Source organism: Aeromonas sp. 604282, assembly GCF_049170575.1.
GTDB lineage: Bacteria > Pseudomonadota > Gammaproteobacteria > Enterobacterales > Aeromonadaceae > Aeromonas > Aeromonas veronii_A.
The window spans coordinates 1-56,658 of record NZ_JAAKMV010000019.1 but is presented as its reverse complement, the minus strand read 5'-3'; the positions used below and the strand labels follow the sequence as shown (position 1 = coordinate 56,658).

Below are 56,658 nucleotides of genomic sequence, written 5' to 3'. Positions count from 1 at the left end.
TTGTCCCTTTTCGGGGCCAGTCTGACTGGCCCCCTTTCAAGTCTGTGACGATCGCCACACGGGGTGCTCGTCAGTGGTCAGAAGCTGTCTGTTGGCCGTCCCGTTTGGGTCGGCCTTTTTTCATTTTAATCTTATCAATAGGCTGTTATTGCCTTAAACCTCACATTAGATAGGGGGCTTGCTTGCTTTTTACTCCCCCGACAGGTTCAATCTGCACAAAAAAATGGGTGGATGCACATACATATGTCAATGAGCAAACAACTGCTGATCGTCGATGACGACCAAGAGATCCGCGAGCTGCTCAATGAGTACCTGACCCGGGCGGGCTTTCAGGTATTGACGGCGGCGGAGGGCAACGAGATGCGCCAGCAACTCGCCCAGCACAGCCCGGACCTGATTATTCTGGACATCATGATGCCCGGCGAGGACGGTTTTACCCTCTGCCAGCAGATCCGTCGTGACTCCCAGGTGCCCATCATCATGCTGACCGCCGCCTCCGACGAAGCGGATCGGGTGATCGGTCTGGAACTGGGCGCCGACGACTATATCGCCAAGCCGTTCAGCCCCCGCGAACTGCAGGCCCGCATCAAGGCACTGCTGCGCCGCGCCGAATTCCGCCAGCCGGAAAAAGAGAAAGAGCCGAGCCGCCGCCTGCGTTTTGCCGAGTGGACCCTCGATACCCTGAGCCACCAGCTGACCCATGACGATGGCAGCCTGCTGGATCTCTCCGGCAGCGATGCCATGCTGCTCGGCATGTTCCTGCAACAGCCCGGCGTGGTGCTGGATCGCGACACCATCTCGGATGCCACCCGCGGCCGCGAAAGCCTGCCGATGGAACGCGGCATCGACGTACAGATCAGCCGTCTGCGCCAGAAGCTGGGCGACAACGGCAAGAGCCCGCGCATCATCAAGACCATCCGCGGTAGCGGCTACATGCTGATTGCCGAGGTGCACGAGCTGCCATGAGCAACAAGTGGTCCTGGGGGGCGCTGGTGCCCCGCTCCCTGTTGTCACGGATGATCCTGCTGTTGTTGCTGGCCATCCTGCTCTCCCAGACCATTCTGACCGGCATCTGGATGCAGCAGATCCAGAAGCGGGAGCTGGAGGGGATGCTCAGCACCACCCGCAACCTCGCCATGTCTGCCGCTTCCACCGTCAACTTCTTCAAATCCCTGCCGCTGCAGTATCGCCATATCGCGCTGGACCAGCTGCGCAACATGGGGGGCAGCCGCTTCTTCGTCTCGCTCAACGAGGAAGAGATCCACATCAACGCCATCCCCGACAGCGAACGCAAGACGCAGGTGCTGGAGGAGGTTCAGGGAGTGCTGACCCGCAAGCTCTCCGACGCCATGGCGATCAAGGTGGACTTCTCCCGACCCGATGACCTCCACGTCTTCAACAACGACACCCTGCTGGCGGATCTCCCCTCCTCCTGGGCCCGCTACACCCTGTCGCTGGAGCCGCTCAATCCACCGGTACTGGTGACCCAGATCGAGATTGAAAAGGGGGAGTGGCTCTATCTGGCGGCCCTGCTGCCCGCCCCCTACATGACCCTCGACGATACCGTGATGCCGAGCAACCAGGTGCGTTTCATCGCCCTGATGACGGTGTTCCTCTGCTTCTTCACCTTTATGCTGGTGCGATGGCAGACCCGGCCACTGCGCCGTCTCGCCAAGGCGGCGGTGAATCTCGGCAAGGATATCGATCAACCTTCGCTCAAAGAGGAAGGGGCGTCGGAAATCGTGGCGGCGACCCGCGCCTTCAACATCATGCAGCACCGCATCCGCCGTTATATCGATGATAGAGAACGGCTGTTCAGCTCCATCTCCCACGACCTCAAGACCCCCATCACCCGACTGCGACTGCGGGTCGAACTGCTCGACGACGAGGTGCAAATCGCCAAGTTCAACAAGGATCTCGACGAACTGGAGCTGATGGTGAAAGGGGCGCTGCAGACGGTTAAAGAGACCGACATTCACGAGAATATCGAGGAGATCGACATCAACGCCCTGCTGGAGCAGATGGCGGAGTCGATGAACCTGCACGACGAGCGGCTGACCATCGAAGGCCACTGCAAGTGGCCCTATCGCGGCAAGCTGCTGGCGCTCAAGCGCTGCATCGGCAATCTGGTAGACAACGGCATCAAGTACGGCCAGCGGGTACGCATCATCATCATGGATGACGAGGAGATGCTGATCCTCTTCATCATGGATGAGGGCCCCGGCCTGCCGGATGACCAGTTCGAGCGCATCTTCGAGCCCTATTACCGGCTCAGCACGGATCAGGCTGGCACCGGCCTCGGCCTTGGCATCGCCCGCAACATAGCCCACGCCCACGGCGGCGATCTGGTGCTGGAAAACCGTCCGCAAGGTGGCCTGCAGGCCACGCTCTCCCTACCAAGGCAGTAACCTTATGAAGTGGTTGTCTTTTTCTGTCATCGCCCTGCTCTCTGCTCCCGTTGCCGCCTCCCAGGTGGAAGTGCTGCACTGGTGGACGTCCGGCGGCGAAGCGAAAGCGGTCGAAGTGCTCAAATCCGAGTGGACTCGACAGGGCAACCAATGGAACGACTTCGCGGTACAGGGCGGCGGCGGCAAGAGCGCCATGACGGTATTGAAGAGCCGGGCGCTGGCGGCCAACCCGCCCGAAGCGGCCCACCTCAAGGGTTACGAGCTCAAGGAGTGGGCCGGACTCGGCTTTTTGCGCGATCTCACCCCTATGGCCGAGCACCTCGGCTGGTACAGTCAGATGCCGCCCATGGTGCGCGCCACCCTCAGTCAGAATGGCGCCCTGATGGCGGTGCCCACCGGCATCCACCGGGTCAACTGGCTGTGGCTCAACCGCAAAATCTTCGAGCGCAACAAGCTGGCTCCGCCCACCGACTGGGCCCAGTTTGTCACCGTCTCCGACCAGCTTAAAAAACGGGGCATCACCCCGCTCGCCATTGGCAACGAGCCCTGGCAGCTGGCGGTACTGTTTGAAACGGTGGCACTCGGTGAGGGCGGAAAAGAATTCTATCGCAAGGCGTTCCTCGAGCAGGACAGCGCCACCCTGACCGGCCCTGACATGGTGCGGGTGTTGACCCGTTTCCAGCAGCTGCGCGCCTATGTGCCGCAAAAATACGCCGGTATGAAGTGGCATCAGGCCACCAATCTGCTGGAGAGCGGTGGCGCCGCCATGCAGGTGATGGGGGACTGGGTGAAGGGTGAACTGAGTGCCGGTAACTACCGGCCGGGTGAGGATATCGCCTGCCTGCCGAGCCCGGGCAGCGCCGGACTGTTCAGCTACAACCTAGACTCCATCGCCATGTTCAAACAGCGGGATCCGGCCCAGCTGCAGGCGCAGGGCGATCTGGCGCAGCTACTGATGACGCCAAAATTTCAGGAGGAGTTCAATCGGGTGAAGGGGTCGATCCCGGCGCTGACCAATCCCGACATGAGCAAGTTCGACCGCTGCGCCGTCCGCTCCTATCAGGACTTCCTGCTGGCGGAAAAGCAGGACAACCTGCTGCCCAGTATGGCGGAGGGGATGGCGACGCCGACCAATATGCGGCAGGCGATCCTCGATGTGCTGAGCAACTTCTTCAACGACCCCAAGGCCAACCCGGAGCAGACGGCGCTGCATCTGGAGCGGGCGATGCGCTCGACCCGCTGATCCGGGCACATTGCCAAACGGCAGAAATGACAAAGGCGGAATTGCTCCGCCTTTGTTGTTGAATCGTCATCCGATTCAGGATTGATCGTTCTCGTCCTCATCCTCGTCATAGTAATCGCTGAGCTCGATCCAGAGCCCCAACCCGACCATCACCATGGAGCCGAACCAGGTACCGGTATTCCCGATCGGGCTGCCCATCACTATCATGGCGAAGGACAAGAACCCCATGCCTGCATAGGCTTGTAATCTGCCGTAGGAGACCTGCATATTCACCTCCTTGTTGAATATGGTTCAATTTTTATATTACTCGTCCGGCGCAAGCTGGATAGGGTTCAATAACATTTCGGTTACATATGCTGGTTAACGGGTCGTTTGTTTGATTATTTTTTAGCCCTGAGTATCATTGGCAGCCGAATAGGTTGAAGGTTGATAATAGATGAGTGATTTATTCTGCGGCGCAACTCATGAGTTGGACGCAATCGGGCTTCGTTGCCCGGAACCCGTTATGATGGTTCGCAAGAAAGTGCGGCTGATGGCGGATGGCGAGACCCTGCTGGTCAGTGCCGACGATCCTTCAACCACCCGCGACATCCCCAGTTTCTGCCGCTTTATGGATCACACCCTGGTCGCCAGCGAGACAGAGCAGGCCCCCTACCGCTATCTGATCCGCAAGGGTCAATAAGCCCCCGTACCGGAGCACTCCATGACAACCATTACCCGAATCGGCACCACTCAGCGTTGGTCAGACGTGGTCATCCACAATGGCACCCTCTACGTGGTGGAAGTGCCCGTCAGCGAAGAGGCCGACATCCACCAGCAGACCCGCGAAGTACTTGAGAGCCTGCAACGCCTGCTGGAAGCCAACGGCTCCGGCGTCGACAAGATCCTGATGGCCAATATCTATCTGAAAGACATTCAGGACATCGCCGCCTTCAACGAGCAGTGGGATGCCTGGATCCCGGCTGGCACCGCCCCCGTGCGCGCCTGTGTACAAGCCCGCTTAGCCCACGAAGGCTACAAGGTCGAAGTACAGCTGACTGCGGCAGTCTAAGAGGCGCTTATCCCCCTCATCCCCGCCCCTTCTCCCACAAGGGGAGAAGGGAGCAAACAACAAGGGGCCATTGCCAGCAACGGCTCCAATAGAAAGGCCCCGCCATCACTGGCGGGGCCTTTTCGTTACCGAAACCTGAACGACTTAGGCGGTCGGGGTCAGGGTAATGGTCACGCGACGGTTCTGGGCTTTGCCAGCGGCGGTGCTGTTGGTAGCAACCGGCTGATCCGGGCCCACGCCGGTGGTGGAGATGCGGCTACCTGCTACGCCCTGACCAATCAGCTGGGCGGCAACGGCATCGGCACGATCGCGGGAGAGCTTCATGTTCAGATCGCGGGAACCTGTACTGTCGGTGTGACCGACCACGTTCAGGCGGGTCTTGTCGAACTCGGCAACCACCATGGCCACGCCGGAGAGGGTGTTGGCACCGGCCGCTTTCAGCTGGGAGCTGGAGCTGTCGAAGGTGACGTTGTTCGGCATGTTGAGGATCAGCTCATTGCCATTGCGGGTCACGCTGACGCCGGTGCCCTGCAGCTTCTCGCGCAGCTTGGCTTCCTGCACGTCCATGTAGTAGCCGATACCGCCACCCAGCGCCGCGCCAGCAGCAACGCCGGTCAGGATGCCCTTCTTGCGGTCACCCTTGCTGGAGGAGAGCGCACCTACGGCCGCACCGGCAGCGGCGCCAGCCAGCGCGCCCCAGGCACCTTTTGAGGTCTGGGATTCACCTGTGTAGGGGTTGGTGGTACAGCCGCTCAGGGCAACGGTCAGTGCCAGAGCTGGCACCAGGATCTTGGCTCGCATGAAAAAACCTCTGTGAAAACAATCCGGCACCATGCCGGGGGCCGGATTGTAACGCGCTGGCACGCCATTGTCTGACGCAAGCCTGAACAGATGGCGAGAGTGATGTTTTTTTGGGCAATCGGCGGGCTGTCAGCGCGGTAACTGACACTCGGCGTGGCAAGGACAGCTGACCAGATGATCGTTCACCATTCCCACCGCCTGCATAAAGGCGTAACAGATGGTGCTGCCGACGAAGTTGAAGCCGAGCTTCTTGAGCGCTTTCGACATGGCATCCGACTCCGGCGAGGTGGCCGGAATATCGCCGTTGCCCTGCCGCTGGTTGACGATGGGGGCACCGCCAACAAAGCCCCACAGGTAGTCGGCGAAGTCGATCCCCTGCTCCTGCAACGCCAGATAGGCGCGGGCATTTCTGATGATCGACTGCACCTTGAGCCGGTTGCGGATGATGCCGGTGTCCTGCATCAGCCGCTCTACATCCTGCTCGTCGAACCGGGCAATCTGCACCGGATCAAAGTCGGCATAGGCGCGGTAGTAGCTCTCGGTGCGCTTGAGGATGGTGATCCACGACAGCCCCGCCTGCTGGCCGTCGAGGCAGAGCTTGGCAAACAGCTCGCGGGCGTCATAGACCGGCCTGCCCCACTGTTTGTCATGGTATTCAATGTATTCCGGGTCCTTGGTCACCCAGGCGCAGCGCAGTTCCATTTCCTCTCCCTCGTTATTTCAGCGGTTTGCCCGACCCTGCCCACTCTGCAGGCGGCACTGCTCACATCATATACCGGACATCCCGCCCGACCAGCCAGAGCGCAGCACCATCCCGCGAATCCGCTGCAATTTCGCCTATTATCCGACCATGCCAGACGGTATACTCCCTCGGTTCACATTCAGCAAATCTTGCTCTGATTTTCACTTCGCGCGAAAAAAATTATGCAAAAATTCGATGTCAAAACCTTTCAGGGCCTGATCCTGCAGCTGCAGGACTATTGGTCCCGCCAGGGCTGTACCATCATTCAGCCGCTGGATATGGAAGTGGGTGCCGGTACTTCCCACCCCATGACCTGTCTGCGTGCCCTGGGCCCGGAGCCCATCGCCTGCGCCTACGTGCAACCGTCCCGCCGTCCGACCGACGGCCGCTACGGTGAAAACCCGAACCGCCTGCAGCACTACTACCAGTTCCAGGTGATCATCAAGCCTTCCCCCGACAACATTCAGGAACTCTATCTGGGCTCCCTGAAAGAGCTGGGCATGGATCCTGAAATCCATGACATCCGCTTCGTGGAAGACAACTGGGAAAACCCGACCCTGGGTGCCTGGGGTCTGGGTTGGGAAGTGTGGCTGAACGGCATGGAAGTGACCCAGTTCACCTACTTCCAGCAGGTTGGCGGCCTCGAGTGCAAGCCGGTCACCGGCGAGATCACCTACGGTCTCGAGCGTCTGGCCATGTACATTCAGGGCGTAGACAGCGTCTACGATCTGGTCTGGTCTGACGGCCCGCTGGGCAAGACCACCTACGGCGACGTGTTCCACCAGAACGAAGTGGAGCAATCCACCTACAACTTCGAACACGCCGATGTGGAGTTCCTGTTCCACTGCTTCGAGCAGTACGAAAAGGAAGCCCAGAACCTGCTGGCACTGGAAAAACCGCTGCCGCTGCCTGCCTACGAGCGCATCCTCAAAGCCGCTCACTCCTTCAACCTGCTGGATGCCCGCAAGGCCATCTCGGTCACCGAGCGTCAGCGCTACATCCTGCGCATTCGCACCCTGACCAAGGCCGTGGCAGAGGCATACTACGCCTCCCGCGAAGCGCTGGGCTTCCCGATGTGTCAGCGCAGTGAGAACAAGCAAGGTTAAGGAACGGACATGGCACAACATACATTTCTGGTAGAGATCGGTACTGCTGAGCTGCCGCCCAAAGCCCTGCGCTCCCTGGCCGAAGCCTTTGCCGACAACTTCAAAGCCGAACTGACCAAGGCCGATCTGGCCTTCGGCGACGTCGAGTGGTTTGCCTCACCGCGCCGTCTGGCGCTGAAGGTAAGCGAGCTGGCTGGCGAACAGCCGAGCAAGAGCGTCGAGAAGCGCGGCCCTGCCGTGGCGCAGGCGTTCGATGCCGAAGGCAAGCCGACCAAGGCTGCCGAAGGCTGGGCCCGTGGCAATGGCATCACCGTTGAGCAGGCCGAGCGTCTGGTCACCGACAAGGGCGAGTGGCTGGTTCACACCGCCAAGGTCGAAGGCCGTCCGGCCAAAGAATTGCTGGGCGAACTGGTCGCCTCTGCGCTGGCCAAGCTGCCGATCCCGAAGATGATGCGCTGGGGCGACAAGACCATCCAGTTCGTGCGTCCGGTCTTCACCGTGACCCTGCTGCTGGATGGGGATCTGGTCCCTGCCCACATTCTGGGTATCGACTCTGCCCGCACCATCCGCGGTCACCGCTTTATGGGCGAGAGCGAGTTCACCATCGACAACGCCAGCCAGTACCCGCAGATCCTGCAGGAGCGCGGCATGGTGATTGCCGACTTTATGGCGCGCAAGGCCAAGATCAAGGCTGACGTCGAAGCGGCCGCTGCCGCCTTCGGTGGCGTAGCCGATCTGGACGACGCCCTGCTGGAAGAAGTGACCGCACTGGTCGAGTGGCCGGTGGTGCTGACCGCCAACTTCGAAGAGAAGTTCCTGGCCGTGCCGGCTGAAGCGCTGGTGCACACCATGAAGGGTGACCAGAAGTACTTCCCGGTCTACGACAAGAACGGCAAGCTGCTGCCGAAGTTCATCTTCGTCACCAACATCGAGTCCAAAGACCCGAGCCAGATCATCAGCGGCAACGAGAAGGTGGTTCGCCCCCGTCTCTCTGACGCCGAGTTCTTCTTCAAGACCGACCTCAAGCAGACCCTGGCCTCCCGCCTGCCGCGCCTTGAAACCGTGCTGTTCCAGCAACAGCTGGGCACCGTCAAGGCCAAGGTCGAGCGTATCGAGACCGTCGCCGGCTTTATCGCCGAGCGTATCGGCGCTGATGTTGCTCAGGCCAAGCGTGCCGGTCTGCTCTCCAAGTGTGACCTGATGACCAACATGGTCGGCGAGTTCACCGACACCCAGGGTGTCATGGGGATGCACTACGCCCGTCACGATGGCGAAGACGAAGCGGTGGCCGTGGCCCTCAACGAGCAGTACATGCCGCGCTTTGCCGGTGATGCCCTGCCGTCCGGTCTGGTTGCCTGCGCCGTTGCGCTGGCCGACAAGTTCGACACCCTGGCCGGTATCTTCGGCATCGGCATGCTGCCGAAGGGTGACAAAGACCCGTTCGCCCTGCGTCGCGCCGCCATCGGTGCCCTGCGTATCATGACCGAGAAGCAGCTGGATCTGGATCTGGTTGAACTGGTTGAAGAAGCGGTACGCGTCTACGGCGACAAGCTGACCAACAAAACCGTCGTCACCGACGTGGTCGACTTTATGCTGGGCCGCTTCCGCGCCGCCTATCAGGACGAAGGCATCGGTGCCGACGTGGTGCTGGCCGTACTGGCACGCCGCCCGACCCGTCCGCTCGACTTCGATCGTCGCGTCAAGGCCGTCAGCCACTTCCGCACGCTGGATGCCGCACTGGCACTGGCTGCCGCCAACAAGCGCGTGAGCAACATTCTGGCCAAGGTCGAAGGCGAGTTGCCGACTGCCGTCAAACCGGAACTGCTGGTCGATGCCGCCGAGAAGGCGCTGGCCACCCAGGTTGCCGAACTGCAAGCCGAACTGGCCCCGCTGTTCGCTGCCGGTGACTATCAGGCAGCCCTCACCCGTCTGGCCGCCCTGCGCGAGCCGGTCGACACCTTCTTCAACGAAGTGATGGTGATGGCCGACGACGAAGCCCTCAAGGCCAACCGTCTGGCACTGCTGAACAACCTGCGTAACCTGTTCCTGCAAGTCGCGGATATCTCCCTGCTGCAGTGATGTTGGTTGGGTTGAGTGATATTAAAAACGGCGCCGTAAAGGCGCCGTTTTTATATAAACTAATTCTCTTCAACAAGGGGTTAACATGAGTAAACTGGACTTATGGGAGCAGCCTATAAAATCTACTGGTGAAAATGGAATTTTCAAAAAACAGGATTGGATAAAAGAAGCAGATGGGAAAATAATTAGTGCCAAGCTTCTACGGAATTGCGCCAAAAACGCACAACTTAAATTCGAAAATCTCACAAGAGATAGTAATGGCAACATCATTAGAGCCAGCTCACAAGAGACTTTTGAACTTCTTGATGAAAAAGCTGCGGCTAATAAGGCAAGTTTTTTATTACTTGGTTATGCAATTGAACTTCTGCTGAAGTCTAGTATTGTATCTTTGCTTATTTCAGCACCCAAAAAAATCCTTGATAAGAAGATGAAAAGTTATAGTCATGGGTTAATCAACATTACCAATGACTTAAGGCTAAGCTTATCTAGAGATGAGCGATCGCTTTTAGTAGAGTTAGAAAAATTCATTGTTGAAGAAGCGAGGTATCCACTAAAGTCTTATTCGCCAGCTGAATATTGCGAAGACCTAAATAAAGTCAATCAGCGTTTCTCTGATCATAGTAAGTTTAATCTTGGGGTAGAACTATTTACTCGACTCAGAGCAGTCATGATGGATATAGATGGAACTCCGGGCGACCCCAAATTTTACAACCATATGGGAATGGAAGATAATGGATTTATTATTTTCCGAGCAGGAGGTTCATTACCAGCTGTAATTATAATAAAATTTTGTGATTCACAAATAAGAAATGGTTTGAATAATTTAAACCATGTAAGACGTCTTCTACTGAAAAAGAACGAACACGACATGACCATATATTCACGTTTAATGGAAAAAACATGGATGAATGCAATTTTCTTTGTCGTAGATGAAAAAAAGGGCTTAAAAAAAGTTGAATATGACTACGCTGGGACACCCACCTAGCGGGTAGGTTCGATTAGCCGTCAGGCGTAATCGGACGTTCGCGTAAATGGATTATCCCGCCATCACGGCCAGTAGAATTTCCCCCTCCAGCTGGCCGATCCTGCTTCACGACAACAACCGTAATCAAAACCTCTCGATCGTCCGATTACGCTGCGCTAATCGAACCTACAGCGGGGTAATGAGCTGTTATCATTTGAGACAGTGCCCAGTGCCGCCACGGCCAATCAGAGGAACGTCATGAACATACCAACCGCCCCCGCCCCGTCAATCTGCCAGCAGTGTCAGGAGCAGGTGGATCTCGACTTCGATTTCACCATGGCCTTCCAGCCCATCGTCGATTGCAGCCAGCGCACCATATTCGGCTATGAGGCGCTGGTGCGGGGGATCAACAACGAACCCGCGCAGAGCGTGATTGCCCGGGTCAACGACGGCAATCGCTACCGTTTCGATCAGCTGTGCCGGATCAAGGCCATCGCGCTGGCCGCCCGGCTCGAGATGCGGGGAATGCTGAGCATCAACTTTCTGCCCAATGCGGTCTACCGTCCGGAGCGCTGCATCCGCACCACCCTGCAGGCAGCCCGCGAGCATCTCTTTCCCATCGAGCAGATCATGTTCGAGCTGACCGAGGTGGAGCAGGTGCAGGATAGCCAGCATCTCCGCAGTATCGTCGATCACTATCAGGCCCTCGGCTTCAAGACGGCAATCGATGACTTTGGCGCCGGTTACTCGGGCCTCAACCTGCTGGCCGATTTTCACCCCAACATCGTCAAGCTCGATATGCACCTGCTGCGGGGCATCGACCAGGACCCGACCCGGCAAGCCATAGTGCGCCACTGTCTGGCGCTGTTTGCCGAGTTGCAGATCACCCCGCTGGCGGAGGGGATCGAGACCCGCGAAGAGATGGCCTGCCTGCGGGAGATGGGCATCAACCTGATGCAGGGCTACCTGTTCGCCCGCCCCGGCTTCGAAACCCTGCCCGAGGTGGATTTCGCCAGCTTATAAGCCAGTCGGTCTGCACTACCTCCCCCTCAGCCCACTCCCACCCGAATATGAAAACGGACACCCGAGGGTGTCCATGTGCATACCCTATGACCTTGCGCCATGGTCACACAGTCACCCTCCCCGGTTAATGGGTCAGCTGTGGCAACAGTTGCAGCAGGTGAGCCCGTATCGCCAGCGGCGTCTGGCTAACCCAGATCTCCAGCAGGCCATACGCGAGCAACGGCAGCACCAGCAGCAACAGGCAGAGCAGCCCCAGCAAACGGCTTGGTGCAAGCCGCTTCACCTTGCTGCCAAGGTGCAGGGCCTCGACCCGCTTGGGGCAGGCGGCCACGCAGCTCAGGCAGCCGGTGCACTCCAGGCTGCGTACCGCAATAAGCTGGTGCACCGCAATGCGCGATGGACAGGCCCGGCTGCACTTGTCGCAGTCATGACCCTGGCTTCGCAGGCAGCGGGCCGGGTCACGGCGAATGCGCAGCGGCGTCAGTAGCCCCAGCAGGGCGAGCCAAGCGCCATAGGGGCAGAGGTAGCGGCAGAATCCCTGACGAAAGGTCGCGGTAAGCAGCAACACCCAGCCGAGGCACAGACCCGAGATCAGGGTCAGGTTGAAGAAGAAGGCCCCCATCTTCATATCCGCCGCCTGATGGTAGGGGCTGGTGAAGTAGCCGGGCAGGGCAGCAGCCGGCACCGCCAGCAGGATGATGAAGAGCAGAAAGCCGAGCACCAGAAATTTCTGGGTACGCAGGGCAAGATCCAGCCAGCGCGGCGGGCTCCACTCCCCCGGCAGCAACCGGTGGCGCAGGCCATGTAGCCATTCCCCCACCAGCCCGAGCGGACAGAACCAGGCACAGAACGCCCGCCCCAGCAGCAGGGCCGACAGGGAGAGTACCAGTACGGTGACGGTGGCCGCCGGATGGTGGGGATCCACCAACCCCTGCGCGAACCAGGCCCGCAGCCCGAGGCCACCGGCGATGGGCAGGAAGGCATCCACCACGTCCGGGCGCACCAGCCAGGGGCTCATCCCCTGTCCCAACTGCCAGATATGCAGGCTGTATTGCACTGTGACCAGCCCCCAGCAGAGCAGCAGCAGATGGCGAGTGCCTGCCCGCAACTGCTGACTGTCGATCGCTTCCAGGGCGGGCAGCGGCCGCCTCTGATGCCGGAGGGCAAGCACGGCGGTGACCGTCCCCAGTGCGAGCCAGAGCAGGCTGTCGGCCGCCAGCAACCAGACCAGCCCCAGCAGGCCGAGCGCAAGACGCCCCGGCCAGCCGGTGCGCACCTGCCACGCCAACAACACCAGATAAACCATACCGGCCACCATGGTTATCGCTTCAATCACGCTCATGCATCCCCCACTGCCTACATCCGGATCCGGCAGCAAGGATAACTAACATTTGAGTTGATTATTTTGATCTGCATGGGCCGAGGGAGGAGTTATGGCCAATGCCTCCCTCGCAGGCTCTCCCCTCTTTCAACGACACGCTGCCTCATCAGCCAGGCACTAGCCGCGGGCACGGTGGAGGTGGTAGTCAACGTGATAGTCGTTGGCATTACGGAACATGATGGAGTAGTTGAGGAACTCTCCGCTCTCGCTGTATGAGAGTGAGGTGAGCCGCAGGATAGGGGCCCCCTGCTCGATATGGAGCAGCTCGGCAGTAGCCCGATCCGCCAGCACGGCACTGAAGCACTCATAGTTGCCCGCAATCGCGATGCCGCACTCCCGTTCGATGTAGTCGAATTTGGACCCTTCCAGATGGGCGACCGACAGATTGCGAAACAGTCTGACCGGCATATAGCTCTCTTCCAGCAGCAGTGCCCGACCATCCACCGAGCGGATCCGGCTTGAGTAATAGACGGGTTCATTCACCTTAACCCTCAGCTGACTGGCGATGGCCGGTGGCGCGGGCATGGTACGAAACTCCAGTACCTGGCTGGTCAATGTGCGCCCCTGCTCGCGCATCAGTTCGGTAAACCCGCTCAGACCTTTGGTCTCATGCTGGACATCCTTTTTTGTCACATAGGTGCCGCTGCCGTGGCGCCGCTCGACCAATCCCCACTCGATCAACATATCTACCGCTCTGCGAATGGTCATGCGGGAGACGCCATACTGTTCTGCCAGCGCTTTTTCGCCCGGCAACACATCTCCCACCCGGCACTCGGCACCGTTTACCCTGATCCTGAGTCGGTCAGCCACCGATTTATAGATCACTGCTAGACATCTCCTGTGGTCACAACGCCAACCATCTTATTCTTAAGTAAGTGGATAAATTGCATAAAAACAATAACTTAAATTTAAACTAAAGCTGCAAGAACATCACAAAACCAAGAGGTACAACAATATCGCAAAAGTTAGACATCTTTGTCTAAATAACTGCATGCGTCAGATCACATTATTCCAAGATATTTCATGAGGTCTCTTTTTATCGTTGCTAATTTGCATCTGGCAACACCGGCAAGGATTCGATTAGCTATTTCAACCAAGGGACAATATATGCTCAGTCAAATTCAACGTTTTGGCGGAGCAATGTTCACTCCTGTACTGCTTTTTCCTTTTGCAGGTATGGTAGTAGGCATTGCAATTATGCTGAAAAACCCGATGTTTGTCGGTGAATCACTGGCAAACCCACAAGGATTATTTTTTCAGATCATCCATATTATTGAAGAGGGTGGCTGGACAGTATTCAGAAATATGCCGCTAATATTTGCGATTGGCCTGCCAATCGGTCTGGCAAATAAGGCACAAGCCAGAGCCTGTCTGGCTGTATTGGTCAGTTTCATGACCTGGAACTATTTTATCAACGCCATGGGCATGACCTGGGGCAGTTATTTCGGGGTCGACTTCAGTCAGGATGTAGGGGGTGAAAGTGGCCTCGCCATGGTCGCGGGGATCAAGACCCTGGATACCAGCATCATAGGGGCCATCGTCATCTCCGGCATCGTGACGGCACTGCACAACCGCCTGTTTGATCGCCAACTGCCGGTCTTTCTCGGCATCTTTCAGGGCAGCTCCTTTGTCACCATTGTCGCCTTCTTCGTGATGATCCCCTGCGCCTGGCTGACCCTGCTTGGCTGGCCAAAAGTACAGATGGGCATCGCCTCCCTGCAGAATTTCATGCTGATCTCGGGTCCGGTCGGGGTATGGGTATACACCTTCCTAGAGCGGATTTTGATCCCGACCGGCCTGCATCACTTTATCTACGGCCCCTTCATCTTCGGCCCAGCGGCAGTAGAGGGAGGCATTCAGCTCTACTGGGCGCAGCACATGCTGGAGTTCAGCCAGAGTACTCGCCCGCTGATTGAACAGTTCCCTCAGGGTGGCTTCGCCCTGCACGGCAACTCGAAGATTTTCGGTGCCATGGGGATTGCTCTGGCCATCTATGCCACGGCAGCCAAAGAGAACAAGGCCAAGGTGGCAGGCCTGCTGATCCCGGCCACCCTGACCGCCATTCTGGTCGGTATCACCGAGCCGCTGGAGTTCACCTTCCTCTTCATCTCGCCGCTGCTGTTTGCCATCCACGCCCTGCTGGCAGCCACCATGTCGACTGTGATGTACCTGTTTGGTGTGGTCGGCAACATGGGTGGAGGTCTGCTCGACCAGTTCCTGCCGCAGAACTGGATACCCATGTTCCACAACCATGCGGGAATGATGTTCACCCAGATCGCTATAGGGTTGGTCTTTACCGGCATCTGGTTCCTGATATTCCGCGCGCTGATTATCAGGCTCAATCTTAAAACACCGGGCCGGGAAGACAGTGAAATAAAGCTTTATTCAAAATCAGATTATCAGGCAGCCAAAAACCAGCGTGGCAGTGATAGTGCAACACAAATTATCGAAGCGCTTGGTGGAGTCAAAAATATACGCAGTCTGAATAATTGTGCCACCCGCTTAAGAATATCGTTGGTTAACAGCAAGCTGGCAGCAGCAGATGAGGAGTTTATTAAATTGGGTGCCCATGGGGTCGTCCGCCATGGCGATAGTATCCAGGTAATTATCGGTCTGCATGTACCTCAGGTACGTGAAAATATGGAATCGATTATGAACAACAGTCATCAACAATCATCTTTAGTAATGGAGTCATGATCATGAAAAAATTCTCTGTAGTCATTGCCGGTGGTGGCAGCACTTTTACTCCTGGTATCGTTCTGATGTTGCTGGAAAATCAACATCGCTTCCCGCTCAAGGAGATCAAATTCTACGACAACGATGGTGCCCGTCAGGAGATCATCGCCGAAGCCTGCAAAATCTTGCTGAAAGAGAAGGCTCCCGAGATCGCCTTCAGCTATGGCACCGACCCCAAAGCAGCGTTTAGCGATGTTGATTTCGTCATGGCCCATATCCGGGTTGGCAAATATCCGATGCGCGAGCTGGACGAGAAGATCCCGCTGCGTCATGGGGTGGTCGGTCAGGAGACCTGCGGCCCGGGCGGTATCGCCTATGGCATGCGCTCCATCGGCGGGGTGCTGGAGCTGGTCGACTATATGGAGCAGTACTCACCCAATGCCTGGATGCTCAACTACTCCAACCCGGCCGCCATTGTGGCTGAAGCGACCCGTCGCCTGCGTCCCAACGCCAAAATCCTCAACATCTGCGACATGCCGATCGGGATCGAGGGGCGCATGGCCCAGATTGCCGGTCTCAAATCCCGCAAAGAGATGCGGGTACGCTACTACGGCCTCAACCACTTTGGCTGGTGGACCCGCATCGAAGATCTGGAAGGCAACGACCTGATGCCGAAGATCAAGGAGCACGTCGCCCGCCACGGCTATGTGCCCAATAGCGCCAGCCATGCCGAAGCAAGCTGGAACGATACCTTCGCCAAGGCAAAGGATGTGTGGGCGCTCGACCCGGATACCCTGCCTAACACCTATCTGAAGTACTACCTCTACCCGGACTATGTGGTGGCTCACTCCAATCCGGAACACACCCGTGCCAACGAGGTGATGGAGCACCGCGAGAAGCAGGTCTTCACCGCCTGTAGCGACATCGTCAAGGCAGGTAATTCAGCAGCGGGCGAGCTGGAGATCGATGAGCACGCTTCCTATATCGTTGACCTGGCAACCGCCATCGCCTTCAACACCCAGGAGCGGATGCTGCTGATCGTTCCCAATCGCGGCGCCATCCCCAACTTTGACCCGGAAGCCATGGTCGAGATCCCCTGCCTGGTCGGCAGCAGCGGGCCAGAGCCGTTGCAGGTGGGCAGCATTCCGCTGTTCCAGCAGGGCATGATGGGCCAGCAGGTCGCGGTCGAGAAACTGGTGGTCGAAGCCTGGGTCGAGCACTCTTACCAGAAACTGTGGCAAGCCATCACCCTCTCCAAGACAGTACCCAGTGCATCGGTGGCCAAGTCCATTCTCGATGACTTGATAGAGGCCAACAAAGCCTACTGGCCGGAACTGAAATAAACCGCCCATAAACAAAAACCCCCCTCGTGACAGAGGGGGTTTTTCGTGTTGGCAACGGGTGTGGATTAACGCAGCGGTTTGACCGAGCGACGGACAATCAGCTCGGGCTGTACCGTCATCGATTCCACTTCCAGCTCCTTGTTGCGGATCCGGCTGACCAGATGCTTCACCGCCAGCTGGCCCAGTTCCGCCTTCGGGTGACGGATGGTGGTCAGCGGCGGGCTGGAGAAGCGCGCCATCTCCACATCGTCGTAGCCGATGATGGAGATATCGTCCGGCACCTTGACTCCCGCTTCCCAGGCAGCGCAAATCGCGCCGATCGCCATGGGGTCATCGAAGGCAAAGACCGCAGTCGGACGAGGCTGCAGGGCCAGGATGCGCTGCATGGCATCGAAGCCGCTCTGGCTCTCGTAGTCCCCTTCAAAGACCTGTTCATCTTTGAGGGTCAGACCGTGTTCGCCCAGCGCATCACGCACCCCGTCCAGTCGCTGCTGGGTGGTCGGCTTGGAGAGCTGGCCAGTGATGCAGACGATGTCGCGGTGCCCCAGCTCCAGCAGATGGCGTACGGCCATGCGGGCGCCGATGCGGGCGTTGTCGTTGATGACGTTGGCGAAATCGCACTCCGTCCCCCAATCCAGTACCACCTGCGGCACGTTCTTGTGGATGCGCAGCATGTCGCGCAACGGAGTGTCGATATCGGTCCCCAATACCAGCAGACCATCCACCCGTTTTTCCATCAGCATTCTCAGGTAATGCTGTTGGCGAGGCGGCTGGTTTTCGGTGTTGCAGAGGATCAGGCTGTAGCCCTGTTCGAAGCAGTACGCTTCAACCCCTTGCACCACTTCCGCGAAGAAGGGGTTTACGCTGGTGGTGACCAGCATGCCAATGGTCTTGGTCGAATTTATCTTAAGACTGCGCGCTACCGAGTTGGGCGCGTAGTTGAGTTCTGCCACCGCCTCAATCACTTTCTGGGTCGCGTCTTCGCTGACCCGCCGAGTGTGGTTGAGCACATGTGAGACGGTGGAGATGGATACGCCTGCGCGCGAGGCGACATCCTTGATAGTGGCCATCTCTGTCTCCTGACTGTCAAAGGCGGAACATTAGCAGATTTCCCGAATAAAGGCTTGGTTTTAACGGGCTCTGCCACGGAATTGTCAATGCCGGCTAATTTAGGCGCTCATTTCTGTTTGCGCAAACGATTAATGGTCAAAATGGGAGCACCATCAGAGTAAAATATCACCAGACTAATCCTCTGTGCTTCATCATAATCACCTCTGGTTACCAAGATGTTAAGGCGAAGAATCGATACTAAATTCCAATTAAACACAAATAACAGGTCATTTATTTCAAAATAAGCCCACCCAACCCCCTCTGGTTAGTATCTTTAACAGCTTGTTATTGCCCCGTGAGGAATGATAGAACCATACCTATAGCCGGATGCACGGGATGTCGATCCGGAATGGCACTCGTAAATGAAACAATCCACTGATTAAGGGACGAATCAATGCATAAGTTGAGCAAAATTACAGTAAGCGCAGCGGTTTCTTTGGCTCTGTTTGGATCGATCTCCATCGCACACGCGGCAGACACCATCAAGATAGGTATCGCAGGCCCACTCACCGGCCCGGTTGCCCAGTACGGGGACATGCAGTTCACCGGCGGCAAGATGGCGGTCGAGCAAATCAACAAGGCTGGCGGTATCAATGGCAAGCAGATCGAAGCCGTCATCTATGACGATGCCTGTGATCCCAAGCAGGCGGTAGCCATTGCCAACAAGGTGGTGAATGATGGCGTCAAGTTCGTGGTCGGCCACCTCTGCTCCGACAATACCCTGCCCGCCTCCGACATCTATGAAGACGAGGGGATCCTGATGGTCACCCCCGCCTCCACCAACCCCAAGATCACCGAGCGCGGCTATCAGCTGGTGCTGCGTACCATCGGCCTGGACAGCGACCAGGGCCCGACTGCCGCCAAATACATCATCGAGCAGGTCAAACCCCAGCGCGTGGCCGTCATCCACGACAAGAAACAGTACGGTGAAGGCATCGCCTCCAGCGTGAAAGCGGCGCTGGACAAGGCCGGCGTCAAGGTGGTGGCGTTTGAAGGCATCACCGCCGGTGACAAGGACTTCTCCGCCCTGATCGCCAAGCTGCAGAAAGAGAACGTCGACTTCGTCTACTACGGCGGCTACCACCCGGAGCTGGGTCTGATCCTGCGTCAGGCCGGCGAGAAGGGCCTCAAGGCCAAGTTCATGGGTCCGGAAGGGGTGGGTAACAAGGACATCTCCGCCATCGGCGGCCCGGCTTCCGAAGGCCTGCTGGTCACCCTGCCGAACAAGTACGACCTGGTGCCGGCCAACGCCCCGCTGGTTGCCGCGTTCAAGGCCAAGGGCCAGGACTCCTCCGGTCCATTCGTGTGGACCACCTATGCCGCGGTGCAAACCCTGGCTGCCGGTATCGCCAAGGCGGGTGAGGATGACCCGGCCGCCGTTGCCGCCGCCATCAAGGCTGCGCCGATCGATACCGTGATGGGCCCCCTGACCTGGGCACCGAACGGTGACCTGAAAGGCTTCGAATTCGGTGTGTTCCAGTGGCACGCTGACGGTACTTCCAGCCAAGTCAAATAATCTGCCGATCGGGGGTGAGTACGCTCACCCCCTCCTCTCTTTGCGGGCAAGTACAGGGAACGCAGTATGTCCGAACACCTCCTCTATCTGGTTCAGCAACTGCTGAACGGATTAACCATAGGCAGCACCTATGCGTTGATCGCCATTGGCTACACCATGGTCTATGGCATCATCGGCATGATCAACTTCGCCCACGGCGAGGTGTACATGATCGGCTCCTATGTCGCTTTTATGGTGATGGCGGGGCTCATGATGATGGGCATCGACAGCACCTTTCTACTGCTGGGAGGCGCCTTCCTGGTCAGTATCATCATCACCGGCACCTATGGCTGGAGCATCGAGCGGGTCGCCTACCGGCCACTGCGTGGTGGCAACCGGCTGATCCCCCTCATCTCCGCCATCGGCATGTCGATCTTCCTGCAGAACATGATGCGGATGGCTCAGGGCTCACGGGATATCGCCATGCCCAGCCTGATCTCCGGTGGCTGGACCCTGGGGGGTGAAGATGGTTTTCAGGCCAGCCTCTCCTATATGCAGCTGATCATCTTCGTGGTGACCTTCATCACCATGCTGGCGCTGACCCAGTTCATCGGCCGCTCCCGCATGGGCCGCGCCTGCCGCGCCTGTTCGGAAGATATCAAGATGGCCAACCTGCTGGGCATCGACACCCACGTGGTCATCTCCATCACCTTCGTGCTGGGGGCTGCACTGGCCGCCGTGGCCGGGGTGCTGCTCGGCATGTATTACGGCGTCATCAACCCCTACCTCGGCTTTATGGCCGGTCTGAAGGCCTTCACTGCCGCAGTATTGGGCGGTATCGGCAGCATTCCGGGCGCCGTACTGGGCGGCCTGCTGCTGGGGGTGGTTGAAGCGCTCACCGCCGGTTATCTCAGCACCGAGTACAAAGATGTGATGGCGTTTGCCCTGCTCATCTTTGTGCTGCTCTTTATGCCTACTGGCATTCTCGGCCGTCCGGAAGTGGAGAAAGTGTGATGAAACATCAATTGATCCACGCCTGCATCGCCAGCCTGGTACTGCTGGTGCTCTCCTTCTGGCTGCTCGGCTTCAAGCTGGAGACCGACGGCACCCGCCTGCTGGTGGTGAGCCGGCTCGACGTGTCGCTGGCCTGGTTGCTGGGCGGCGCCACCCTGGTGTTCTGGTTCCAGATGCTGCGCGGCCAGATAAGCCGGCTGTTCCAGGCCTCCATCAGCGGCTTCTCGGTCGGCTTCACCAAGCTGGTGCTGCCAAGCCCGGAAGAGGCGCCCAAACTCTATAACCTGACCGCCGTGCTGGTGCTGCTGTTTGCGGTGAGCTGGCCCTTCATGGCCTCCCGCGGCGCCATCGATCTGGCCACCCTCACCCTGATTTACATCATGCTGGGGCTGGGCCTGAACGTGGTGGTGGGCCTCGCCGGCCTGCTCGATCTCGGCTATGTCGGCTTCTACGCGGTCGGCGCCTACAGCTATGCCCTGCTCAACAGCTACTTCGGGCTCAGTTTCTGGGAGTGCCTGCCCATCGCCGGCCTGATGGCGGCCACCTTCGGCTTCCTGCTCGGCTTCCCGGTACTGCGGCTGCGGGGGGATTACCTAGCCATCGTCACCCTGGGCTTTGGCGAGATCATCCGCATCCTGCTCAACAACATGACCAGCCTGACCGGCGGCCCGAACGGCATCTCCGGCATTCCCAAACCGACCCTGGGGGGGCTGGAGTTCAACCGCACCGTCAAGGACGGCGGCTTCGAGACCTTCCACGAATTCTTCGGCATCGCCTACAACGCCAACCACAAGGTGATCTTCCTCTACCTGATGGCGCTGGTGCTGGTGGTGGCGACCCTGTTCGTCATCAACCGCCTGCTGCGCATGCCGCTCGGCCGCGCCTGGGAGGCGCTGCGGGAAGATGAGATCGCCTGCAAGTCGCTGGGGCTCAACCCCACCATCATCAAGCTGACCGCCTTCACCATAGGCGCCTGCTTCGCGGGGTTTGCCGGCAGCTTCTTCGCCTCGCGCCAGGGCTTCATCAGCCCGGAGTCCTTCGTCTTCATCGAGTCGGCCATCGTGCTCGCCATCGTGGTGCTGGGCGGCATGGGCTCCCAGATCGGGGTGGTGCTGGCCGCCATCGTGATGACGGTGCTGCCGGAGCTGGCGCGCGAGTTCAACGAGTACCGCATGCTGATGTTCGGCCTCTTGATGGTGTTCATGATGATCTGGCGGCCACAAGGATTGCTGCCGATGACCCGCCCGCATCTGGAGTTGAAGAAATGAGTACGCATCAGAAGTTGTTGGACGTCTCTGAGCTGTCGATGCGCTATCTGGCTGGATTGCTGGCGGTGACTTGCTCCACCCTGGACTGGGAGCTGAAAAAATGAGTACTCATCAGAAGTTAATGGAAGTCTCTGATCTGTCGATGCGTTTCGGCGGCCTGCTGGCGGTCAACGGGGTCAAGCTGGACGTGGAAAAGGGGGAGGTGATCTCCATCATAGGTCCCAACGGGGCCGGCAAAACCACCATCTTCAACTGCCTTACCGGCTTCTACCGCCCGAGCGGCGGCATCATTCGCTACAAGGGCGAGGAGATCCAGGGGCTGCCCGGCCACCTCATCGCCCGCAAGGGAATCGTGCGCACCTTTCAGCACGTGCGGCTGTTCAAGGACATGACGGCGGTGGAAAACCTGCTGGTGGCCCAGCACAGACACCTCAACACCGGTTTTCTGGCCGGGCTGTTCAAGACCCCGGCCTTTCGCCGCGCCGAGCGGGAGGGGCTGGAGCAGTCCGCCTTCTGGCTGGAGAAGGTGGGGCTCAAGGATCTCGCCAACCGCGCCGCCGGCAACCTGGCCTATGGTCAGCAGCGCCGGCTCGAGATCGCCCGCTGCATGGCGACCCGGCCCGAGCTGCTGATGCTGGACGAGCCGGCCGCCGGCCTCAACCCCCACGAGACCGACGAGCTGAACGAGCTTATCTCCAACCTGCGGGACGAGTTCGGGGTCTCGGTGCTGCTGATCGAGCACGACATGAAGCTGGTGATGGAGATCTCCAACCGCATCTTCGTGGTCAACCAGGGTACCCCGCTGGCCCACGGCAAGCCGGATGAAATTCGCAGCAATCCGGCAGTGATCAAGGCCTATCTGGGCGAATCGTAAACACAGGAGTCACGATGTTAGAACTTCGCAACGTATCGACCCACTACGGCAAGATTCAGGCGCTGCACGACATCAGCGTCGAGGTGAAAGAGGGGGAAATCGTCACCCTGATCGGTGCCAACGGCGCCGGCAAGACCACCCTGCTGATGACCCTGTGCGGCGAGCCCAAGCCGAGCAGCGGCTCCATCTGGTTCGAGGGGGAGCAGATAGACTCGCTCTCCACCGCCCGCATCATGCGCAAGGACATCGCCGTGGTGCCGGAGGGGCGCCGCATCTTCGCCCGCCTGACGGTGGAGGAGAACCTGCTGATGGGGGCCTTCTTCGTCGACAAGACCGAGCAGCGCGGCCTGCTGGATCAGATTTTCACCCTGTTCCCCCGCCTGCACGAGCGACTGGAGCAGCGGGCCGGCACCATGTCCGGCGGTGAGCAGCAGATGCTGGCCATCGGCCGCGCCCTGATGAGCAAGCCGCGCCTGCTGCTGCTGGATGAACCCTCGCTGGGGCTGGCCCCCATCGTCATTCAGCAGATCTTTGACACCATAGAGCAGTTGCGCCAGAAGGGGATGACCATCTTTCTGGTGGAACAGAACGCCAACCAGGCGCTCAAGCTGGCCGACCGCGGCTATGTGCTGGAGAACGGCCACGTGGTGCTGCAAGACACAGGGGCCGCCCTGCTCGCCAACCCGGCGGTACGGCAGGCTTATCTGGGCGGTTAACCCACTCACCCGCATGCCATATCAACAAGGGAGCCGCTGGCTCCCTTATCTTTTGTGGGGTTAGTTTGCGCCCAAGCTTGCGGTACACTGGCCCGTAATCAACCTATTCGCAGGACATCCCGATGGACCAGTTTGCCCATATCAATGCCCATGATGCCTACCAGAAACTGAGCGCGGGTGAAGCCCGTCTGGTGGATATTCGCGACCCACAATCCTTTGAAGCGGCCCACGCGGTCGGCGCTTTCCACCTCACCAACGGCACCCTTGTGCGCTTTATGAACGAAGTGGATTTCGATACCCCGGTCATCGTGATGTGCTATCACGGCAACAGCAGTCAGGGGGCGGCCCAATACCTGCTGCAACAGGGTTATGACGAGGTCTACAGTCTGGATGGCGGCTTCGAGGCGTGGCGCCGGGAGTTTCCCATCGAGGCAGGCGAGGCATGATCCAGCTGCTGGTGCTCGACAACGCCCGCATGGCGCAGGCGCTGGTGGACTATCTGGCGACCCTGGGCATCTCCTGCGAGCTGACCCAGTCCGAGCTGGGGGTCACCATCTGGTTGGCGGACGAGCAGCGCCTTGCTCAGGCCCAGCTGGAGGTGAAGCGCTTTCTGGCCGAGCCGGCCCACCCGCGCTACATGGAGGCCTCCTGGCAATCCGGCCGCGCCGATGCCCGCATCGACTACAGCAAGGGGATGACGGATCCCATCACCGACTTCCTCCATCAGGCAGGGCCGCTGACGCTGGTGGTGATCATCGCCTGTCTCGCCATCTACGGGATCGAGGCCATCGGCCTGCCCATCTACGATGAACTGGCATTCCACCCGACGCTGGCCCAGTTCACCGACTGGCAGGCGTGGCGCTATTTCACCCCCGCTCTGATCCACTTCTCGGTGCTCCATCTGGTGTTCAACTTGCTCTGGTGGTGGTATCTGGGGGGCCAGATCGAGCAGCGCCTCGGCAGCGGCAAGCTGCTGATCCTGCTGCTGGTGGGCGCTGCCCTGCCCAATATCGCCGAGTTCTTTGCCAGCGGCCCACTGTTTGGCGGCCTCTCCGGCGTGGTCTATGCCCTGCTCGGCTACTGCTGGCTGCGCAGCAAGCTGCAACCGGCCTGCGGCCTCACTCTGCCACCGGCGCTGATGGGCTTTATGCTGTTCTGGATGGTGCTCGGCTTCTTCGACATGCTCGGCACCAGCACCGCCAACATCGCCCACCTGACCGGTCTGCTGGTCGGCCTGCTGCAAGGCTGGCTGGATCGCAACCACCAGCCGACCTGATTTTTCAGCAGTTGCAGAAACGAGAACGCCGCCCCGAAGGGCGGCGTTTTTTTTACGCGATAGGCAGTTACTGCTTGATCAGGGTGTCATCGGTTACCTTGACCGCCGCACCGCCACTCATAAAGAAGCTGGCAAACTGGGTCTGGATCTCTGAAGTGACCGCACCAACCTGATCGAAGTTCGCATCAGGGGCCAGCAGCGAGCTATGGCCCCCTTTCAGGAAGCGCGCAGCATGATGGACGGGGCCAAGGTAACTATCGGTCAACGGTTTTAATCCCATCACCCGGAACAGCGGCTCGGTACCACCCAGCGGCGCAGAGGCAATGCTGTTGGGGATCACCTGATCCGGCAAGCTGAGCGCACCATCACCAACAATTTCGGTGGCGAATAGCGGGAAGCTCTTGGCGACGCCACTGCCCAGATTGATCGGGTCGGCAGAGTCCAGCACTGACTGGGCGGCAAAGGTATAGCTCTGCAAGGTGCTCGCAGCCCCCGCCTGAGTAGCCGCATCCAGACTGGGCAGGAACTCGTTCACGAAACAGGTCGGCACCGCCGTCTGGCAACCGGGAGCATAAGCCTCAAACCCGGCCTTCAACTCGGGACTGCCCGAGGTAAGCACGCTCATCTTGATGGTCGGCCCGAAGCTCGGCGAGTTGAGCAGCAACGGGGCGATGCCGCCACCCGGCATCGACAGACCACCGGTTGAAAACTCGAACATGCTATCAGCGGCGTTACCCATTTTCTGGTTGGCCACCGCCAGCAGATTGGCCCCGGTAATGGCGCCGAGCGAGTGCCCAAGGAAGTGAACTTTCAGACCGACACCGCCCAACTGACCGCCCAGCCCCTTGGCATTAGCCAGACCGACAGCCAGGCGCAGACCCAGCAGATCGGCCACGCTCTGCTTCAGGTTATCCCGCGCCACCGTCAGATAACCCAGATTCAGGTAGGGAGTCGGATTCTCGGAGGTGGTGACAGTATCCATGCTGCCGCTCAGGGCATAGCCACGCTCGCCGTGCAGCGGGTGATCGATCACCACGACAGCAACCACCTTGTTCACTGAGGGGTCTAACCCGGCACCTATCTGGCTCAGCGCCAGCGCATAGGCGTTCTCCTTGATAGAAGTGACCCCGTGCTGATAGATGATCACATCAGTGACAGTGCTGAGGTCAGTGGTGGGGGCAAAGATCCGCAGCGGTACAGATTGTACTTCGGTCAGGGTCGGCAGCGGGTTGAAACGGCCAATATTGCGCTCGGCATCCAGCGGCTTGCCACCTGAGGTGAGAGTCACCCCGATCAGCTTGCTCGCCTCCCTCAGCAGATCGGCCTGACGGCTCGGATCGGCAATCAGCTCACCCAGCAGCTCCGGATTCACTCCGGCGCCTACCAGCCCACCGATCACCTCGCTATCACCCGCTTTCAGCGCGTTGGCGATGGCATAGAGGCTGGGAATGGCGCCGTGCCAGGATTGGGTCTTGGCCTTGTCCCAGGAACCGGCTATCGCTGGAGTAGAGAGGAAATAAGGGAGCTTGACGGTACCGGTATACACCTTGGTCGCCGCCGCGACGCCGTTCAATGTGGCATTAGCAGCCACAGCTGCAGCAATCGCATCCCGATCATCTTGAGGCAAGAATGGCTCGTTCGCCAGCTGTGTCAGGAAGGGCACCCCGCCATTGAGCGCATCAATCGTATATGTTCCCGGCAGACTGGTGTTGCCTTTGGCGTCCTGCTTCCACAGCGATGCAGCATCCAGGGTCGGGCTCTGCAACACGGTGGCCGCAGCGCCCTTCACTGCCAGCAGCACATCGGCACCGGACTGGGTGGCAAACCAGTCGGAGAAGATCACCCGATCGCTGGTGATCCCGGTAGCTGCCTTGAACAGCCCTTCCTGCAGCGCAATCAGGCTGCTGATGGTCTGCTCCTGCACGGTTGCACCAGCCGTCGATTTGAAGTTGCTGTAATCACCACCGGCCTTGAGTGGCACACCACGGCTGTCCTTGAGGGCGTCGGTCGCCACGATCATGTAGTAGGAAGAGGGATTAAGCGGCTTGAGCGGCACCAGATTGAGTTTGCCACCACCATCGCTTACCACAAAATCGGTGCCATAGGTCAGAGGCTTGTTGTTCTTCACTCCGACAGGACGCTGAGTCACCGGATCCAGCACCAGCTCCAGCAGATAGAGGGGTGCAATGGCCGAGGCATACTCGCCGGCGGCCGGTGCCGGCACAGAGACGCCGGTCACGGTCGCCGGCACCAGCTGGACAGGTTGGGTGGTTGACCAGCCATCCAGGGTGGAGAGGGCAGATACCGGGTTCGACAGATCGGCAGTCTCGGTGGAAAACTTCAGGGTACCGTCGCTGGCACGGGGGGCCAGCACACTCGGGCGAAGACCACTGCCACCACTCAGGGCATAGTCCAGGGAGCTGGTGGTGTCTCCCTTGTTGTTATCTCCACCACATCCGGCCAGCAGGGCGCTGACCACAGCTGCATAAATTAGCTTCTTCTTCATTTTTTGTTCTCTTTATAGGTTGTTGTCCATCACAAGCCAACGAAGCATTCACCACTTCGACCGCTCAAAGTTAACATAAAACCAACAACCAACGAGACTCATGTTGGTCATCTTCTGCTCAGGTTTGTGGAGAGAATCAAGGTTTTACGGCAACAAAGGGGCGCAAGGGTAGCAACAGTGGAGGATTAACCAGACCCGACCAGCCAGCAGGCACCATCACGACTAAAAAGCCGTCGCGATCTCGGCAAAGTGAGGGAATTGTCGGTAGAATGTCCACCAACGCTTAAGGAGGACATCATGATCGACCCGAAGAAACTGGAAGAGATCGCCAAGCAGGTGCACAACTCCCTGCCACCCGGCATTCGCAGCATGGGTGAAGAGGCCGAGAAGAAGATGCGTCAGGTGCTGCAGGCCCAGCTGGGCAAGCTGGATCTGGTCAGCCGCGAAGAGTTCGACGTGCAGACCAAGGTACTGCTGCGTACCCGTGAAAAACTGGCCGCCCTCGAAAGCAAGCTGGCTCAGCTCGAGCAGCAGCTCGGCGCCAAAGGCGAATAACGAAAACCCCGGCTCGGCTGGGGTTTTTGCTTTAAATTGAACCTGTAAAAAACATCACACCTGAAGCAGATACCAGGCCCGCTTGCCGCGAGCCTTGGCCTCGTACATGGCCCTGTCAGCCACCTCCAGCGCCTGCCGGAAGGTCAATGGCCCCTCCTCCCACAGGGCGATACCGATACTGAGCCCGACCCGTTGCGGGCAACCGGGTTTGGGTACATAACCATACATCCGGCTGATCAGGGCATCGGCCAGATGAGCCAGTGCATGGTTTGATACATCACGATGCAGATAAACCACAAACTCGTCACCGCCATAACGGCCGCACAGGGCCGAGCCCGGCATGATGAGACGCAACCACTCCGCCATCTGCTGCAGAACCTGATCACCGCAGGCATGCCCCAACTGGTCATTGATCCCCTTGAAATCATCCAGATCGATAAAGAGCAGCGCCCCAGCTCCTTGCGGCGGCTGCAGAGCGAACGCCTTGCCAAATCCCTGCCGGTTGAGCAGCCCGGTGAGCGCATCGCAGTTGGCCCGCTCCGCCAGCCGCTGTTCATAGGCCTTGCGCTGGGTGATATCGATATGGGAGCCCATGATCCGCAGCGGCTTGCCATCACCATCCCGCTCCACGACACGCCCCCGATCCCATAGCCAGGTGACAGATCCATCCGGACTGACCGTACGATATTCAGCCTCGTAGAAGGGCGTTTGACCCTCAAGATGGACAAAGTAGCTACCCATGGCATGAGCGCGATCGTCGGGATGGAGCTTGGCGCTCCAGAGCTCAAAACTGGGAGCCATATCGCCAGCCTGGAAGTTTTGCAGATTGAAGACCCGCAGCTCACCGGTGGGAATGGTGCCCTGCCAGAGACAGATGCCGGTGCCATCGAGGGCGGCATTGAGCTTCTCCTGCAACAGGGCATTTTCATGCTTCAGTGCGGCGATTTCAGCCTGCAAACGGGCCATTTCACTACCATGAAGGGACGGGATCAAGGTTGAGATCAGCTCGACAGCGCCGGACTCCAACCGGTTATCCTCCGCAGATGCCCTGCCCTCTTCACTCAACACTGTTCCACCTCGTGCTATCACTATGGATATCCTTATCCAGTCCGCTGAGAATCCCCGACCAAGATGCCACCAGCCACGGTTAATTAGTAGCCACCCATGTTAAAAATGGTGGAAGGTCATGGGGTAAAGCTGCGATTGCCATACCAAGGTGCATCATTGTGCACGGTGGAAGGCCCAAAAAAAGCCCCCGGCAAAACCGGGGGCTGCGTCATCTATACGGGGATACCGTCAAATAAATTCGTAGGCGTCACCGAAGATGCGCTCCGGCTCGGCACCGAGGATCTTGAACTCCTCCCGTGCGGCACCCGCCATCTCGAAGCGACCGGCGACATAGATGTCGTAGTCGTGGAGGCTGACGAAGTCATCCATGATCGCCTTGTGCACCAGCCCGCTCTTGCCGGTCCAGTCAGCGTCAGGCTCCTGTACCACCGGGATAAAGGTGAGCGGTGCATAGTCACGCTCCCACTGCTGCATCTGCTCCAGCTGGTAGAGCCAGTGAGCCTGACGCACTCCCCAGTAGAAGAACACTGGGCGCTTGCTGCCCGTGTCGATCAGGTACTCCAGAATGGAGCGGGCGTAAGAGAAGCCGGTGCCGCCCGCCATCAGGATCAGCGGACGAGGGGATTCATCGCGCAGGAACGCCTTGCCAGCGGGCAATTCGACCTCGATCTCCCCCTGCTCGCGCATGCGGGCCAGCACCTGACCGGCGTAGGCATTTTCGGGAGTGGCACCAATTTGCAGCTCCAGCACGCCCGGGCGGGTCGGCGAGTTGGCGATGGAGAAGGGGCGCTTGTCCGAATCGCTCATCACCACCAGCAGATACTGGCCCGGCTTGAAGCTGATCGCTTGCTGCGGCGTCAGAGCCACATGCCAGATGGTGTCGACATATTCGCGCAGTTCCTCTACGCGGCATTTGATACGTTGCATTCTTGTCCTTGTGGCGGGCTCGCTCGGCCCGCTTCGCTCATTGTTTCACTATGGAGTGACGACCAGCAGCCCTGGCCCCGTCAGTCGAGAATACTCAAATAACTGCAGATCGCATCACTTTTTGCAGCAAATGCAACAAAGCAGCCATGTTTGCCTCAGTCGAGGATCTTCAGCTCATCCCAGATGGCATCCACCTTCTGCTTCACCGCCTCATCCTGAACTATGGGCTGACCCCACTCCCGATTGGTCTCGCCCGGCCACTTGTTGGTGGCATCCAGCCCCATCTTGGAGCCGAGGCCGGAGACCGGCGAGGCGAAGTCCAGATAGTCGATCGGGGTGTGCTCGATCAAAGTGGTGTCCCGTGCCGGGTCCATCCGGGTGGTGATAGCCCAGATCACATCCTTCCAGTCGCGAGCGTTGACGTCATCGTCACACACCACCACGAACTTGGTGTACATGAACTGGCGCAGGAATGACCAGACTCCCAGCATCACCCGCTTGGCGTGGCCCGGGTAACGCTTCTTGATGGTCACCACCGCCATCCGGTAGGAGCACCCCTCCGGCGGCAGATAGAAGTCCACAATCTCGGGGAACTGCTTCTGCAGCAGTGGCACGAACACCTCGTTCAGCGCCAGACCCAGTACCGCCGGTTCATCGGGCGGACGGCCGGTGTAGGTGCTGTGATAGATGGCATCGCGCCGCTTGGTGATGTGGGTGATGGTGAAGACCGGGAACTCGTCCACCTCGTTGTAGTAACCGGTATGATCGCCATAGGGCCCTTCCGGCGCCATCTCACCCGGTTCCAGATAGCCTTCCAGCACAATCTCGGCGCTGGCGGGCACCTCCAGATCGCAGCTGATGGCCTTGATCACCTCGGTACGGCTGCCACGCAGCAGACCGGCAAAGGCATATTCGGAGAGAGTATCCGGCACCGGCGTCACCGCGCCGAGAATGGTCGCCGGATCGGCACCGAGTGCTACCACTACCGGGAATCGCTCACCGGGATGGGCCTCCTGCCACTCGCGAAAATCGATGGCACCGCCACGATGATCGAGCCAGCGCATGATCAGCTTGTTCTTGCCGATCTTCTGCTGGCGATAGATACCGAGGTTCTGGCGCTTCTTGTAGGGGCCACGGGTGATGGTGAGGCCCCAGGTGACCAGCGGCGCCACATCGCCGGGCCAGCAGTGCTGGATCGGGATCTGGTCGAGATCGACCGCATCTCCCTCCTGCACCACCTGCTGGCAGGGGGCGGAAGAGAGGCGCTTGGTCGGCATGTTGAGCACCTGCTTGAAGATCGGCAGCTTCTCCATCAGCTCCTTGAATCCCTTGGGCGGCTCGGGCTCCTTGAGATAGGAGAGCCAGACCCCGACCTGACGCAGGGCGCCCACATCGGGCTGCCCCATGCCCATGGCAACCCGATCCGGGGTACCGAACAGGTTGGTCAGCACCGGCATGGTGTAGCCTTTGGGATTTTCGAACAGCAGAGCCGGGCCACCCGCACGCAGGGTGCGATCGCTGATCTCGGTCATCTCCAGATAGGGATCTATCTCGCGGGTGATGCGCTTGAGTTGTCCGTTTTGTTCCAGCTGCGCGATGAAATCACGCAAATCCTTGTATTTCATGCAAGTTCCCAACCGGGTTCAGGAGGTCACGCATTATAACCCTGGCTGCCCATCGGGTGTACCCGAATCGGGCAGCAGACTCGGTGCAATGGGTGGCATGTCACGCTGGCCGAGGCGTCTGGCCAGCGCAGAGAGCAGCTGGGGCTCGTCCACCTCCATCAACAAACCGGCAACCAGCGCCCCGTATTGGCGGTTGGAGAGCTCCGCCAGCAGGTATTTCTGGGCTTGCGGTGGCAAGGGGGAGAGTGCGCTCAGCTGACGCAGTGCGGCCCCCTTCAATCCCTCATTGCCACTGGCGGCAATCAGCAGATCGCTGGCAGCACTGCCGTGATGAAAGCGGCTGATGGTGGAGAGTGCGCGCAGCGCATCCTGATCTGCCGGCCGCCGCCACAGCATGCTATAGAGCGCCGGTTCCCCGGTGCGCTGCAACAGATGGAACAACAGATGATTGTCGGGCAGATAGATATTCTGGCTGGCCAGCACTTGCGCCTCCCGCATCCAGATCGGTTGCGGCAAGCTGTCGAGGGCCAACAACAGGGCTTGCTGCTGCATGGCGAGATCGGGGTTACTGCTGTAGTAGATGGACTTTAGCTGGAAGCTGCCCTGGGCAAGCTGCTGCCGATAGCGCTGCATCAGTGATTGCAGCTGCCACTCCCCCAGCAGCTGACGGGCCTGCGCGGCAAAATCATAGACTGGTTGCTGCACCAGAAAACCGTCGACCTGCTGCTCCATGAGCCACTCGGGGGCCTTGTCGGCCTGAGCCTCGACCCACTGTTGCAACCCGGGGGATGCAAGGGTGGTAGCGGGAATATCCCGCAGCAGTTGCAGCAGCAGGAACTCCCGCCGCTCGCGACTCAGGGTCGCCAGCAGAGAGTCGATGGCTGCGAATTGCCCCTCCTTCAGACGGCCCGCCAGATAGAGCTGGTGAGTCTGCAACGTCTCGGCTGTCACCGCGACCGGAGCACTTTGCGCACAAACTGGCATTGCACTCAGCAACCCCAGCAATAACCAGAAAACAGGCTTCATGACGTCTCCATCCATGTGACATCGGGATCTCATACTACTAGGGCGACCGGAAAACAGATAAACAAAAACCGCGACCAGGGCCGCGGTTTCGTCATTTTCTGACTGGACTTACTTCTGCTGGCGCCGCATGGCGTCGAAGAACTCGTCGTTGGTCTTGGTCATCGCCAGTTTGTCGATGAGGAACTCGATACCGTCGATCTCGCCCATCGGGTGGACAATCTTGCGCAGGATCCACATCTTCTGCAGCTCGTCACCTGAGGTGAGCAGCTCTTCTTTACGGGTGCCTGAGCGGGTGATGTCGATAGCCGGATAGACACGCTTCTCGGCAATCTTGCGCGAGAGGTGCAGCTCCATGTTGCCGGTACCCTTGAACTCTTCGTAGATAACTTCGTCCATCTTGGAACCGGTATCGATCAGCGCGGTGGCGATGATGGTCAGGCTGCCGCCCTCTTCAACATTACGCGCGGCGCCGAAGAAGCGCTTGGGACGGTGCAGGGCGTTGGCATCCACACCACCGGTCAGTACCTTGCCGGATGACGGGATAACGGTGTTGTAGGCACGGGCCAGACGAGTGATGGAGTCCAGCAGGATCACCACATCTTTCTTGTGCTCAACCAGACGCTTGGCCTTCTCGATCACCATCTCGGCAACCTGAACGTGGCGGGAAGCCGGCTCGTCAAAGGTGGAAGCGATCACTTCACCTTTTACCATGCGCTGCATCTCGGTCACCTCTTCCGGACGCTCGTCGATCAGCAGAACGATCAGTTCACAGTCCGGGTGGTTGTAGGCGATGCTCTGGGCGATGTTCTGCAGCAGCATGGTCTTACCGGCCTTGGGCGGCGCCACGATCAGGCCACGCTGGCCTTTACCGATGGGGGAAGCCAGGTCAAGTACACGGGCGGTGATATCTTCGGTAGAGCCGTTACCCCGTTCCATACGCAGACGTTCGTTGGCATGCAGGGGGGTAAGGTTTTCAAACAGGATCTTGTTGCGGGAGTTTTCCGGACGGTCGTAGTTGACCTCGTTGACCTTGAGCAGCGCGAAGTAACGTTCGCCCTCTTTCGGTGGCCGAATCTTGCCGGAGATGGTATCGCCGGTACGCAGGTTGAAGCGGCGGATCTGGCTCGGGGAGACGTAGATATCGTCAGGGCCTGCCAGATAGGAGCCGTCTGCACTGCGCAGGAAGCCGAAACCATCGGTCAGGATTTCCAGCACACCGTCGCCAAAGATATCTTCACCACCCTTGGCGTGTGCCTTGAGGATGGCAAAAATAATATCTTTCTTGTGCGCCCGAGCCAGATTTTCCAACCCCATGGATTCGCCAAGCTTGACCAGCTCGGACACAGGAGTGTTCTTTAATTCAGTCAGATTCATAGTGGTGAAAGTCTGTAAGCAAGGATTGAAATGAGGAGACAGTCTGCTGGATTGATGCTGATCGGATTTGATTTGCCAGGCTGATGTGTGAGCAAAGAGTCAGGCAAAAAGGTTAGCAAACGAGCGATAAATTAGCACCAATCGGGGTGAGCGTCTAGGTGATAAAACAGAAGGAGCGCATTATTGCAATGCGCTCCTCTTCGATTATTACAGGTTGCCGTCCAGGAACTCTTTCAGCTGAGTCTTGGACAGAGCACCGACCTTGGTCGCTGCCACTTCGCCATTCTTGAACAGCAAGAGGGTCGGAATACCACGAATGCCGTACTTCGGCGGAGTATCAGAGTTATGGTCGATGTTCAGTTTGGCTACGGTTACGCGACCTTCGTACTCTTGGGCAACTTCTTCCAGGATCGGGGCAATCATCTTGCACGGACCACACCACTCGGCCCAGAAGTCGACCAGAACGGCGCCATCGGCTTTGATTACATCTGCCTCGAAGCTGGCATCGCTCAGCTGAACAATCTTGTCACTCATCTCCAACTCCAGTCAGTAAATAAGGCTTTATTGACTCGTCAATAAAGGCAATAGTTGCCCTATTTGAAATGATCCTGTTTATTATTGCAAGCCTAACCTGATAACCTACCGCCATGAGCAAAACACACTTAACGACCGACAAATTCGCCCAAATGGGCCTCGAACCCGAAGTTCTGGCTGGTCTGGAATCAAAGGGATTTCACTATTGTACGCCCATCCAGGCACTCTCTCTGCCACTGCTGGTAGAAGGCCATGACCTCGCCGGACAGGCCCAGACCGGCACCGGCAAGACCATCGCCTTCCTAGCCGCCACCTTCAACTATTTGCTGACTCACCCGCTGACCAAGCCCCGTCTGGTTAACCAACCCAGAGCCATCATCATGGCCCCCACCCGGGAACTGGCAGTACAGATCTATAACGATGCCGACAGCATCGCCGCCTCTACCGGCCTGAAACTCGGCCTCGCCTACGGTGGCGAAGGTTACGACAAGCAGCTGGCCGTACTGGAGCAGGGCGTCGATATCCTGATCGGCACCACCGGTCGCATCATCGACTACTTCAAGTCCAAGGTGATCGATCTGAGCAACATTCAGGTCGTGGTACTGGACGAAGCAGATCGCATGTTCGATCTGGGCTTCATCAAGGACATCCGCTTCCTATTCCGCCGCATGCCGCCCGCGACCGAGCGTCTGAGCATGCTGTTCTCCGCCACCCTCTCCCTGCGTGTGCAGGAGTTGGCCTATGAACATATGAACCACCCGGAACATGTGCAGGTAGAGCCGGAGCAGATGACCGGCGTGCGGATCAAGGAGGAGCTGTTCTACCCCTCCAATGAAGACAAGATGTTGCTGCTGCTCTCCCTGATGGAAGAGGAGTGGCCGGAAAAAGCCATCGTCTTCGCCAACACCAAGCATGTCTGTGAAGACGTCCATGCCTGGCTGGAAAACGACGGCCACCGCGTCGGTCTGCTGACCGGTGACGTGCCGCAGAAGAAGCGGATGAAGATCCTCGAGGATTTCACCAAGGGTGCGCTCGATATTCTGGTCGCCACCGACGTTGCCGCCCGCGGTCTGCACATCCCTGACGTGACCCACGTCTTCAACTATGATCTGCCCGACGACGCCGAAGACTATGTACACCGTATCGGTCGTACCGGTCGTGCCGGCAAGAGCGGTCACTCCATCAGCCTGGCCTGTGAAGACTATGCCTTCAACCTGCCGGCCATCGAGGAGTACATCCACCACGCCATTCCGGTCAGCAAATATGATCGCGAAGCGCTGCTGGATGATGTCACCCCGCCGAAACGGGTATTCCGCAACCGTCAGCCGGTGAACCGCAACATGCGGGATCGCCAGGGTGGCAACAGCAACAACCGCCGTCGTCCGCCGCGCAAGAGCTAAGGACAGGCCCGTTGCACAACTCGCCGCTCTATGCCGCTATCGACCTCGGCTCCAACAGCTTTCATATGCTGGTGGTGCGCGAGGTCGCCGGAGCCCTGCGCACCGTCGCCAAGGTCAAACGCAAGGTGCGCCTCGCTGCCGGGCTCGATGCAGACTTTCGTCTTAGCCGTGCCGCCATGGAGCGGGGCTGGGACTGTCTGCGCCTGTTCGCCGAACAGCTGCAGGACATTCCGGCCGACAACATCCGGGTAGTGGGCACCGCCACTCTGCGACTGGCAACCAACGTCGACGAGTTCATCAGCGAAGCTGAACGGGTGCTCAACCACAGCATCGAGATCATCTCTGGCGAGGAAGAGGCCAAGACTATCTATGAAGGGGTCTCCTGGACCTCTGCTGGTGAAGGTAATCGACTGGTCATCGACATCGGCGGCGCCAGTACCGAACTGGTGATAGGCGAGCATAGCGAAGCGAAACTGCTCAACAGCCTGCACATGGGCTGCGTCACCTGGCTCAACAATCACTTCGGTGATGGCGAGCTCTCCGAGGCCCGTTTCGAACAGGCGATTACTGCCGCCAAGGCGGTGCTGGAGAAGGTGGCGGAAGATTACCGCGCCCTCGGCTGGCGTACCTGCGTCGGCGCTTCCGGCACGGTACAGGCGCTGCAAGAGATCATGCTGGCGCAAGGGAAGAGCGAACGGGTAACCCTGCCGAAGTTGCAGGAGCTGATGGGTCAGGCCATCGCCTGCGGCAAGCTGGACCAGCTGCAACTGGAAGGGCTGGCGGCCGAGCGGCTGACCGTGTTCCCCTCCGGCCTCGCCATCCTCATCGCCATTTTCGAAACTCTCAATATCGAGAGTATGACCCTCGCGGGTGGCGCCCTGCGTGAAGGGCTGATCTATGGCCTGCTGGGCAACAATCACGACTGTGATGCCCGGGATCGCACCGCAGACAGCCTGATCAGCCGCTATCAGCTGGATAAGGAGCATGCCGAGCGGGTGCGTGATACCGCCGTCGAGGCGTTCAACCAGCTGCAACCGGCCTGGCGGCTCTCCAAACGCTACGGTCGCCCGATCCTGCGCTACGCAGCACTGCTGCACGAAATCGGTCTCTGTATCGAGTACAAGAAGGCGCCGCAACACGCCGCCTACATCATCGACAACATCGATATGCCGGGCTTTACCCCTGCGCAGAAGAAGCTGTTGTCGGCCCTGCTGTTCAACCAGCGGGATGAATTCAAGCTGGAGCCACTGGAGAAGCAGGGGGCGGTCACCGCTCGTCAGGCGATCCGGCTGGCCCGCATCCTGCGCATCGCCCTGATCCTCTGCATGCGCCGCACCCAGGGCACGGTACCTAGTTTCACCCTGCAGGCAGAAGAGGAGTCACTGACCCTGACCCTGCCCAAGGGATGGATGGAGGAGCACTACCTGCGCGCCAGCGAGCTACGGCTCGAAATGGAACGTCAGCAGAAGATGGGCTGGCCGACCCGCGTGCAGGAAGCCTGAACCAGTAGTTTACCTGTTTTGGAGCCGATCATGCCGGATTACCAACCTATCAGCTGCGATCTCTACGATTGGCTCGAAATTGCCGCCAGCTGGCAACTGTCGGTGACCCTCACCAGTCGCGACGAGCGCCAATGGGCTGACAAGATCCGCACCATCGAGGCCAGCGAAGGGGTCGAGTATCTGCTGCTGCACAGTGGCGAGCGGCTCAGCCTCGCGGATCTGGCGACCCTGCGCCTGAGCTGGCAAGGGGAAGAGAAGCTGATCCACTTCACGCCAAGCAACTGAACCCAATACGCAAAAGGAGGGCCAACGTCATGTTGGCCCTCCTTTTTGCATCTGCAGCTCACTCCGGCCGTTAACTCGCTGCCAATGCAGCCATCACGTAGACATCGAAGCGGTTGCTCTTGGTCTCGATGGCCATGCTGGGCTTCTGTTCGTTGAGCCAGCCCGCATAGTCCGGCCGCTTCACCACTACCCGCTTCTCAGCCATCTTGAGCGCGGCAGGCAACAGGGCATCCGCATCGAGATCCGGTCCCACCAGCGACTGGAATACCCGCATCTCTTTTTTCACCAACGCCGACTTCTGCTTGTGAGGGAACATGGGGTCGAGGTAGATCACCTCGGGCCGCTCCGGCAGCGCCAGCAGATTGTCCACGGCAGGCCCGTGCAGCAGTTGCATCCGCTCGCGCACCCAGGGGCCAATCTCGGGATCTTGCGCCGCCCGTGCCAGCCCGTCCTGCAACAGAGCTGCCACCACAGGGCTGCGCTCGATCAGGGTCACCTTGCAACCGAGGGACGCGAGCACGAAGGCATCGCGCCCCAGACCGGCAGTGGCATCCACCACGGTCGGTGTGGCACCGGCCTTGAGCCCCACTGCCTTGGCGATGGACTGGCCACGACCTCCACCAAATTTGCGGCGATGCGCCACCGTCCCCGCCACGAAATCCACATAGACGGCACCCAGCTTGGGTTCATCCAGCTTGCGCAACTCCAGCCGCTCCGGAGTAAACACCAGAGCAAACAGGGGAAGGTCGATTTGGCCAAGCTGGCTGGCCAGCGCGTCTGCCTGCGCGGCCTTGGCGGGGTCTTCGAGGAGGATTTGCATGGTCTCTGGATGCGTTCTAAGTTCAGTGAAGCGAGTGTACCACAACCCCCTCATATCCCGGAGAATCCCATGCAGCTGCTGATAGCCCTGTTGCTTGCCGCCCAGAGCAGCACCAGTCTCAAGGTATGCGGTGTAGACTGGCCTCCCTTCTCCTACGCCGAACAAGGCAAACTGATGGAAGGGATATCAGTGGAGATCCATCAGGAAGCAACCAGACGCCTCGATATGACCCTCACCCTGCTCGAACTGCCCTGGGGACGCTGCGAACAGTATGTCAGCACCCAGCTGTCGGATGGCATTCTCGACAATGCCCCCCTGCCCGGCTGCTACCACTCTGACCTTGCCACAGCCTTCTACCCGCTGGCCGCCTATGTGCGTACCGACAGTCCGTTACAGACCTTCTCGTGGGAGATGGCCAAGGGGCTGAAAGTAGGGATGGTCAGGGGCTATGACTATACCGACAAGATCAGGAACTTCACCGGATGGGACCCCATCAAGGCCCATTCAGACAAGCAGTTGCTGCTGTTGCTAGAGAAGAGCCGGGTTGACCTCATCATCCTCGACTACTTCTCTGCCCCCATCCTCTCCAGGGAGCAGGACGTAAAGATCCGCCCCCTCACCCCCTTTATCGACTCGACACCGCTCTACCTCTGTTTTGGCAAGCAGAAAGCAGACCTGTTGCCTGCCTACAACAAGGCATTGCAACAGATGCTGGACGAGGGAGTCCTGGATCGCATCTACCTGCGCTATCTCGGCGAGGATTACCGGACACTGCAAGCAAAGCAGGAACAGATGACATCGAAGGAGTAAGCACACCTAACTGATCTGCAGAAACATCCCCTTGTCATTGAGCTGCAGATATTCGGTGAGATCGTCATAGGCCAGCGGGCGGCTGAGCAGATAACCCTGGGTGAAGGCACATCCCTTCTGGCAGAGGAAATTGAGCTGCTCGCGGGTCTCTACCCCCTCAATCACCACCTGCATACCGAGGTTGTGCACTATGTTGATGATGCCGTCCAGCAGCATCCGATCCTGCTCGTTGAAGGGGATATGGCGCACAAAAGAGCGGTCGATCTTGACCAGATCCACAGGGAAAGAGCGCAGATAGTTGAGGGCAGAGTAGCCGGTACCGAAATCATCGATAGCCAGCTTGCAACCCGCCTCGCGCAGGGCATCGATCCGCACCCGGTGCTGATCACTGCTCTCCATCAGCAGAGATTCTGTGATTTCGATGACGATGTCGGCAGGATCGAGCCCGAAGTGCTGGATCACCTTGAGCCACTCGCTCGCCTCGGGGTCGATAGTCTGGAACTCCATGGTGGAGCGGTTGATCGACATCTGCAGATCAGGGAAGCCGGACTGCTGCAACCGTGCCAGATCCCGGCATGATTGCCACAACACCAGCGCCCCCAGCCCCTGAATCAACCCCGCCTCTTCCGCCAGCGGGATAAACTCGGCTGGCGACACCTGTCCCCACTGAGGGTGATACCAGCGCACCAGCGCCTCCAGCTTGGCGACCCGACCGCTGCGGTTGTCCCAGATCGGCTGGTAGGCCATGGTTAACTGCTCCAGCTTGATCGCCTCCGCCAGATCCTGCTGCATCTGGTGGCGCTGACGCACCTCTTCCCGCATGGAGGAGCAGTAGGTACCGATCAACCGCCCCTGCCGCTTGGCGGCAAACAGCGCTTGTTCGGCGTTGCGCAGCAGCTCGTCACTCTCGCTACCATCGACGGGGCAGAGGGTCATCCCCACGGTTGCCGTAACATAGAGATGCTGGTTGGCCAGCATGAAGGGACGGGTAAAGCTACCAATAACCTGCTTGGCAAACACCTCGGCCTGACGACGGGTGACGATGCCTGGCACCAGAAAGGCGAACTCGTCACCACCGATGCGGGCCACCAGGTCCTCGGTGCGCACCCGGCTCACCAGCCGGTCAGACACCTCCCGCAACAGGGCGTCTCCGGCATGGTGATCCATGCTGTTGTTGACCGCCTTGAAGTTGTTGAGGTCGAGCACCATCAGCGCGAAGCGCTCGCCCCGCTCGCAGAAGCGGCTGAGACAGCGACTGAACAGCCAGCGGTTGGGCAGGCTGGTGAGGTTGTCATAGTTGGCCTGGGCTGCGATCTTCTGCTCGGCCAGCTTGGTTTGAGAAAGATCGCTGAAAATGGCGATGTACTGGCTGATCCTGCCTCCTTCACGCAGGGTGCTAATCATCAGCTGCTGTGGATAGAGCTTGCCATTCTTGCGCTTGTTCCACACCTCACCACGCCATACCCCCACCCGCTCCAGCGCGTGGTACATATCGGCATAGAAGGTCTGATCGTGCAGCCCCGACTTGAGCAGGCTGGGGCGCTGGCCCCGCACCTCGTCGCTGCTATAACCGGTGATCTGCTCGAAGGCCGGGTTGACCGAGATGATGCGGCTATCGGCATCGCATACCAGAATCGCCTCGGAGAGATTGTCATAGACACGGTGAGAGAGTTTGAGCTGCTCCGCATGGCGCTTGAGAGGATCGATATTCTCCAGCAAAACCATCAGGTAGTCAGGTTGCTGCTGCTCGTCACGGATCAGGGTGACGGTTACCCGGCCCCACAGGATCTGACCCCCCTTGCAGAAGTAGCGCTTCTCCCGGGTAAAACTGCTGCGCTCACCACGGCGGATCTCTTCGTAGCAGACGAGGCTGCCCTGCCAATCCTCAGGATGGTTGATGTCGGAGATGGATCGCTGTAGCAACTCGTCGAGGGGATAGCCAAGCATCTGCTCGATGGCCGGGTTGGCCCAGAGGATACGGCCAGCCAGATCCAGTTTGCCGATCCCCACCGGAGCCTGGAACAGCATGCTCTGCAATGCATGGGACGGTTCAGGCATAGGGGGGGGCAGCTGTCGTTGCAGCATCAGCGCCAGCTCACGACCCGCCAACGGAGCCAGCAACCGAAGCAGCCCCATCACCTTGCCCATATTGGCCTGTGGCTGACGGTAAAGCAGAGCGCAGATACCTATGGTCTCGCCATCTGCATTCCTGAGGGCGATCCCGGCATAAGCCTGAGGTTGCCATTCCTGCGCAAGGGGAACGTTGGCAAAGAGCTGGAGCAGACGATCGCTAAACCAGGCTTCCCCCTCCTGCCAGGTAATGGCATCGGGAGAGTCAGCAAGTGGCAGCGTCAGGGTATCGGTGTCAAGAGAGGAGGGATAAGCGGTCTGAACCGTCAGGTGGGTAGCATTTGATTCCCTGCTGGCGATCAGGACGACATCAGCCATCACAGCAGCGGCGATTTCACTCACAAAGGTATCGAAATATCCCTGACCGCTCGAGTGAGCCAGACTGGAGATGATTTGACAGACGGAATCGAGTGCTCGCCTCATGGCAAGTGGCTTTCTCTCCTTGAAGGTTAGAACACGACTCTACTGAAGAGCAGTGGACTGTGCAAATATGCAATCAGCAAGATATTAAAAAGCCTTGAAAAAAGGGACCAAAAGGTCCCTTTTTATCGCAGAAATCACGTCTTGATCTCACTATGGCTCAAAAATGTATCTGCTTGAGGCTCTGTGCAGTCGTGGCCATCAGCCTCATGCGGCAATCCCGCTGTGTCGCAGCAGTGCATCCACCTTGGGCTCACGACCACGGAAGGCTCGGAACAGCTCCATCGGCTCCTTCGAGCCCCCCTTCTCCAGAATATTCTTCAGGAAGGATTGGCCGGTGGCCGGGTTGAAGATCCCCTCCTCCTCGAAGCGGGAGAAGGCATCGGCAGAGAGCACCTCGGCCCACTTGTAGCTGTAGTAGCCCGCCGCATAGCCGCCCGCGAAGATGTGGGAGAAGCTGTGCTGGAAGCGGTTAAACGCTGGCGGCGTCATCACGGCCACCTGGCTGCGAACCTCGTCCAGCAGCGCCGGGATTTGTGCCGAATTAGCCGGGTCAAACTCCTGATGGAGGCGGAAGTCGAACAGGGCGAACTCCAGCTGACGCAGCATCTGCATCGCCGCCTGGAAGTTGCGGGCGGTCAGCATCTTCTCCAGCAGATCGGCAGGCAGCGGCTCGCCGGTCTCGTAGTGACCGGAGATAAAGGCCAGCGCCTCGGACTCCCAGCACCAGTTCTCGAGGAACTGACTCGGCAGCTCCACTGCATCCCAGGCCACGCCGTTGATACCGGCGACACCGGCAACGTCGATACGGGTCAGCATGTGGTGAATGCCGTGGCCAAACTCATGGAACAGGGTGACCACTTCGTTGTGGGTGAACAGCGCCGGTTTGCCATCCACCGGACCATTGAAGTTGCAGGTCAGGTAGGCCACCGGCTTTTGCAGCGAGCCATCCTGACGGTAGCGACGACCCAGACAGACATCCATCCAGGCCCCGCCCTGCTTGTGCTCGCGGGCGTAGAGGTCGAGATAGAAGCTGCCGCGCAGCTCGTCGTCGGCATCGAAGATGTCGTAGAAGCGCACGTCAGGGTGCCAGGTGTCGATGCCGAGGCGCTCGCGCACCTTCATGCCGAACACCCGCTTCACCACTTCGAACAACCCTTTCACCACCTTGTTGGCGGGGAAATAGGGGCGCAGTTGCTCATCGGAGATGGAAAACTTGTGCTGCTTGAGCTTCTCGGCGTAGTAGGCGAGATCCCAGGCGGCCAGCTCGCTCTGACCGTGCTGTTCGGCGGCGAAGGTGCGGATCTCCTCCAGCTCAGCCTTGCCTTGCGGCAGGGATTTGGCCGCCAGATCGGTGAGAAAGCTCACCACCTGTTCGGTCTTGTCCGCCATCTTGGTGGCCAGGGAGAGCTCGGCATAGTTGGCAAAGCCCAGCAACTGAGCCAGTTCGCGGCGCAGGGTGAGCAGCTCGCTCATGATGGCGGAGTTGTCCCACTTGCCCGCATTGGGGCCCTGATCGGAGGCGCGGGTGGTGAAGGCCTCATACATCTCGGCGCGCAGCTCGCGGTTGTCGGCATACATCATCACCGGCAGGTAAGAAGGGATATCCAGAGTGAACAGCCACCCCTCTTTGCCTTTAAGTTCAGCCATCTGACGGGCAGCGGCGCGCACGCTGTCGGGCAAGCCGGCCAGTTCGGCTTCATCGGCCACCAGCTTGTGCCAGCCCTGGGTCGCATCCAGCACGTTGTTGCTGAAGCGGGAGGCCAGCTCGGAGAGGCGGGCCTGAATTTCACCGTAGCGCTGCTGCGCCTCGGCAGGCAGACCGATACCGGAGAGGCGGAAGTCACGCAGGGTATTCTGGATCTCCTTGCGCTGGGCGCCGCTCAGCAGCGGGAAATCATCGCTCTGGGAGAGGGCCAGATAGGCCTGATAGAGCCCTTCATGCTGACCGACATAGGTCTGGAATTCGGAGAGCAGCGGCAGGCAGGCATCATGGGCCTCGCGCAGCGCTTCGCTGTTTAGTACGGAGTTGAGGTGGCTGACCGGTGACCAGATCCGTGACAGACGGTCATTTACCTCTTCCAGCGGGGCAATCAGGCTATCCCAGGTATGGGGATCACGCTGGGCCAGCACATCGCTGATCTTCTGCTTGCAGTCAGCAATCGCCTGAATCACGGCAGGCTGAACCTGCTCCGGCTTGATCTGGCTGAAAGGGGGCAGAGAATCCATTGTCAGCAAAGGGTTATTCATCCCGGTTACCTCTTGTTTGGTCTTGAACAGACCGCTTTAGCAGCTCTGTATGGCTTTCTAACATGTGGCCAAGCCACGCAATAATCAAGCGGGAATCCGCCGCAACCCTGTACTTTTCCAGCCATTGCGACCCGGATCTCTGCCGTTGCTGCAGTTTTGCCATCAACAGCCAGTAACAGAATGAATCTGTGGGCCTTTTTTGGCTCTTACCGCTACTTTCAAGGGGCAAAAAGTCGCCATTTACCGGCGCCACAGCTGCCAGCCAAGTACCGTCATGCTCAATCATGGAAACGGACAAAATGTGGTGGCTGTAACAAATTATCAATATTTTTCAGTTAATTAGAATCAAAACCAACTATTGATTAATTTATTTTCAAGCATCTGTCATAGGCAACCTGCCATGCAGGTCACTTGATTCTCTGTGCTGTACAGAAATCGGGTGAAAAAGGCAAAGTGACCCGAAAGGGCGCGACGCAAAGCTACCGGTCTAAGGGAGATTTCCTATGACAGCGGGGCTGCCCCCGGGAGCGTTCGGCCAAAGCTGACCGCTCCATTTTGTACTGTATGGAGATATCAAGATGAACAAACTGAAGTTATCCCTGCTGGGCTGTCTGCTCGGCATGGGCGCCCCCATGGCGCAGGCTGCCTCAGCCGGCCAGGCCATGGTCAATCCCCAGTCCGGTGTCGTGGTGGGTTACTGGCACAACTGGTGCGGTGGCGCCGGCTATCAGGGCGGTACTGCCCCCTGCGTCAAGCTCGACCAGGTCAATCCGCAATACAACGTGGTCGATGTCTCCTTCATGAAGGTGTACGGCAGCGATCCCATCCCCACCTTCAAACTAGACCCAGCCACCGGCATGAGCGAGAGCCAGTTTATCGAGCAGATTGCCCTGCTGAACAGCCAGGGCCGCTCCGTGCTGCTGGCGCTGGGCGGCGCCGATGCACACATCGAGCTGCGTACCGGTCAGGAGCAGGCCTTCGCCGACGAGATCATCCGTCTGGTGGAGACCTATGGCTTCGACGGTCTGGACATCGATCTGGAGCAGTCCGCCATCACTGCCGCCAACAACCAGACCGTGATCCCGGCGGCCCTGCGGCTGGTCAAGGAGCACTACCGCGCCCAGGGGAAAAACTTCCTCATCACCATGGCGCCCGAGTTCCCCTATCTGACCCAGACTGGCGCCTACATCCCCTATATCCGCAATCTGGAAGGGTACTACGACTGGATCAATCCCCAGTTCTACAACCAGGGTGGCGACGGCATCTGGATCGACGGGGTAGGCTGGATCGCCCAGAACAACGATGCCCTGAAAGAAGAGTTCATCTACTACATGGCGGACTCCCTCATCAACGGCAGTCGCGGCTACTACAAGATCCCCCACGACAAGCTGGTATTCGGCATTCCGACCAATATCGATGCGGCCGCCACCGGTTACGTCAAGAATCCGCAGGATCTGTTCGATGCTTTCAACAAGCTGAAGAGCCAGGGTCAGCCCCTGCGCGGCGTGATGACCTGGTCCATCAACTGGGACATGGGTCGCAACGCCGCCGGTCAGTCCTACAACGAATCCTTCATCAAGAGCTACGGCCCCTTCATCCACGATCAGGAGATCACGCCCCCGGTCGACAACGGCAAGCCGGTGTTCAGCGGCTTGAGCGATACCCGCATCAAGCAGGGTACCGCCTTTGATCCGCTGGCCGGCGTCAGCGCCAGTGACAAGGAAGATGGCGATCTGACTGGTCAGATCCAGGTAGAAGGCTCGGTAGACAGCCAGCGCATCGGCCTCTACCCCCTCACCTACAAGGTGAGCGATCGCGACAACAACGTCACCGAGCAGGTACGCACCATCGAGATCTACAGCATGAAGCCGGTATTCAGTGGCGTCACCGATACCACGCTGGAGCTGGGTACCCCCTTCGATCCGATGGCTGGCGTCAGCGCCCATGATGAAGAAGATGGCGACCTGACCGCCCAAATCAAGGTCAGCGGCAACGTCGACAGCAGCAAGGTCGGCCGCTACACCCTCACCTATCAGGTGAGCGACAGCGCCGGTCAGCAGGTAACCCAGCAGCGCAACGTGGCCGTCAGGGAGCAGGGCGCCGTCTGTGAAAACAGCTGGGATGCCAAGAAGGTCTACGTGGGCGGCGACATCGTCAGCCACAACGGCAAGAACTGGCTGGCAGGCTGGTGGACCCAGAACGAAGAGCCGGGCACCACGGGTGACTGGGGCGTCTGGCGCGTACAGGGCGACAGCGATTGCGGCGGCACAACGCCACCCGCCGAAGGCAGCAGCGACTTCACCGTCAGCGCCATGGCGAGCGAGTACACCATAGTCAACGGTCAGGTCAGCATCCGTTTCAACCTGACCACCGCCAACCCGGTACAGATCACCGCGACTCTGGAGCAGAGCGGCCACAGCCACGGTACCACCAGCAGCGAGGTGAACGGCACCAGCACTCTGGTACTGCAGGGCAGCAATGTCACCGATGGCAGCTACGACGTGGTCATCACCGGTCTGGCAGATGGCCAGCAGCCGGTGGTACAGCGCTTCCCGGTTGCGCTGACCGAGCAGAGCAGCGGCGGTGGCGAGGGTGACTACCCGGCCTACGCTCCCAACACCGGCTATCAGGCCGGTGATCGGGTAAGCAATGCCGGTGGCAACTACGAGTGCAAACCCTGGCCATACAGCGGCTGGTGTGGCGGCTCGACCAGCCACTATGAACCGGGTACCGGCAGCCACTGGAGCGATGCCTGGACCAAGCTGTAATCATCCGCTCGTGACCAAAAGAGAGCCATAACGATAGAGGGGGAGCCATCGGCTCCCCCTCTCGTTTATCTCTTCAACCCGGCTTAACGGGCATCTTCCTTCAGCCACTGCGCTACGCGCTTGGCGAAGTAGGTGAGGATGCCATCGGCCCCGGCCCGCTTGAAGCAGAGTAGAGACTCCATGATGGTCTCCTTCTCTTTCAGCCAGCCGTTCTGGATCGCCGCCATGTGCATGGCGTACTCGCCGCTGACCTGATAGGCGAAAGTCGGCACGCCGAACTGATCCTTCACCTGACGAACCACGTCCAGATAGGGCATGCCCGGCTTGACCATCACGCTGTCGGCCCCTTCCTGAATATCCAGCGCCACTTCGTGCAGGGCTTCGTTACTGTTGGCCGGATCCATCTGATAGGTGGCCTTGTTGCTCTTGCCGAGGTTGCCGGCAGAGCCAACCGCATCACGGAATGGGCCGTAGTAGCAGGAAGCGTACTTGGCGGAGTAGGCCATGATCTGGGTGTTGACGAAGCCGTTCTCTTCCAGCGCTGCGCGGATGGCGCCGATGCGGCCATCCATCATGTCGGACGGCGCGACGATATCGACCCCGGCCTCGGCGTGAGAGAGCGCCTGCTTGATCAGGATCTCGGTGGTGATGTCGTTCAGCACATAGCCTTCGTCATCGATGATGCCGTCCTGACCGTGGGTGGTGAACGGATCGAGTGCCACGTCGGTGATCACCCCGAGCTCCGGGAAGCGAGCCTTGAGGGCGCGCACGGTGCGCTGAGCCAGCCCGTTCGGGTTATAGGCCTCTTCCGCCATCAGGCTCTTGCTCTCCAGCGGGGTGACCGGGAACAGGGCAATGGCAGGTACGCCCAGCTCCACCAGCTCGGCGGCTTCCTCCAGCAGCAGATCGATGGAGAGACGCTCCACTCCCGGCATGGAGGGAACGGCTTCCCGACGGTTCTCCCCCTCCAGCACAAACACCGGATAGATGAGATCGTTGACGGTCAGTACGTTCTCGCGCACCAGACGACGGCTGAAATCATGTTTGCGCAGACGGCGCAGGCGGCGGCCCGGAAAGGCGCCCGGAAGAGTTGTAGCCATGAATCACTCCTGGAGAGGAAGTTGGAAGAACGCGGCGGAGGTGGCCCGGGTATGGGCCAGCAAGGCCTCGGGCGCTTCGCCACGACAGGCCGCCACCACCTGGGCGATGTGCGGCAAAAAAGCGGGTTCGTTGCGTTTCGGGCGCGGTTTCAGATCCCGCGGCACCAGATAGGGGGCATCAGTCTCGATCATCAGCCGACCGGCCGGAATGCGAGCCACCTGTTCGCGCAGCAGCTGGCCGCGGCGTTCGTCGCAGAGCCAGCCGGTCACCCCGATATGCAGCCCCAGCGCCAGACACTCGTCCAGCTCCTCGTCGGAGCCGGTGAAGCAGTGCAGCACGGCTCCCGGCAGCCTCGGCAACCAGGGACGGAGGATCTCGATGAAACGGGCGTGAGCATCGCGGCAGTGGAGAAACACCGGCATCCGGAGCTCGGCAGCCAGTGCCAGCTGGGCGTCGAATACCGCATCCTGCACCGGGCGGGGGGAGAAGTCGCGGTTGTAGTCGAGACCGCACTCGCCAATAGCGACCACCTGCGGCAAGGCTGCCAGCTCGCGCAAGGCGGGCAGGGTCGCCTCATCGACACTCTTGGCATCGTGAGGGTGTACCCCGGCGGTGGAGAAGCAGTAGCCCGGCCAGCGGGCGGCCAACTCAGCGCTCTCACGGCTGCCGTCCAGATCGGTACCGGTCAGGATCAGCGCCTCCACTCCGGCGGCACGGGCGCGGGCCACCAGCTCAGGCTGTTCACCGACGAACTGGCTGCTGGTCAGGTTTAAACCGATATCGATCATGGGATGAGACGTTCCGAACAAAAGGAATACATATCAGGTATTTGAAAACCATCTACCGAATGGGGTCTTACCATACGCCTCGAACGGGAGCATGAAAAGAGGAAGGGAGCCTCAGCTCCCCTCGTTCTGCTATTCCTGCGGACTTCGTCATCCTCTTCGCCGTCCGGCAAACAGGTGACGAACAGAGCCTCAGCTCTCCCCATCCGGTTGTTCCTGTTGCTCTTCATCCTCTTTCTTCACGTAGAAGCGGGCGAAGAACAGACCTATCTCCCACAGCGCCCACATCGGGATGGCGAGCAGGGTCTGGGAGAAGACATCAGGCGGCGTCAGCAGCATGCCGACCACAAACACCCCGACGATGACGTAGGGACGTTTCTCCTTCAGGTTTTGCGGTGTGGTCACGCCGGTCCAGCAGAGCAGTATGGTGGCCACCGGAATTTCGAACGCCACCCCGAACGCGAAGAACAGGGTCAGTACGAAGTCCAGATAGCTGGCGATATCGGTAGCCACCGTCACCCCTGCGGGTGCTGTGCTGGTGAAGAAACCGAACACCAGCGGGAACACCACGTAGTAGGCGAACGCCATCCCCGCATAGAACAGCAGGGCACTGGAGACCACCAACGGCATGATCAGGCGCCGTTCATGCTGGTACAGACCGGGGGCGATAAAGGCCCAGGCCTGATAGAGCAGATAGGGGATCGCCACGAAGAAGGAGACCACCAGGGTCAGCTTGATCGGCGTCAGGAAGGGGGTCGCCACATCCGTCGCTATCATGCTGGTCCCTTCCGGCAACTGGCTGAGCAGCGGCTGGGCCACGAAGTCGTAGATGTTGTTGGAGAAGTAGATCAGCGCCAGAAACACCACGAGGATGGCGGTAATGGAGCGCAGCAAACGGGTTCTCAGCTCAACCAGATGGCTGATCAGGGGTTGTTCGGCCTGACTCATGGCTTCACCTCCCCTTTTACTGCGGAGTCGCTGACCGGCACCGGCTCGCTCTCCCGCTGGCTGTTGACCGGTGGCACCTCGTGGCTCAGCTGCACCGCAGGCTCCACCGGCGTGGCAGGCTCAGCCTGGGCGACCGGCTCGGGGCGCGGCGGACGGATCTCATTCTCCACCTGATAGGGGCGATTGACCGACTGGGCCGCCGCTTTGAGCTGTTCGATGGACTCCTGCAGCTCGGGGCTCAGATTGCTCATCTGCAACTGTTCGGCCTTCTTGAGGTCGTTATGCAGCTCTTGCAACTTGAGCTCCTGCTCCAGCTCGGACTTGACCGAGTTCGCGGTCGAACGAATGAGGCGGATCCAGTGGGTAGCCGTTCGGATGGCAACCGGCAGCCGCTCGGGCCCCAGTACCACCAGTGCTACCACACCGATAACGACCAGCTCCCAAAAACCGATATCGAACATGGCTTAGGCCTGGTCTTTGTCTTTCTGCTTGGCGGTCTCACTGCTCTGAGTGGCCGCTTCGTTCAGCTGTTTCGGGGGAAACTCGGCATCTTTCTGCTCGGCCTTGGCATCAGCCGGCTCGTCGGAGAGGGCTTTCTTGAACCCTTTGACCGCCGCGCCCAGATCACCGCCAATGCCGCGCAGTTTCTTGGTACCGAACAGCAGCACGACGATGACTGCAATGATCAACAATTGCCAAATACTGATACCACCCATGATTTTCTCTCCAGAACAGGCGCCTGACGGCGCGGTTGTTGATTAATGGGAACGGGTTCGCAACCAGCCGACCAGCCAGCAGAGGGCTGCACCGGCGAGACTGGCTTGTCCCCACTCAATGTGTTGTTTTTGGGTCAGCAAGAATACACCCGCCAATAGCAGGCTGGCTCCAACCCCTAAGAGGTAGCGGGCCTGCCCCTGCCGGCGGCTGTGACGGCGGAACTCGGCAAACATCTGGTCGAAATGACGCTGCTGATGACGGGTCTGGCGCAGAGTCTCATAGACCAGCTCCGGCAGCTCCGGCAGCTTCTCCGCCCAGAATGGCGCCTTCTCCTTTATGGCGTTCAATACCGACTTGGGCCCGACCTGTTCGTGCATCCAGTTTTCGAGGAACGGCTTGGCGGTCTGCCACAAATCGAGCTGCGGGTAGAGCTGACGCCCCAACCCTTCCACATAGAGCAGGGTCTTTTGCAGAAGCACCAGCTGCGGCTGCACCGTCATATGGAAGCGACGCGCGGTGTTGAACAGGTTGAGCAGCACGTGACCGAACGAGATCTCGGAGAGCGGCTTCTCGAAGATAGGCTCCAGCACGGTGCGGATGGCAAACTCGAACTCGTCCACCTTGGTGTCTGCCGGTACCCAGCCCGACTCCACGTGCAGCTCCGCCACCCGACGATAGTCTCGGTTGAAGAAGGCGAGGAAGTTCTCCGCCAGATAGCGTTTGTCTTCCCGATTGAGGGTACCGACGATGCCGCAGTCGATGCCGATCCAGAGCGGGTTTTCCGGATGTTCGTAAGAGACGAAGATGTTGCCCGGGTGCATATCGGCGTGGAAGAAGCTGTCGCGGAACACCTGGGTGAAGAAGACCTCTACCCCGCGCTCGGCCAGCAGCTTCATGTTGGTACCGTTGGCCTCCAACGCCGGTATATCGGAGACCGGAATACCGTAGATCCGCTCCATCACCAGCACCTGCTCGCGGCAGAGATCGGTGATGATTTCAGGCACATAGAGCGCCTCGGAGCCGGTGAAGTTGCGGCGTAGCTGGATGGCATTGGCCGCTTCGCGCATCAGATTCAGCTCGTCGAGGATGGTCTTGCGATACTCCTCCACCACCTCGATGGGGCGCAGTCGCGCGCTCTGGGGCACGAAGCGGGCCACCAGACGGGCCAGCGCCTGCATCAGCCGCAGGTCTGCCTCGATGACAGGCTCGATATCGGGACGGATCACCTTGATGACGATCTCGCGGCCACTCTCCTTCAGGCGGGCAGTATGCACCTGCGCGATGGAGGCCGACGCCAGCGGTGTCTCATCGAAGTCGTCAAACAGGGTCTCGATGGGGCAACCCAGGCTCAGCTCGATCTGCTGGCGCGCCGCCTGACCACAGAAGGGGGGCACCCTGTCCTGCAGCAGGGCCAGCTCCTCGGCGATATCCGGCGGCAACAGGTCACGGCGGGTCGAGAGCATCTGGCCAAACTTGATGAAGATGGGGCCAAGGGCCTCGAAGGCGAGGCGGATGCGGGCACCGCGGCTGAGATCCGGTTGTTTGTTCTTGAGCCAGAACAGGGAGCGACGGGCCAGACGACCCGGCCAGGGTTGATAGCGGGCGGGCACCAGTTCGTCGATGCCCTGCTCAAGCAGGATGGTGATGATGCGATAGAGGCGTTTGAACTCCTTCGGGGTCATCAGGTCACCTGCTGTTCGAAGCGGGCCAGCCGCAGTTCGACGGCCTTGAGCTGCTGGGCCAGCACCTCGACGTCATCGTTGAAACTCGCCACTTCCAGCGGGCCGGGGGCTAGGCGGGCCTCTTCGGTCAGATATTCCGCCAGCTGGCTGCGGGTGCGGCACAGCTCGCGGCCGACCAGACGACGCGCCTGACGGGCACCGCTGAACAGGGTGTGGGCAACGACATCGCCGGTATAGCGCGACAGCTCCTCTTCCCAGTCGATATCCAGCTCGCCCAGCAGCACGCTGAATGCCTGTACCAGCTGGGGATCACCGCTCAGATCCAGCTTCTCCTCGCGGATATAGCGGGTCAGGGCGGAAGGGTCTTTCAGCAGACCGAGGGCGGTCAGGGAGAGACTGAGCACCGCATCCGCCTCCCCTTCATGCTGGGCCAGCACATCCAGTCGACGCTCGGAGAAGACGAACCAGAGCGGCTTGAGTTCACGCAGCTCCAGCTTGAGCACCTTGCCCACCAGTTTGCGCAGCCGCTCCGGGCTCTGTTTGTCCAGCGCCAGCAACTGGTTGAGGCTGGTTTCGATCACCGCGGTGACCATGGCATCCATCGGCATAGGCAACCTTAAAACTTGTAACCGCGGTGCAGGGCGACCACACCCTGAGTCAGATTGAAGTACTCCACCTGTTCGAACCCGACATTTTCCATCATGCCAGCCAGGGTCTGCTGATCCGGGTGCATGCGGATGGACTCTGCCAGATATTTGTAGCTTTCACTGTCGTTCGCGACGATTTCGCCCATTTTCGGCAGCAGTTTGAAGGAGTAGAGATCATAGAGCTTGGCGATCACTTCGCTGACCGGCTTGGAGAACTCCAGCACCAGCAGACGGCCACCCGGCTTGAGCACCCGGAACATGGAGGCGAGCGCCTTGTCCTTGTCGGTGACGTTGCGCAGGCCGAAGCCGATGGTGATGACGTCGAAGTGGTTATCCGGGAAGGGGAGCGCCTCGGCATTGGCCTGCACGTAGGAGACGTTGTTGGCGACCCCCAGATTACGCAGCTTGTCGCGGCCCACTTTCAGCATGGAGTCGTTGATATCTGCCAGTACCACCTGGCCGGTCTCGCCGACGATGCGGGAGAACTTGGCGGTCAGATCGCCGGTACCACCGGCCAGATCCAGCACCTTCTGTCCCTTGCGCACGCCGGAGCAGTCGATGGTGAAGCGCTTCCACAGGCGGTGGATGCCGAACGACATCAGATCGTTCATCAGATCATACTTGGCTGCCACCGAATGGAAGACACCTGCTACCAGAGTTTCCTTCTCGGTCGCGGCCACGGTTTTAAAGCCAAAATGCGTTGTCGTTGCTTGTTCTGACATCCCTTAAACACCCATAGAGCAAAGAATGGCCGCCAGTTTACCAGAGCCACTGGCGTCCGGACACCTTAAACCCGGCTCGCAACCAACTGCATGCCCAGCACCACCATGGCCAGACAGAGGAAGAGATTGAGACCAATATTGAGCAGCGCTTTCAGATAGGCCCCATGTTGAGCCAGCACTACCGTATCGAGGGCAAAGGAAGAGAAAGTAGTCAGGGCACCGAGGATCCCCACCATCAGCAGCGGCTTCATCGGGTGTTCTACCACATGACCATGACTGATGAGGGCGAACGCCACCCCCATGATGAAAGAGCCCACCACGTTGACCACCAGAGTCCCGTAAGGAAAGTGGCGCCCAAGCAGCAAGGCCATCAGTTCGGCAATCCCAAAACGAAGGCAGGCGCCGATGGCGCCCCCTGCAGCAACATAGAACCAGGTTTGCATGGTGTCACTCCCTCAGGGTCAGGCCGCCATTATGTCGCAATGGCGGCCCTTGTGCCCAGAGGCGGAACTAATCGTCATCCAGCCTGATTGAAATCTCAGCGGCGAAAATCGATCGGCTCTGGCTCACCCAGCACGATCTCGGTCTGGGCCGGGCGGGTCTGGGCAATCACCTTGCCGTGACGGATCGAGTAACGCACCGGCACCTGACGGCGCACCGCATCGAAGCCGTTCTCGGCAGGCAGGATCAACAGGTTGGCCGGTTTGCCCACCTCAATACCATAGCGATCCTGCACATTCAGGGTGCGGGCGCTGTGGCTGCTGATCAGCTTCAGACCGTCGTTGATCTGCTCGTAACCCATGATCTGGCAGACATGCAGCCCCATGTGCAGCACCTGCAACATGTTGGCAGTGCCCATGGGGTACCAGGGGTCGAACACGTCGTCGTGACCGAAACAGACGTTGATGTTCGCCTCCAGCATCTCCTTCACCCGGGTAATGCCGCGACGTTTGGGATAGGTATCGAACCGCCCCTGCAGGTGAATGTTCACCAGCGGATTGGCCACAAAGTTGATGCCTGCCATCTTGAGCAGCCGGAACAGGCGGGAAGCATAGGCGCCGTTGTAGGAGTGCATGGCGGTGGTGTGACTGGCGGTGACTCTATGACCGATACCCCGCTCGTAGGCCAGGGTCGCCAGCGTCTCGATGAAACGGGACTGCTCGTCATCGATTTCGTCACAGTGCACATCGACCAGAACCTGATACTTCTCGGCAAGATCGAAGATGTAGTGCAGACTTTCGACACCATATTCCCGGGTAAACTCGAAGTGGGGTATCGCACCGATCACGTCGGCCCCCAGCTTGAGCGCCTCCTCCAGCAGTGCCTTGCCGTTGGGGTAGGAGAGAATCCCCTCCTGCGGGAAGGCGACGATCTGCAGCTCCACCCACTCCTTAATCTCCTCCCGCACCTCCAGCATTGCCTTGAGCGCCACCAGATTGGGATCGGAGACATCGACATGAGTACGGACGAACTGGATGCCGTTGGCGATCTGCCACTTCAGCGTCTGGATGGCCCGCTGTTTCACATCCTCATGGGTCAGCAGCGCCTTGCGCTCGGCCCAACGCTCGATCCCCTCAAACAGGGTGCCGGAAAGGTTCCAGCTCGGCTCGCCAGCCGTCTGGGTGGTATCGAGGTGAATATGGGGCTCGATAAAGGGCGCAATGGCCAGACCCCCCTCCCCGTCCAGCACCCGACCGGCGACTGCATGCTCGTCATGGGGCTCAATGGCGGTGATGACCCCATCCTGACAGCGGATCTGCCACAACCCTTCCCGATCGGCCAAACGAATATGTTGAATCAGCATTTGCTAGCTTCCTGTACCAGAACCGGCCGCTGGGTGAGGCGAACCAGAATGAAATAGGTGAAGGCGGCGCCCAATACCGCGTTGAGTGGCACTATGCCCGGCAGCCACTTGCCGACAGCCACCCCGACTGCCGTGGCGACCAGCGCCTGCCAGCGCACCGTCTCGAACTGCTGATCGGCAAACTGACGGTAACGCTCACGATTGAGCAGGAAATCCATGATGATAATGCCACCGATCGGCGGAATTGCCGTACTCAAAAAGGCCAGCCAGCCGACAAAGTTGTTGTAAAGCCAGAGGGCACAGGCGGTACCGATGAGGCCGTTGATCACGCTGAGCGGCTTGCTCTTGAGACCGGTAATGTTGGCAAAACCGAGGCCGGAGGCGTAGAGAGCGTTGTCGTTGGTGGTCCAGATATTGAGGCCCAGCACCAGAATGGCGGGGATCAACAGCCCCTGCATCAGCATCACTTCCGAGATATCGGCCTGACCGGTCGCTGCCGCACCGGCTGCGCCGAAGACGAACATCAGAGTGTTGCCCAAAAAAAACGCCACCATGGTAATCATGACGGCGCCCCAGGGTTTGCGACCAAATCGGACAAAGTCGGCGGTCAGAGTTCCTGCACTGATAAAGGAACCGACCACCATGGTCAGCGCCGTAGTGAACTCGATAGGATTGGTCGGTTGTACCTGCTGCAGCGCCGCCATGCCACCGGTCGAGGTCACCGCCAGCCAGACCGAATAACCGCCGAGCAGCGCAATGGCCGGCACGGCCACAAAGCTCAGCACCATCAGGGCGGAGATCCCGAAGTAGACGGTCACCGTCATCAAAATGCCCGAAATGGCGATCAGCCAGTTCACATCGATCCCAGTCGCCTTCTGTACCGGCAGGGCAAACATCGCCACGCCCACGCCAAACCAGCCGACCTGAGTGCCACCCAGCAGCAGGGATGGCAGCCAGGAACCTTTCACCCCAAACGAGTAGCGCGCCAACAGATGGGTAGAGAGACCGGTTGAGGCACCGATATAACCGAGACAAGCGGTGTAGATACCCAGCAACAAGTTGCCGATAAGTACCGCCTTGATGAAGTCATCGAACACCAGCCCGGTGCCCAGCGCACCACCGGTCCACATGCTGGCAGAGAAGAAGGTCAGGCCGAGCATCACCAGCATCAGCGAAAGTACACCTTTGCGCCCTTTGGCGGGTACCGCCCCCAAACAGTATTCGTTATCCTGCGCCATGCTCTCTCTCCACGTAATAGGCAAAACGCGCCGGATTTTACATGTAAAACGTTTTACGTCAATCAGCCATGGTTAAATCTCTGGATAAAACCATCAATAGCAGTCAAATGAGTAACACATTAGGACTCAAACCAGCAGATAAACAGTGTCGGCTGCAAGCAGAGGGGGTTGCGGGAATTGGGAATGTAAGGGGATATAAGAAAACTGACAGATGCAAAAAAGCCTCCCTTTTCAGGGAGGCTTTCTATTTAATGGTGCTGATACCCAGAATCGAACTGGGGACCTCATCCTTACCAAGGATGCGCTCTACCGACTGAGCCATATCAGCACACTAACCGGTAAAGACCACGCTAGGCGTAATCTTGAAATTGGGTGCCTGGCAGTGTCCTACTCTCGCATGGCGAATGCCACACTACCATCGGCGCTACCGCGTTTCACTTCTGA

Annotated in this window: 51 protein-coding genes, 1 tRNA gene and 1 riboswitch; of the genes, 24 read left to right on the top strand and 28 right to left on the bottom strand. The window is 59.2% G+C overall.

Features of this window, described 5'->3' with window-relative positions; genetic code table 11:
- The first annotated feature begins 243 nt into the window (after positions 1-243).
- Genes G5367_RS18990 through G5367_RS18980 form a run of 3 tightly spaced genes read left to right on the top strand, consistent with a single transcriptional unit; the run spans position 244 to position 3,651 of the window.
- On the top strand, positions 244-966 hold the full coding sequence (locus G5367_RS18990; protein WP_005339475.1) for a response regulator: 723 nt from the start codon (positions 244-246) through the stop codon (positions 964-966).
- Entirely contained in the window at positions 963-2,408 is a 1,446-nt protein-coding gene (locus G5367_RS18985; RefSeq protein WP_005339474.1) for an ATP-binding protein, read from the top strand. The genes G5367_RS18990 and G5367_RS18985 overlap by 4 nt, the downstream gene beginning before the upstream one ends.
- A gap of 4 nt (positions 2,409-2,412) precedes the next feature.
- Positions 2,413-3,651 (top strand): ABC transporter substrate-binding protein, encoded by a 1,239-nt coding sequence (locus G5367_RS18980; RefSeq protein ID WP_421223296.1) that lies wholly within the window; start codon positions 2,413-2,415, stop codon positions 3,649-3,651.
- 75 nt (positions 3,652-3,726) lie between these two features.
- On the opposite strand, the gene G5367_RS18975 is transcribed toward G5367_RS18980, so the two are convergent.
- Positions 3,727-3,918, bottom strand: a complete 192-nt coding sequence (locus tag G5367_RS18975) for a hypothetical protein (protein WP_005339471.1) — start codon at positions 3,916-3,918, stop codon at positions 3,727-3,729.
- Positions 3,919-4,087: 169 nt separating this feature from the next.
- Between G5367_RS18975 and tusA the strand changes: the two genes are divergently transcribed.
- Positions 4,088-4,333: a sulfurtransferase TusA gene (gene tusA / locus G5367_RS18970; RefSeq protein WP_005339470.1), complete on the top strand. Its 246-nt coding sequence runs from the start codon at positions 4,088-4,090 to the stop codon at positions 4,331-4,333.
- 21 nt (positions 4,334-4,354) lie between these two features.
- Positions 4,355-4,702 carry a RidA family protein gene (locus G5367_RS18965; RefSeq protein WP_019446300.1) on the top strand — a complete coding sequence of 116 codons (348 nt, stop codon included), beginning with the start codon at positions 4,355-4,357 and terminating at the stop codon, positions 4,700-4,702.
- A 144-nt stretch (positions 4,703-4,846) separates the two neighbouring features.
- Here G5367_RS18965 and G5367_RS18960 read toward each other — a convergent pair whose 3' ends face one another.
- The gene (locus G5367_RS18960; protein ID WP_005339468.1) at positions 4,847-5,503 is read right to left on the bottom strand and encodes an OmpA family lipoprotein; all 657 of its coding nucleotides are present in this window, start codon (positions 5,501-5,503) and stop codon (positions 4,847-4,849) included.
- Positions 5,504-5,632: 129 nt separating this feature from the next.
- Positions 5,633-6,205 (bottom strand): DNA-3-methyladenine glycosylase I, encoded by a 573-nt coding sequence (locus tag G5367_RS18955; protein ID WP_107683489.1) that lies wholly within the window; start codon positions 6,203-6,205, stop codon positions 5,633-5,635.
- 222 nt (positions 6,206-6,427) lie between these two features.
- On the opposite strand from G5367_RS18955, the gene glyQ reads away from it, so the two are divergent.
- From glyQ to G5367_RS18935, 4 genes are all read left to right on the top strand, one after another.
- On the top strand, positions 6,428-7,351 hold the full coding sequence (gene glyQ, locus G5367_RS18950) for a glycine--tRNA ligase subunit alpha (protein ID WP_005339464.1): 924 nt from the start codon (positions 6,428-6,430) through the stop codon (positions 7,349-7,351).
- Positions 7,352-7,360: 9 nt separating this feature from the next.
- Entirely contained in the window at positions 7,361-9,430 is a 2,070-nt protein-coding gene (gene glyS, locus G5367_RS18945) for a glycine--tRNA ligase subunit beta (RefSeq protein ID WP_320656949.1), read from the top strand.
- A gap of 85 nt (positions 9,431-9,515) precedes the next feature.
- On the top strand, positions 9,516-10,415 hold the full coding sequence (locus G5367_RS18940; protein WP_236294418.1) for a hypothetical protein: 900 nt from the start codon (positions 9,516-9,518) through the stop codon (positions 10,413-10,415).
- 237 nt (positions 10,416-10,652) lie between these two features.
- Positions 10,653-11,417 (top strand): EAL domain-containing protein, encoded by a 765-nt coding sequence (locus G5367_RS18935; protein ID WP_421244950.1) that lies wholly within the window; start codon positions 10,653-10,655, stop codon positions 11,415-11,417.
- A gap of 124 nt (positions 11,418-11,541) precedes the next feature.
- Here G5367_RS18935 and G5367_RS18930 read toward each other — a convergent pair whose 3' ends face one another.
- Complete coding sequence (locus tag G5367_RS18930) at positions 11,542-12,759, bottom strand: 4Fe-4S binding protein (protein WP_421244951.1); 1,218 nt, start codon at positions 12,757-12,759, stop codon at positions 11,542-11,544.
- A 156-nt stretch (positions 12,760-12,915) separates the two neighbouring features.
- Entirely contained in the window at positions 12,916-13,623 is a 708-nt protein-coding gene (locus G5367_RS18925; protein ID WP_421231678.1) for a GntR family transcriptional regulator, read from the bottom strand.
- A gap of 282 nt (positions 13,624-13,905) precedes the next feature.
- Here G5367_RS18925 and G5367_RS18920 point away from each other — a divergent pair, with 282 nt between their 5' ends.
- Positions 13,906-15,495, top strand: coding sequence for an alpha-glucoside-specific PTS transporter subunit IIBC (locus G5367_RS18920; RefSeq protein WP_421244961.1), 1,590 nt, complete (start codon positions 13,906-13,908; stop codon positions 15,493-15,495).
- Positions 15,492-16,817: a 6-phospho-alpha-glucosidase gene (locus G5367_RS18915; RefSeq protein ID WP_206665121.1), complete on the top strand. Its 1,326-nt coding sequence runs from the start codon at positions 15,492-15,494 to the stop codon at positions 16,815-16,817. Before G5367_RS18920 ends, G5367_RS18915 begins: the two co-directional genes overlap by 4 nt.
- 65 nt (positions 16,818-16,882) lie before the next feature.
- On the opposite strand, the gene G5367_RS18910 is transcribed toward G5367_RS18915, so the two are convergent.
- The gene (locus tag G5367_RS18910) at positions 16,883-17,887 is read right to left on the bottom strand and encodes a substrate-binding domain-containing protein (protein WP_005355925.1); all 1,005 of its coding nucleotides are present in this window, start codon (positions 17,885-17,887) and stop codon (positions 16,883-16,885) included.
- A 434-nt stretch (positions 17,888-18,321) separates the two neighbouring features.
- On the opposite strand from G5367_RS18910, the gene G5367_RS18905 reads away from it, so the two are divergent.
- The 7 genes from G5367_RS18905 to glpG all read left to right on the top strand — a co-directional run bounded on the left by G5367_RS18905 (position 18,322) and on the right by glpG (position 24,570).
- The gene (locus tag G5367_RS18905; protein ID WP_421294857.1) at positions 18,322-19,443 is read left to right on the top strand and encodes a branched-chain amino acid ABC transporter substrate-binding protein; all 1,122 of its coding nucleotides are present in this window, start codon (positions 18,322-18,324) and stop codon (positions 19,441-19,443) included.
- Positions 19,444-19,509: 66 nt separating this feature from the next.
- The gene (gene livH, locus G5367_RS18900) at positions 19,510-20,436 is read left to right on the top strand and encodes a high-affinity branched-chain amino acid ABC transporter permease LivH (protein ID WP_005339439.1); all 927 of its coding nucleotides are present in this window, start codon (positions 19,510-19,512) and stop codon (positions 20,434-20,436) included.
- The gene (locus G5367_RS18895) at positions 20,436-21,704 is read left to right on the top strand and encodes a high-affinity branched-chain amino acid ABC transporter permease LivM (RefSeq protein WP_421294855.1); all 1,269 of its coding nucleotides are present in this window, start codon (positions 20,436-20,438) and stop codon (positions 21,702-21,704) included. Before livH ends, G5367_RS18895 begins: the two co-directional genes overlap by 1 nt.
- Before the next feature lie 100 nt (positions 21,705-21,804).
- Complete coding sequence (gene livG, locus G5367_RS18890) at positions 21,805-22,578, top strand: high-affinity branched-chain amino acid ABC transporter ATP-binding protein LivG (protein WP_005307326.1); 774 nt, start codon at positions 21,805-21,807, stop codon at positions 22,576-22,578.
- A 14-nt stretch (positions 22,579-22,592) separates the two neighbouring features.
- Positions 22,593-23,294, top strand: coding sequence for an ABC transporter ATP-binding protein (locus G5367_RS18885; RefSeq protein ID WP_421294853.1), 702 nt, complete (start codon positions 22,593-22,595; stop codon positions 23,292-23,294).
- Positions 23,295-23,416: 122 nt separating this feature from the next.
- Complete coding sequence (gene glpE, locus G5367_RS18880) at positions 23,417-23,740, top strand: thiosulfate sulfurtransferase GlpE (protein ID WP_005342431.1); 324 nt, start codon at positions 23,417-23,419, stop codon at positions 23,738-23,740.
- On the top strand, positions 23,737-24,570 hold the full coding sequence (gene glpG / locus G5367_RS18875; protein ID WP_421213372.1) for a rhomboid family intramembrane serine protease GlpG: 834 nt from the start codon (positions 23,737-23,739) through the stop codon (positions 24,568-24,570). The genes glpE and glpG overlap by 4 nt, the downstream gene beginning before the upstream one ends.
- 67 nt (positions 24,571-24,637) lie before the next feature.
- Here glpG and G5367_RS18870 read toward each other — a convergent pair whose 3' ends face one another.
- Positions 24,638-27,076: a VolA/Pla-1 family phospholipase gene (locus G5367_RS18870; RefSeq protein WP_421244953.1), complete on the bottom strand. Its 2,439-nt coding sequence runs from the start codon at positions 27,074-27,076 to the stop codon at positions 24,638-24,640.
- A 297-nt stretch (positions 27,077-27,373) separates the two neighbouring features.
- Between G5367_RS18870 and ubiK the strand changes: the two genes are divergently transcribed.
- The gene (gene ubiK / locus G5367_RS18865; protein WP_005339429.1) at positions 27,374-27,631 is read left to right on the top strand and encodes a ubiquinone biosynthesis accessory factor UbiK; all 258 of its coding nucleotides are present in this window, start codon (positions 27,374-27,376) and stop codon (positions 27,629-27,631) included.
- Positions 27,632-27,685: 54 nt separating this feature from the next.
- Here the strand turns inward: ubiK and G5367_RS18860 are convergent, their stop codons facing one another.
- The 6 genes from G5367_RS18860 to trxA all read right to left on the bottom strand — a co-directional run bounded on the left by G5367_RS18860 (position 27,686) and on the right by trxA (position 34,185).
- A complete protein-coding gene (locus tag G5367_RS18860; RefSeq protein WP_421244954.1) occupies positions 27,686-28,657 on the bottom strand; it encodes a GGDEF domain-containing protein in 972 nt (323 codons plus the stop codon).
- A gap of 270 nt (positions 28,658-28,927) precedes the next feature.
- Positions 28,928-29,626, bottom strand: a complete 699-nt coding sequence (gene fre, locus G5367_RS18855; RefSeq protein WP_421244955.1) for an NAD(P)H-flavin reductase — start codon at positions 29,624-29,626, stop codon at positions 28,928-28,930.
- A 155-nt stretch (positions 29,627-29,781) separates the two neighbouring features.
- Positions 29,782-31,251 carry a 4-hydroxy-3-polyprenylbenzoate decarboxylase gene (gene ubiD / locus G5367_RS18850; RefSeq protein WP_323897615.1) on the bottom strand — a complete coding sequence of 490 codons (1,470 nt, stop codon included), beginning with the start codon at positions 31,249-31,251 and terminating at the stop codon, positions 29,782-29,784.
- Positions 31,252-31,284: 33 nt separating this feature from the next.
- Positions 31,285-32,277, bottom strand: coding sequence for a hypothetical protein (locus G5367_RS18845; protein WP_421244956.1), 993 nt, complete (start codon positions 32,275-32,277; stop codon positions 31,285-31,287).
- A 108-nt stretch (positions 32,278-32,385) separates the two neighbouring features.
- Complete coding sequence (gene rho, locus G5367_RS18840) at positions 32,386-33,651, bottom strand: transcription termination factor Rho (RefSeq protein ID WP_005339417.1); 1,266 nt, start codon at positions 33,649-33,651, stop codon at positions 32,386-32,388.
- A 207-nt stretch (positions 33,652-33,858) separates the two neighbouring features.
- Positions 33,859-34,185, bottom strand: coding sequence for a thioredoxin TrxA (gene trxA, locus G5367_RS18835; protein WP_005339416.1), 327 nt, complete (start codon positions 34,183-34,185; stop codon positions 33,859-33,861).
- Between the two features lie 113 nt (positions 34,186-34,298).
- Between trxA and rhlB the strand changes: the two genes are divergently transcribed.
- From rhlB to G5367_RS18820, 3 genes are read left to right on the top strand one after another with little or no spacing between them, the layout of a single operon-like run.
- Entirely contained in the window at positions 34,299-35,585 is a 1,287-nt protein-coding gene (gene rhlB / locus G5367_RS18830; protein WP_236348666.1) for an ATP-dependent RNA helicase RhlB, read from the top strand.
- Positions 35,586-35,596: 11 nt separating this feature from the next.
- Complete coding sequence (gene gppA, locus G5367_RS18825; RefSeq protein WP_236348667.1) at positions 35,597-37,087, top strand: guanosine-5'-triphosphate,3'-diphosphate diphosphatase; 1,491 nt, start codon at positions 35,597-35,599, stop codon at positions 37,085-37,087.
- 30 nt (positions 37,088-37,117) lie between these two features.
- Positions 37,118-37,372, top strand: a complete 255-nt coding sequence (locus tag G5367_RS18820; RefSeq protein WP_337073713.1) for a Rho-binding antiterminator — start codon at positions 37,118-37,120, stop codon at positions 37,370-37,372.
- Between the two features lie 70 nt (positions 37,373-37,442).
- On the opposite strand, the gene G5367_RS18815 is transcribed toward G5367_RS18820, so the two are convergent.
- Entirely contained in the window at positions 37,443-38,192 is a 750-nt protein-coding gene (locus G5367_RS18815) for a class I SAM-dependent methyltransferase (RefSeq protein ID WP_337073712.1), read from the bottom strand.
- Between the two features lie 69 nt (positions 38,193-38,261).
- Between G5367_RS18815 and G5367_RS18810 the strand changes: the two genes are divergently transcribed.
- Entirely contained in the window at positions 38,262-39,002 is a 741-nt protein-coding gene (locus G5367_RS18810; RefSeq protein WP_421244957.1) for a substrate-binding periplasmic protein, read from the top strand.
- A gap of 6 nt (positions 39,003-39,008) precedes the next feature.
- On the opposite strand, the gene G5367_RS18805 is transcribed toward G5367_RS18810, so the two are convergent.
- A complete protein-coding gene (locus G5367_RS18805; RefSeq protein ID WP_421244958.1) occupies positions 39,009-41,555 on the bottom strand; it encodes a putative bifunctional diguanylate cyclase/phosphodiesterase in 2,547 nt (848 codons plus the stop codon).
- 204 nt (positions 41,556-41,759) lie between these two features.
- The gene (prlC, locus tag G5367_RS18800; RefSeq protein WP_236348675.1) at positions 41,760-43,802 is read right to left on the bottom strand and encodes an oligopeptidase A; all 2,043 of its coding nucleotides are present in this window, start codon (positions 43,800-43,802) and stop codon (positions 41,760-41,762) included.
- Between the two features lie 437 nt (positions 43,803-44,239).
- A riboswitch (cyclic di-GMP riboswitch) is annotated at positions 44,240-44,325 on the top strand.
- A gap of 55 nt (positions 44,326-44,380) precedes the next feature.
- Between prlC and G5367_RS18795 the strand changes: the two genes are divergently transcribed.
- Positions 44,381-46,570 carry an immunoglobulin-like domain-containing protein gene (locus G5367_RS18795; RefSeq protein ID WP_421244959.1) on the top strand — a complete coding sequence of 730 codons (2,190 nt, stop codon included), beginning with the start codon at positions 44,381-44,383 and terminating at the stop codon, positions 46,568-46,570.
- Positions 46,571-46,653: 83 nt separating this feature from the next.
- On the opposite strand, the gene hemB is transcribed toward G5367_RS18795, so the two are convergent.
- The 12 genes from hemB to G5367_RS18735 all read right to left on the bottom strand — a co-directional run bounded on the left by hemB (position 46,654) and on the right by G5367_RS18735 (position 56,542).
- Complete coding sequence (gene hemB / locus G5367_RS18790) at positions 46,654-47,670, bottom strand: porphobilinogen synthase (RefSeq protein WP_139433813.1); 1,017 nt, start codon at positions 47,668-47,670, stop codon at positions 46,654-46,656.
- A 3-nt stretch (positions 47,671-47,673) separates the two neighbouring features.
- Complete coding sequence (locus tag G5367_RS18785) at positions 47,674-48,459, bottom strand: TatD family hydrolase (protein ID WP_421244960.1); 786 nt, start codon at positions 48,457-48,459, stop codon at positions 47,674-47,676.
- A 189-nt stretch (positions 48,460-48,648) separates the two neighbouring features.
- Complete coding sequence (tatC, locus tag G5367_RS18780; protein ID WP_058058793.1) at positions 48,649-49,404, bottom strand: twin-arginine translocase subunit TatC; 756 nt, start codon at positions 49,402-49,404, stop codon at positions 48,649-48,651.
- Positions 49,401-49,865, bottom strand: coding sequence for a Sec-independent protein translocase protein TatB (gene tatB, locus G5367_RS18775; protein ID WP_167570570.1), 465 nt, complete (start codon positions 49,863-49,865; stop codon positions 49,401-49,403). The genes tatC and tatB overlap by 4 nt, the downstream gene beginning before the upstream one ends.
- A gap of 3 nt (positions 49,866-49,868) precedes the next feature.
- Positions 49,869-50,120 (bottom strand): Sec-independent protein translocase subunit TatA, encoded by a 252-nt coding sequence (gene tatA, locus G5367_RS18770; RefSeq protein ID WP_005339385.1) that lies wholly within the window; start codon positions 50,118-50,120, stop codon positions 49,869-49,871.
- A 42-nt stretch (positions 50,121-50,162) separates the two neighbouring features.
- Positions 50,163-51,803: a ubiquinone biosynthesis regulatory protein kinase UbiB gene (gene ubiB, locus G5367_RS18765; protein WP_005339383.1), complete on the bottom strand. Its 1,641-nt coding sequence runs from the start codon at positions 51,801-51,803 to the stop codon at positions 50,163-50,165.
- Positions 51,803-52,411, bottom strand: a complete 609-nt coding sequence (locus G5367_RS18760) for a ubiquinone biosynthesis accessory factor UbiJ (protein WP_021230987.1) — start codon at positions 52,409-52,411, stop codon at positions 51,803-51,805. The genes ubiB and G5367_RS18760 overlap by 1 nt, the downstream gene beginning before the upstream one ends.
- An 8-nt stretch (positions 52,412-52,419) precedes the next feature.
- The gene (gene ubiE / locus G5367_RS18755) at positions 52,420-53,172 is read right to left on the bottom strand and encodes a bifunctional demethylmenaquinone methyltransferase/2-methoxy-6-polyprenyl-1,4-benzoquinol methylase UbiE (protein WP_005342396.1); all 753 of its coding nucleotides are present in this window, start codon (positions 53,170-53,172) and stop codon (positions 52,420-52,422) included.
- Positions 53,173-53,237: 65 nt separating this feature from the next.
- Complete coding sequence (crcB, locus tag G5367_RS18750; RefSeq protein ID WP_005339378.1) at positions 53,238-53,615, bottom strand: fluoride efflux transporter CrcB; 378 nt, start codon at positions 53,613-53,615, stop codon at positions 53,238-53,240.
- Positions 53,616-53,710: 95 nt separating this feature from the next.
- A complete protein-coding gene (locus G5367_RS18745; RefSeq protein WP_337073707.1) occupies positions 53,711-54,976 on the bottom strand; it encodes a cytosine deaminase in 1,266 nt (421 codons plus the stop codon).
- On the bottom strand, positions 54,970-56,214 hold the full coding sequence (gene codB, locus G5367_RS18740) for a cytosine permease (protein ID WP_337073706.1): 1,245 nt from the start codon (positions 56,212-56,214) through the stop codon (positions 54,970-54,972). The genes G5367_RS18745 and codB overlap by 7 nt, the downstream gene beginning before the upstream one ends.
- Positions 56,215-56,466: 252 nt before the next feature.
- Positions 56,467-56,542: transfer RNA gene (locus G5367_RS18735), tRNA-Thr, on the bottom strand.
- Positions 56,543-56,658 lie beyond the last annotated feature (116 nt).

Excerpts from the sequence above, each read along its gene's own strand:
- G5367_RS18990 (WP_005339475.1), top strand. The coding sequence starts at position 244 with ATGTCAATGAGCAAACAACTGCTGATCGTCGATGACGACCAAGAGATC.
- G5367_RS18985 (WP_005339474.1), top strand. The coding sequence starts at position 963 with ATGAGCAACAAGTGGTCCTGGGGGGCGCTGGTGCCCCGCTCCCTGTTG.
- G5367_RS18980 (WP_421223296.1), top strand. The coding sequence starts at position 2,413 with ATGAAGTGGTTGTCTTTTTCTGTCATCGCCCTGCTCTCTGCTCCCGTT.
- G5367_RS18975 (WP_005339471.1), bottom strand. The coding sequence starts at position 3,918 with ATGCAGGTCTCCTACGGCAGATTACAAGCCTATGCAGGCATGGGGTTC.
- tusA (WP_005339470.1), top strand. The coding sequence starts at position 4,088 with ATGAGTGATTTATTCTGCGGCGCAACTCATGAGTTGGACGCAATCGGG.
- G5367_RS18965 (WP_019446300.1), top strand. The coding sequence starts at position 4,355 with ATGACAACCATTACCCGAATCGGCACCACTCAGCGTTGGTCAGACGTG.
- G5367_RS18960 (WP_005339468.1), bottom strand. The coding sequence starts at position 5,503 with ATGCGAGCCAAGATCCTGGTGCCAGCTCTGGCACTGACCGTTGCCCTG.
- G5367_RS18955 (WP_107683489.1), bottom strand. The coding sequence starts at position 6,205 with ATGGAACTGCGCTGCGCCTGGGTGACCAAGGACCCGGAATACATTGAA.
- glyQ (WP_005339464.1), top strand. The coding sequence starts at position 6,428 with ATGCAAAAATTCGATGTCAAAACCTTTCAGGGCCTGATCCTGCAGCTG.
- glyS (WP_320656949.1), top strand. The coding sequence starts at position 7,361 with ATGGCACAACATACATTTCTGGTAGAGATCGGTACTGCTGAGCTGCCG.
- G5367_RS18940 (WP_236294418.1), top strand. The coding sequence starts at position 9,516 with ATGAGTAAACTGGACTTATGGGAGCAGCCTATAAAATCTACTGGTGAA.
- G5367_RS18935 (WP_421244950.1), top strand. The coding sequence starts at position 10,653 with ATGAACATACCAACCGCCCCCGCCCCGTCAATCTGCCAGCAGTGTCAG.
- G5367_RS18930 (WP_421244951.1), bottom strand. The coding sequence starts at position 12,759 with ATGAGCGTGATTGAAGCGATAACCATGGTGGCCGGTATGGTTTATCTG.
- G5367_RS18920 (WP_421244961.1), top strand. The coding sequence starts at position 13,906 with ATGCTCAGTCAAATTCAACGTTTTGGCGGAGCAATGTTCACTCCTGTA.
- G5367_RS18915 (WP_206665121.1), top strand. The coding sequence starts at position 15,492 with ATGATCATGAAAAAATTCTCTGTAGTCATTGCCGGTGGTGGCAGCACT.
- G5367_RS18910 (WP_005355925.1), bottom strand. The coding sequence starts at position 17,887 with ATGGCCACTATCAAGGATGTCGCCTCGCGCGCAGGCGTATCCATCTCC.
- G5367_RS18905 (WP_421294857.1), top strand. The coding sequence starts at position 18,322 with ATGCATAAGTTGAGCAAAATTACAGTAAGCGCAGCGGTTTCTTTGGCT.
- livH (WP_005339439.1), top strand. The coding sequence starts at position 19,510 with ATGTCCGAACACCTCCTCTATCTGGTTCAGCAACTGCTGAACGGATTA.
- G5367_RS18895 (WP_421294855.1), top strand. The coding sequence starts at position 20,436 with ATGAAACATCAATTGATCCACGCCTGCATCGCCAGCCTGGTACTGCTG.
- livG (WP_005307326.1), top strand. The coding sequence starts at position 21,805 with ATGAGTACTCATCAGAAGTTAATGGAAGTCTCTGATCTGTCGATGCGT.
- G5367_RS18885 (WP_421294853.1), top strand. The coding sequence starts at position 22,593 with ATGTTAGAACTTCGCAACGTATCGACCCACTACGGCAAGATTCAGGCG.
- glpE (WP_005342431.1), top strand. The coding sequence starts at position 23,417 with ATGGACCAGTTTGCCCATATCAATGCCCATGATGCCTACCAGAAACTG.
- glpG (WP_421213372.1), top strand. The coding sequence starts at position 23,737 with ATGATCCAGCTGCTGGTGCTCGACAACGCCCGCATGGCGCAGGCGCTG.
- G5367_RS18870 (WP_421244953.1), bottom strand. The coding sequence starts at position 27,076 with ATGAAGAAGAAGCTAATTTATGCAGCTGTGGTCAGCGCCCTGCTGGCC.
- ubiK (WP_005339429.1), top strand. The coding sequence starts at position 27,374 with ATGATCGACCCGAAGAAACTGGAAGAGATCGCCAAGCAGGTGCACAAC.
- fre (WP_421244955.1), bottom strand. The coding sequence starts at position 29,626 with ATGCAACGTATCAAATGCCGCGTAGAGGAACTGCGCGAATATGTCGAC.
- ubiD (WP_323897615.1), bottom strand. The coding sequence starts at position 31,251 with ATGAAATACAAGGATTTGCGTGATTTCATCGCGCAGCTGGAACAAAAC.
- G5367_RS18845 (WP_421244956.1), bottom strand. The coding sequence starts at position 32,277 with ATGAAGCCTGTTTTCTGGTTATTGCTGGGGTTGCTGAGTGCAATGCCA.
- rho (WP_005339417.1), bottom strand. The coding sequence starts at position 33,651 with ATGAATCTGACTGAATTAAAGAACACTCCTGTGTCCGAGCTGGTCAAG.
- trxA (WP_005339416.1), bottom strand. The coding sequence starts at position 34,185 with ATGAGTGACAAGATTGTTCAGCTGAGCGATGCCAGCTTCGAGGCAGAT.
- rhlB (WP_236348666.1), top strand. The coding sequence starts at position 34,299 with ATGAGCAAAACACACTTAACGACCGACAAATTCGCCCAAATGGGCCTC.
- G5367_RS18820 (WP_337073713.1), top strand. The coding sequence starts at position 37,118 with ATGCCGGATTACCAACCTATCAGCTGCGATCTCTACGATTGGCTCGAA.
- G5367_RS18815 (WP_337073712.1), bottom strand. The coding sequence starts at position 38,192 with ATGCAAATCCTCCTCGAAGACCCCGCCAAGGCCGCGCAGGCAGACGCG.
- G5367_RS18810 (WP_421244957.1), top strand. The coding sequence starts at position 38,262 with ATGCAGCTGCTGATAGCCCTGTTGCTTGCCGCCCAGAGCAGCACCAGT.
- G5367_RS18805 (WP_421244958.1), bottom strand. The coding sequence starts at position 41,555 with ATGAGGCGAGCACTCGATTCCGTCTGTCAAATCATCTCCAGTCTGGCT.
- prlC (WP_236348675.1), bottom strand. The coding sequence starts at position 43,802 with ATGAATAACCCTTTGCTGACAATGGATTCTCTGCCCCCTTTCAGCCAG.
- G5367_RS18795 (WP_421244959.1), top strand. The coding sequence starts at position 44,381 with ATGAACAAACTGAAGTTATCCCTGCTGGGCTGTCTGCTCGGCATGGGC.
- hemB (WP_139433813.1), bottom strand. The coding sequence starts at position 47,670 with ATGGCTACAACTCTTCCGGGCGCCTTTCCGGGCCGCCGCCTGCGCCGT.
- G5367_RS18785 (WP_421244960.1), bottom strand. The coding sequence starts at position 48,459 with ATGATCGATATCGGTTTAAACCTGACCAGCAGCCAGTTCGTCGGTGAA.
- tatC (WP_058058793.1), bottom strand. The coding sequence starts at position 49,404 with ATGAGTCAGGCCGAACAACCCCTGATCAGCCATCTGGTTGAGCTGAGA.
- tatB (WP_167570570.1), bottom strand. The coding sequence starts at position 49,865 with ATGTTCGATATCGGTTTTTGGGAGCTGGTCGTTATCGGTGTGGTAGCA.
- tatA (WP_005339385.1), bottom strand. The coding sequence starts at position 50,120 with ATGGGTGGTATCAGTATTTGGCAATTGTTGATCATTGCAGTCATCGTC.
- ubiB (WP_005339383.1), bottom strand. The coding sequence starts at position 51,803 with ATGACCCCGAAGGAGTTCAAACGCCTCTATCGCATCATCACCATCCTG.
- G5367_RS18760 (WP_021230987.1), bottom strand. The coding sequence starts at position 52,411 with ATGCCGATGGATGCCATGGTCACCGCGGTGATCGAAACCAGCCTCAAC.
- ubiE (WP_005342396.1), bottom strand. The coding sequence starts at position 53,172 with ATGTCAGAACAAGCAACGACAACGCATTTTGGCTTTAAAACCGTGGCC.
- crcB (WP_005339378.1), bottom strand. The coding sequence starts at position 53,615 with ATGCAAACCTGGTTCTATGTTGCTGCAGGGGGCGCCATCGGCGCCTGC.
- G5367_RS18745 (WP_337073707.1), bottom strand. The coding sequence starts at position 54,976 with ATGCTGATTCAACATATTCGTTTGGCCGATCGGGAAGGGTTGTGGCAG.
- codB (WP_337073706.1), bottom strand. The coding sequence starts at position 56,214 with ATGGCGCAGGATAACGAATACTGTTTGGGGGCGGTACCCGCCAAAGGG.